Genomic DNA, 56346 nt, shown 5'->3' with positions numbered 1-56346 from the left:
GGGCGATGGTCTTCGCCGGGCGGATCGAGGCGCTGCAGGACATCGCGCCCACCCTGCTGCGCTGCATGATCGCGATCGCGGACTGCGACGTCGCGGACTGGGCCGAGCGCCTGGACCTGGGCTCCGGCGCCGACCCCGCGCCCCTCATCGAGGAGGCGGAGCTGCCCTCCGGGGCGCGCCGCCTGCTGCTCGACGGGCTCGCCTGGGACGCGGCGGTCCAGGCCCAGCGGGCGACGACCGCGCAGGATCCACCGGGGCTCGCCGACGGCGCGCTCGTCGCGGGCGTCGCGCCGGACGCCGTGCACTGGGCCGACCACCCCGTTCACCTGCTGCTGCGCGACTTCACCCTGACCTTCGACGCGCTCGCCCGCGAACGCCAGGGCTACCTGTTCCCCCGGGGCGGCGCGGTGGGCTACCCGCTGACCGGCCCGCTGCTGGCCGCCTACGAGGCGGCCGCGGTGGGGATCACGGTCGGTGAGTGGCGGGACAAGACGCGGGCCGGCTCAGCCACCGAGCCGACCCGTGAGGTATGCGACGCGGCCTTCAGGATCCTCTGCGCCACCGGGGTCGTCGCGCTGCGCGAGGAGGGGTGAGTCCTGCTCGCGCAGGGATCTGGCCCGCGAGTCGTACTCGCGGGCCAGATCCCTGCGCGAGGACAGGCCGAGCTTGGCGAACACGCTGGACAGCTGGGCCTGGACCGTGCGGGGCGACACGAAGAGCTTCGCGCCGATCTCGCGGTTGGTCAGCCCGCCGGACGCCAGCAGGGCCACCTGGCGTTCGGCCCTGGTCAGCGCGGCCCAGCCGACCCCCTGTCCGCGCGGCCCCCGGCCCCTGCCCGCGTAGACGACGGCCTGGCCGACGTCCAGCCCGGCGCCCTCGGCCCACGTGGCGGCGAAGGCGTCGGCGCCCAGCGCGGCGCGCACCCCGGCCAGGTCCGCCTCGTGCTGCGGCGCCGCCGCCGGGGGACGCGACAGCCCCAGCCGGTCGCGCAGCGACTGGGCCGCGCCGAAGAGCCTGGCGGCGTGCTCGTGGCGGTGGTGTCCTGCCGCGAGCCCGGCCATGGCCTCCAGCGAGTCGGCCGTCTGGGCGCGCAGGCCCATGGCGGCACCGGCCCGCAGCGCCGAGTGGTGCGCGGAGGCGGCGCGCGCCGGGTCGGCGCACCGGGTGACGCGGCCGAGGGTGAACAGGCACCGCCAGCTGAGCGGCCGGTCGTCGGTCTCGCGTGCGCGCGCCATGGCCTCCTCGGCGAAGGTGAGGGCCGCGGAGGCCGCGGGGGCACCGCCCGAACCCAGGATCGCCGCGCCGAGACCGGCCAGCCCCATCGCCGCCAGCCGCGCGGCGGTGCGCTCGCCCACCTCGGCGACCTCCGAGAACACCTCCCTGGCCGCCTCGTACTCGCCGATGTCGAGCAGCATCCTGCCGAGCGTGTCGAGGCAGTCGCCGAGCAGCGGCGGGGAGCCCGCGGAGCGCGCGATCTCGACCGCCTCGGCGAGCCGCTCACCCGCCTGGCCGTACCGCCCCCGGCAGGAGGCCACCTCCCCCAGCCCCCTGAGCACCGCGGCCCTTCCCCAGACATCGCCCATCCGCTCGGCGGCGGCCAGGCTCTGTCCGAGCGCGTTCTCCGCCTCCGCGTACGCGCCCTGGTAGACGGCCACCTGCGCGATGGCGAGCAGGCCCATCTCCAGGCTCAGTTCCGAGCCGTGCCTGCGGCCGATGTCGACGCACCGCTCCAGTGCCGCGCGTGCCCCGGCGAGGTCTCCCGCGGCGACGCGGGCGTGTCCGAGCAGGACGAGCGGCGCGCAGTTCCACGCGTGGCCCGCAGGCGCCCGGCCCCGGGCGGCGAGTTCGGTGAGGGTTCGGCTGGCCGAGGCGGGCTCGCTCATCGTCCGCAGGCCCGCCAGTACCGCGAGGGCCCGGGTCTGCCCGGCCTCGTCTCCCAGCTCGCGGAACATGGCCAGGGCCCGGCGGCAGGCGTCCGCGGCGTCGGCGTACTCACCGAGGGCGCAGGAGAGCACCGCGGTGCTCAGCGCCGCGGCGGCCGGCACCTCACCGTGGCCCAGCCCCCCGGCGGAGACCAGCGAGGCGAGCCAGCCGCGCCCCTCTCGCGGGCGGCCCCGCACGATCCAGTACGTCTCCAGCGCGCTCGCCAGCCTGGCCCCGACCGTCGCGGGCCCGCCGGAGACACACCAGCGCAGCACCGCCCGCATGTTGGCGTAGGCGGCTTCGACGCGTTCCAGGTGCGGCGTGGCGGCGCCCGTGGTGAGCGCCTCCGCCGCCCGCTCGGCCAGCGCCGCGTAGTACTCGGCGTGGCGCGCCCGCACGGTCTCGGCTTCGCCGCCGGCGCGCAGTTCCTGCCCCGCGTAGGCGCGCACGACCCGCAGCAGCCGGTAGCGGGTCACGGTACCCGTGGTGTCGCACTCGACGAGGGACCTGGACACGAGCCTGGCCAGGAGGTCGACGACGGCGTCGGGTCTGATGCCCGCGCCCGCGCAGACCCCCTCCACGTCGTCGATGACGAAGCCGTCCTCGAACACCGCGAGCCTGCGCAGCAGCAGCCGCTCCCGCCCGGGGAGCATCTCGTGGCTCCAGCCGATCGCCGCCTCCAGCGACCTGTGCCTGGGGTGGGCGGTGCGGCTCCCCCCGGCCAGCAGCCGGAGCGGGTCGTCGAGCCGCTCGGCGATCTGCGCCGGCGACAGCATGATCGAGCGCGCCGCGGCGAGCTCCACGGCCAGCGGCAGGCCGTCGAGGCGGCGGCAGATCTCCTGCACCGCCTCCGCGGTCTCCGGGCTGGCCGGCCGCCCCTGCGCCGCGGCGCGTTCGGCGAACAGGCGCGCGGACCTCACCACGTCAAGCGGGGCGAGGCGGTAGGTCACCTCGCCTGGAACGCTCAGCGGCTCCCTGCTGGTGGCCAGCACCCGGAGTCCGGGGTGGGTGCCGAGCAACTCCGGAACGGTCACGGCGCACCGGTCGGCGACGTGCTCGCAGGTGTCGAGCACGAGCAGCGCGGGCCCCTCGCCGGGGACCACGGCAAGGGCGTCGAGGCCGGTGAGGTCGCCGGAACCGGCGGTCAGATCGCGGAACCAGATCCCGCCGGGATGGGCGCCGGCCCAGGTATGGGCGTACGCGTGCGCCAGCCGGGTCTTGCCGACCCCCGGCGCGCCGGTGAGCGTGACTAGCCGCGCCGAGCCGAGCAGGTCCCGCAGGCCGGCGAGTTCGACGTCGCGGCCGACGGGGTCGCCGGACCATCGCCGGGGCAGACCGCCGTCCACCGCTAACCCACCAGACGCCGCGCGAACGACCGCAGCGACAGCGCGCCCGTGACGAGCGTCCCGGCGGCGAGCACGCCCAGCGCGACCACCTCCGGCATGTGCGGGACGGCCGGGCTCAACGCGCCGCGCAGCGCCTCGCTCACGTAGACCAGCGGATTGACCAGGACCGCGGTCTGCAGCCAGGGCAGTGCCTCCAGCGCGGACCAGGGGTAGTACACGCAGCCGAGCATCATGAGCGGAACTATGAAGATCGCGAACAGCGCGCTGAGCTGCTGGGGCGGGAGCAGCGTGCCGATGAGCAGGCCCAGGCAGGCGGTCAGCAGGGACGACAGCACCAGCACCGCGATCAGCAGCGGCCAGCGGCCGAAGTCGATGTTCGGGGCCTCGCCGGGACCGTGCACGAACAGCACGGCGAGGAAGACGACCACCGCCGCGATCACCCCCTGGATCGCCCCCGCGACGATCTTCTCGACCCCGACGGCCCAGACCGGGATCGGGGCCAGCGCCCTGTCGTCGATCTCCTTGGTGTAGGACAGCTCCATGACCAGCGGGGTCGTCACGGCGAAGATGCCCTGCAGCACGATGCCCGAGGCGACCAGGCCGGGGACCAGGATCGTGGCGAACGTCTCCGCGCGCCCGGCCTCGGAGAGTCCCTGCCCCGCCCCGTACCCGATCCGCGGCAGGACCACGGCGAACACGAATATGAACAGGACGGGCTGGACCACGGTGCGGGCCATGAAGGAGGGCAGGTCCCGCCGCAGCACCCGCAGGTCCCTGGCGAGCAGCGCGCCGAAGGTGCGCGCGTAGCCGTGTGACGCGGCCGGCGGCGCGATGGTCGATGCCGTCATCGCATCTCCTTGAGCGGGGAGATCCCGGGCTCTGGCCCCGGGAGAGGGGGGCGCGGCGCGACGCCGCGGGGCGGAGGTCAATCCCGGTACTCCCGCCCGGTCAGGGCGAGGAACACCGTTTCGAGGCTGGGCCGGACGACCCGGACGTCGGCCAGCGCCAGCCCGGCGTCCTGGCCCGCGCTCACCAGGGCGGCGAGGATGCCCTCCGGCGCCAGGGTGAAGACGCGCAGCCGGTTCTCCGAGACCTCGGCGTCCGCGACTCCGGCCAGCCGCCGGGCCTGCTCGACGATCTTCTCCGGGTCCCCGTCGTAGGTGAGGGTCAGCACGGTCCGCAGGCCGGTCGCCGTCTTGAGCTCGGCGAGCTCCCCGCAGGCCAGGACGGCTCCGCGGTCGATGATCGCGATCCTGTCGCAGAGCTCCTCGGCCTCCTCCATGTAGTGGGTGGACAGCACGATCGTCTGGCCCCCGGCGCGGATCTCCCGCAGGATGTCCCAGAGGTTCACCCTGGTCTGCGGGTCCAGTCCCGAGGTGGGCTCGTCGAGGAAGAGGATGTCCGGCCGGTGCATCAGCGCCCGTGCGATCATGACGCGCTGCGCCTGGCCGCCGGACATCTCGGTGATCCTGGCCGTGGCGCGGGAACCCAGGCCGAACCGCTCCAGCAGCTCGATCGCCCGCCGCCTGGCCTCCTTCGCGGGCAGCCCGGCGTACCGGCCGCGGAACTCCAGGTTCTCGCACGCGGTGAGCTGCCGGTCGAGGTTGTTGTACTGGGCCACGACACCGATGTGGCGTTTGACCGCGATGGGCTCGCGCACCACGTCCGCGCCCCCCACCCTGGCCACACCGCCGGTGGGGACGATCCTGGTGGTGAGCATGCCGATCGTCGTCGTCTTTCCCGCCCCGTTGGGCCCGAGGAGGCCGAACATCTCCCCCGCGCCCACTCGCAGGGTGAGCCCGGCCACCGCCTCGGTCACCCCGGACGAGCTCACGTAGGTCTTGCGCAGTTCGCTGGTCTCGACCGCGACGTCCGCCATGTCCGGCTCCCTCTTCGGCACGTGGCGCCCAGTGTGCGAGCACCCGGTTAAAGCGCGCCTTGATCGTGGTTGGAATCCGGTTTGAGGCATGGCAGCGCCCCTGGCAGGGCGCGGCACCAGGTACTTCCATACCGGCTTTCAACCGTTATCCAACCGGCGGAGCCGACACTTCGTTCAGACGACGGGAGCCCGATGCCACCCCCCAGCGCCATCCTGCGGGCGAAGATCGACCTGGCCGGCCGCGCGCTCAGGAGCGCGGAGAGCACGCTGTGGCGCGCACCCGGTCCTCGACGGCGCTACCGCGACTACCTGTGCGCGATGCACATGGTCATCAGAGCCTCGGTACCGCTGCTGCGGGCCGCGTCGGCCAGGGCGGCGGAGCTGGGCGAGGAGGAACTGGGCGAGTACCTGGACCGGCACGCGGCCGAGGAGGCCTGTCACGACGACTGGCTGCGCGAGGACCTGGTCTCGATCGAGCCCTCGGCGGAGGAGCTGCTGCGCCGTACGCCGCCCCCGTCGGTGGCCGAACTCGTCGGAGCCCAGTACTACTGGGTGCTGCACCACCACCCCGTCGCGCTGCTCGGGTACGTCGCGGTGCTGGAGGGCGAGGCGCCCTCCCCCGCCCTGCTCGAACACCTCGAACGGGGCACCGGGTACCCCCGGGCGGCCTTCCGCACCCTGTGGCGGCACGCCGCGCTGGATCCGGGGCACCGCGACGGCCTGGACCGGATGCTCGACGGCCTGCGGCCGACGCGCGAGCAGCAGGCCGCCGTCGGCACCAGCGCCCTGCACACCGTGCGCGCCGCGGCCGCGCTCCTGCGCGAGCTGGCCGGGGAACCTCCGGAGGTGCTCCCGTGCACCTGATGGACATCCTGGCGCTGCGCCCGGTACCCGCCGCCGCGGTGCTCATGGCGATCACCCGGCGGTGCCCGCTGCGCTGCGGCCACTGCTCGACCGGCTCGCTGCCCGGCTCCGAGGAGCACCCCGGGGAGATCTTCCAGCGGTTCGCCGGGACGTTCACCCCGGCGAACCGGCCGGAGCTGGTCATGCTCACCGGGGGCGAGCCGCTGCTCCGGCCCCGCCTGGCCCGTTCCCTGGCCGAGACCGCCGCCCGCAGCGGCGCCCGCACGATGATCCTGTCGGGCATGTTCTTCGCGCCCCGGATTCCCGCCGCGATCGCCGGGGCGATCGAGGCGGCCGACCACTTCTCCGCCAGCCTGGACGCCTTCCACGAGGAGGAGGTGCCCAGGAGGAACGTCTTCGCGGTCATGCGGGCGCTGCTGGCGCGGGGCAAGGACCTCAGCTTCCATCTCACCGGGAGCGGGCCTGACGACCCCTACCTGCGCGACGTCACCGCGGAGATCCGGCGGGAGTTCCACGACCGGATCCCGATGCTGGTGGGGCGCGTGCGGCCGGTCGGCCGGGCCCGTGCCGGCGCGCCCGTGCCCCTCCCCGTACCGGGCGGGGGCAGCGCGGCGGGCGAGAGCGCCGCGCCCGGCGCGGAGACCGGGACCGCACCGGCCGCCGGGAGCGCCGGAACCGTGGCGGGCTCCGGGGCCGCGCCCGCGCTGCCGTGCGCGATGGCCGCCTGGCCAACCGTCGGGTTCGACGGGACGATCACCGCGTGCTGCAACCAGGACGTCGTCGACCACCGTCCCGTCCCCGGCCACCTGCGCCTGGGGCACGCGGGTGCCGACGACTGGAGCACGGTCAGGGAGCGCTGCCTGACCTCCGGCACGCTGCGCGCCCTGAGAACGTACGGCCCGCTCCGGCTGGCCGGCGCCCCGCCGGGCCGGGGGTACTGCGAGACCTGCCGAAAGCTGGAGACCCCCCCTCCCCCGCCCACGCCCGCCGCCGCCTTCCTGGAGCGGCAGGTCCGGGACATGCAGCTGGCCGGCGGCGGGGTGGGCTTCGCCGGGAGGTACGGCTGCCCGCCCTACGGCGACCTCGTCTCACTCGGCCACCCCTGGAGGAAACATGACCTTTGACCCCCTCGACGAGCTGGCTCGGGCGGGAATCGACCTCACCCTCGCCGGCCCCGAGCAGCGCGAGGTCGTCCGGTCGCTGAGCGAGGCCGAGGTCGCGCTCCTGGTCTCCATCCACGGGCAGCTGCGAGAGGGCTCTCCCGAGGTCGAGGCCCACATCGTCGGCGGACTCCTGTTCTGATCGGGGATGATCATGCGATGCCCGTCCTGCCTGGCCGAGACGCCGGGGCACCCCCGGTTCTGCCCGTCGTGCGGCACGCACCTCGCCGCGCCGGCGCCGGTGGAGGTACGCAAGATCGTCACAGTGGTCTTCTGCGACCTGGCCGAGTCCACCGCGCTGAGCGAGCGCCTCGACCCCGAGTCCCTGCGCGCGGTCCTGATCCGCTACTTCGCGCTCATGCGCGACCAGCTCGCCTGGCACGGCGGCACGGTGGAGAAGTTCATCGGCGACGCCGTCATGGCCGTCTTCGGCGTACCGGAGCTGCACGAGGATGACGCGCTGCGCGCCGCCCGGGCCGCGCTGGACATGCGGGCGGCGCTCGAACGGCTCAACGACGACCTCGACCACGATCTCGGGATCCGGCTCAGGGTCCGGATCGGCGTCAACACCGGCGAGGTCGTCACCTCCGGCCTCGCCCGCGGTGATCAGGCCCTCGTCGCGGGCGAGACGGTGAACGCCGCCGCCCGTCTCCAGCAGCTCGCCCGGCCCGGAGAGATCCTGCTCGGGCCCGAGACCTGGCGCCTGGTCGGCCCCTCCGCCGTGGGCACCGCGGCCGGCCCCCTGATGCTGCGCGGCAAGCGGCATCCGGTCACCGCGTGGCGGCTGGTCTCGATGCGCTCCGACGACCCGGCCGTGATCCGGCGGTTCGACATCCCGTTCGTCGACAGGCAGGAACCGCTGCGCGAGCTGGACCGGGCCCTGGACGGGATCATCAGGCACCGCCACTGCCGCATCGTGACCCTGCACGGCGAGGCGGGGGTGGGCAAGACCCGGCTGGCACGGCTGTGGGCGGAGCGCGCGGGGCAGCGGGGCGTCCTCGTCGGTTCCGGCCGCTGCCGCCCGTACGGCGCGGGCGGCACGCTGCTCGGGGTGGCGGACGCGGTGCGCGAGCTGGTGACCGTGGGCACGCCCGACCCGCGGGCCCTCGCCGTGCTCCGCGACGGCCTGCTGAAGGACGGCACGCCCAACCCCTCGCACCAGGAGACCTCCTGGGCGCTGCGCAGCGTCCTGGAGGGACTCGGACGCTCCACGTACGTGCTGATCGTGCTGGACGACGTGCAGTGGGCGGGCGGCCCGGTCTTCGACACCCTCGGCCATCTGGCCGAGGAGCTGAGTGAGGCGGCGGTGATGGTGCTCTGCGTGACGCGCTCCGACCTGTTCGACCGCATGCCCGGCTGGCAGGTCGCCTCCCGGCTGGCGCTGCCCCGGCTCGGCCCGGCCGACTCCCGGCTCCTGGCCTCCGGGCTGGCCGAGGTGACGCCGCACGACGACGCCCTGCTCGACCGGATCGCCGGCCGCTCCGAGGGCAACCCCCTGTATCTGGAGCAACTGGTGGCCATGCTCGGCGACGGCGGGGAGCCGCACGGCCTGCCGCTGACCGTGCACGCTCTCATCGCGGCCCGCGTCGACAGGCTCGGTCCCGCGGCCAGGGAGGTGCTGGAGTGCGCCGCGGTGGTCGGCAGGGAGTTCACCGCCGGGGAGCTGCGGGCCGTCTCGGGAACCGGCGAGCCCGGCGCTCCGCTGGAGGAGCTCCGGCGCAAGTCCTTCGTCGAGCATCGTACGGAGGCGACGTTCCGGTTCACCAGCGGCCTCATCCAGGAGGTCGTCTACGGCGGCATGGCCAAACGGCGGCGGGCCGAGCTGCACGAGCGGTTCGCCGGCTGGCTGGCCGCCGGAGACGGCGGGGACGAGGCGGTCGGCACGCACCTGGAGCAGGCGTACCGGCACCGCGCCGACCTCGGCCCTCCCGGCGAGCACACCGCGCGGCTGCGCGACGGGGCGGCGGCCCGGCTGTCGGAGGCCGGCACCCTCGCGCTGCGCAGAAGCGACCTGTCCAGGGCGGAGAACCTGCTCAGCAGGGGGGCCGCGCTGCTGGGGCCGGCCCACCCCGGCTGGCCGCGGATCAGCGGGCGCGTCGCGGAGGCCCGGATCACCCTGGGTGACGTCGAGCGGGGGCGGCTGCTGCTCACCGAGGTGCTGGAGCGCGCGACCGGTGACGCGGACGCGGTGGTGGCCGCCCACGCCTCGCTCTATCTGAGCCACTTCGACCCGGCAGGCTCCTCCGAGGTCGCGCGCCGTGCCATACCGGTCTTCGAGGCCGCCGCCGACGACCTCGGGCTGGCCAGGGCCTGGACCGTGGTCGCCCAGGAGGCGCAGGGGCGCGGCAGGTTCGCCGAGACCAGACAGATGTTGCAGCGTGCCCTGGAGTACGCCACGCGGTCCGGCGCCGAACTGGAGCGCGCCACCATCCTGGGCAACCTGGCGGCCTCCCTCTGGCTGGGCCCGGAACCGGCGCCCGTCGCCATCTCCAGATGCCGTGACCTGCTGGCCGCGCACGGCAGGGACCGGGGGATCGTACGCGCCGTCGTCGGCTGTCCCCTGGCCGTCCTGCTGGCCACGCGGGGAGGCTTCGACGAGGCCAGGACCACCCTCGCGACGGCCGGGCGTTCCCTCGCCGACCTGCGGCACGCCTACGCCGACGCCTTCATGCCGATCTTCTCCGCGGCCGTCGAATCGCTGGCCGGGCGCTGGGACCTCGCCGAGGACCTGCTCCGCCAGGCATGCGCCAGGGCCAGGGCGCTCGGCGACACCCAGCTCCTGGTCACCGCCTCGCGTGACCTGGCCGGCACGCTGCTGCGCCGGGGAGACCTGGCCGGGGCCGAGCTGTGGGCGGGCGCGGCCCTGGAGGGCTCGCCCCGGGACGCCCCGATGAACACGGCCGAACTGCACGCGATCCGGGCCGAGGTGCTCGCCGCCCGGGGCGCCGCGGAGCCCTGCCGGGAGCTCATGGACCTGGCCGTGCACGAAGCCGGCGGCACCGACTCCCCCGTCTGCCGCGCCACGGTGCTGCTCGGCAACGCCCGCGGCCTCGCCGCCCTGGGCGCCCACCGGGAGAGCGAGGCAGCGGCGCGCGGCGCGATGGCCGAGTTCGCGGCCAAGGGGCACCTGGTCGGCAGGGGATGGGCGCTGGCGCTGGCGGGCCGGCGATGACCGCCCACCCCGAGCTCACCTGGCGACTCGGCGCCGAGGACGACCTCGCCGACATCACCGTGTCCGCCGCGGGCAACGCGGCCGTCACCCCGGAGTGGGCGTGGCAGGGCGCCACCGGGCGCGGGGTACGGGTCTGCGTGGTGGACAGCGGGGTCGACCGCGACCACCCGCTGCTCGCCCCGGTGCAGGCGACCCACGCCGTGGTGACGGGCCCGGGCGGTAAGGCCGTCGTGCGGGAGAGCGACGCCGCCGACACCTGCGGGCACGGAACGGCGTGCGCCGGGATCATCCGCTCGATCGCGCCCGAGTGCGAGCTGCACAGCGTCCAGGTGCTGGGAGCGGGCTTCTCGGGAACCGGTGACGCCTTCGTCACCGGGCTCCGCTGGGCCATCGAGCAGGGCTTCGACGTGGTGAGCCTGAGCCTGTCGACCAACAGGAGGCACCTGGCCGAACCGCTGCGCGAGCTCGGTGACCTCGCCTACTTCCGCCGTACGGTGCTCGTGGCGTCCGCGCACAACCTGCCGGTGGAGAGCTTCCCCTGGCGGTTCTCCTCGGTGATCTCCGTGGGAAGCCACGCCGGGGCCGATCCCGGGCTGATCCTGTACAACCCTCGCCCGCCCGTGGAGTTCTTCGCCCACGGATCCGACGTGGAGGTGGCCTGGCCCGGCGGCGGACGCACCCGGTGCACCGGGAACAGCTTCGCGACCCCTCATGTCGCGGCCCACTGCGCGCTGATCCTGAGCAAGCACCCCGGGCTGACGCCCTTCCAGGTGAAGACCGTCCTGTACCTGACCGCGCAGAATGTGAGGAAGCTCGATGATGGTGAACGGTGAGATGATCGCGGCCGTCTCGGCGGCGGTCGCCGGCTCGGAGGCGGAACACCGCCTCCTGCTCCAGTCGATCGTCGACACCGCACGCGTGATCTTCGGGGCCAAGGCGAGCTCGATCTTCCTGGTGAACGAGGAGCATGGGGACCTCGTCTTCGAGGCGGTCTCCGGCGAGGGCGAGAAGGTGCTCGTCGGACGGCGCTTTCCCGCCACGCGGGGTATCGCGGGGTGGGTGCTGAGCGCCGGGGACGCGCTGATCGTCGACGACCTGTCGACGAGCACGGTGTTCGCCCGCGACATCGCCGAGTCGACCGCGTACGTGCCGGGCGGGCTCATGGCGGTGCCGCTCGTCCACGACGACGAGGCGCTGGGCGTGCTGGAGGTGCTCGACCCTCACCCGCAGGCGCGGGCGGCCATCGACGAGCTGGCCCTGCTGACGCTCTTCGCCGCGCAGGCGTCGGCGGCGCTGCGGATCGTGCAGCGCAACCGCCACGCCCTGCGGGTGCTGGAAGGCACCGGGTCGGAGTTCGGCGACCTGGTGTCCATCGTCTCCGCGCTCGCGGGCGGGACCGAGGAAAGACGGCGGGCCGGGCTGCGGCTGCTCGGTTCACTTCACGAGCTCCTGGTTGACAATCAGAGCTGACTACTTCAGGCAGAAATCACCGGTTTACTAATAGATAAGCGCATATATCATGACAATTCTGTGAGCCCGCCTCCGCATAACCCGGTCAGATTTCCGTAGCCGCCTGGACAGCCAATGGAGAATCCCCCGTGGGTGCAACCGTAGTGCGCGAGAAGGCGGAGGCGGGAGAGACCACCTTCGCCGTGCTCGGCCCTCTTGAGGCCCGCCGCGACGGCGGCCTGGTCCCGCTCGGGCCCTTCAAGCAGCGCGTGCTCCTGTCCCTGCTGCTCTGCCACGCCAACAGGATCGTCCCGGTGGACCAGCTCAGCACCGCGGCGTGGAGCGAGGAGCCCCCCAGGACCGCGCTGAAGAACGTCCAGGTCTACGTGTCCGCGCTGCGCAAGAACGTGCTCGGGGAGGCCGACCGCGACCGGCTGGCCTACCGTCCTCCCGGCTACCAGCTACGGCTCGGTCCCCAGCAGCTCGACGTCCTCCTCTATGAGACCCTGGCCCGCAGGGGCCGCCAGCACCTGCGCGACCGCGAGATCACCAAGGCGGTGGGCCCGCTCCATGAGGCTCTGCGACTCTGGCGGGGCGACCCCCTGCCCGACATGGCGCACGTACCGCTGATCAGCGACGAGCTCTCCCGGCTGCGCAGCGAGCGCATGTCGGTCTACGAGGACTGGGCCGAGGCGGAGCTCAGCCTCGGACACCACACCCACATCATCGGCTCCCTGGAGGAGAACGTCCGGCGCCACCCGCTCAGGGAGCGGCTGCGCAGCACGCAGATGATCGCGCTGTTCCGCTGCGGGCGGCAGTCGGAGGCCCTGGCGCAGTACGAGGACATGCGTCAGACGCTGGCCCGGGAACTCGGCCTCCAGCCCAGCCCGGTCCTCGAACGGCTCTACCGGGCGATCCTCGCGGGTGACCCGTCCCTGGACGGCCCGTCGGCCGGGGGCCCGCCACACCTCGGCGGCGCGACCGTGATCAGGCCGCACCCCACCGCGGGCCACGGCCAGGAGGTGATCGCCCACCTCAGCCAGCTCCCCCGCGACCTGGCCGACTTCACCGGCCGCCGCGAGAGTGTCCAGGACATCCTCGACGTCTTCCGTACCCGCCGGCACAGCCCGCCGGTGGTGATCTCCGGCCCGGCCGGAGCGGGCAAGACCGCGCTGGCCGTGCACTCCGCCCACCTGCTGCGCGAGCGCTTCCGCGACGGGCAGCTCTTCGTACGGCTGCGCACGGCGGGCGGCCGGGAGCGCTCGATTCCCGACGTGCTGGCCGAGATCCTGCGTACCTGCGGCTTCGAGGGCGACCCTCCGCGCCGGGCCGGCGAGCGGGTCGCCGCCTGCCGGGCCTGGCTGGCCGAGCGCAGCATCCTGCTGATCTTCGACGAGGCGTCCACCGCGGCGCAGATACGGCCCCTGCTCCCCGGTACCGGGGACAACGGAGTGCTGATCACGAGCAGGAGGAGACTGAGCGCCCTGGAGTCGGCGCACCACGTGGCGCTGGAGACCTTCACCCCCGCGGAAGGCGTCGAGTTGCTACGGCGGACCGCCGGTGCCGAACGCGTCGACGCCGACCCCGCGGCCGCCCTGCGGGTGGTCGGCACCTGCGCCAACCTTCCGCTCGCCGTCCGCATCGCCGGGGCGCGGCTGGCCGCCCACCGGCACGTCAGGCTCTCCCTGTTCGCCGACCGCCTCGCCGACGAGCACTCGCTGCTGGACGAGCTGTCGGTGGACGACCTGTCACTGCGCACCTGCGCGGCCACCTACGAGCGCGACCTCGGCCCCGAACTGTGGACCTCGCTGCGGCGCCTGGGCGCGCTGCCGAGCGGCGAGTTCACCGCCGACGATCTGGCCGCACTGCTCGACTCGGACGTGCGGCTGGCCGCCGACGTCGCCGACAGGCTCGCCGAGGCCCACGTGGTCACCGCGGAGCCCAGACCCTCCCCGGTCTATCTGATCGCCGACTGGCTGCGCCTGTACGCGCGGGAGCGGCTGCAGCGGGAGGAGTCGGCACCCCAGCGCACCGCGGCCGGGGAGCGGCTACGCCGGGCCCGCGCCCGCGCGTAGCCCGGCACGGCGCCCGCCCCGCCAAGCGCGTCATACGATGAATGGGCGGATAAAAGGACTTCCCCTATTTTGCCTAACGGACCACCGGCGAACTCCCCGGCCAGAGAAAGGGAATTCATCCGGCGGCCAAAAACCCCGGCCACTCCCTCCCGAATTCCACTTTTCCGGCTAACCCGATATCTCCCGGCGGCCCCCGATACGGCCACGCATAACCGGCCGATTTACAGATCCACAAAAACCTGCCGACGAGGGCGGGGTCCCGGTGGCACCCGGCCCTCGTCATCCACGGTGGCTCACCGGCGCCGGTGGACCTCCAAGGAGCGCCGGATCCAGAAGACCACCACCGGCACCCTCCCACGGCGGCTCACCAGCGCTGGTGGACCTGGGAGCGGATCAGCTCGTCATAGATCTCCCGCACACCCTGGAGAGTGGCCTCGGGCAGCGCGTCGAACGCGGCGGCGGCCGCGTTGGCACGGGCCTGGGCGGGGTTGCGCGCACCGGGGATGACCACGGAGACACCGGGCTGGTCGATGATCCAGCGCAGCGCGAACTGCGCCATGGTGATCTGGGGCGGCACCAGCGGGGCCAGGCGGCGCACCGCCTCCAGGCCGGTGGCGTAGTCGACCCCGGAGAAGGTCTCGCCGACGTCGAAGGACTCGCCGTGCCGGTTGAAGGTGCGGTGGTCGTCGGCGGCGAAGACCGTGGACTCGTCGTACCTGCCGGACAGCAGGCCGCTGGCCAGCGGAACGCGGGCGATGATGCCGACCCCGGCCGCGGCCGCCGCCGGGAGCACCTTCTCCAGCGGCTTGAGCCGGAAGGCGTTGAGGATGATCTGAACGGTGGCCACGTTCGGCCGGGCGATCGCGGTCAGCGCCTCCTCGCAGGTCTCCACGCTCACCCCGTAGGCGGCCACGCGGCCCTCGGCCACGATGGTGTCGAGGGCGTCGAAGACCTCGTCCGAGGAGTAGACCGGGGTGGGCGGGCAGTGCAACTGCACCAGGTCGAGGGTGTCGACGCCGAGATTGGCCCGGGAGCGGTCGGTCCAGGCCCGGAAGTTGTCCAGGGTGTAGGCGGACGGCTCCTGGACGACACGGCGGCCCATCTTGGTGGCCACGGTCAACCCGGGCCTGTCCTTGATCAACTGCGAGACGATCTGCTCGCTCCGTCCGTCGCCGTACACGTCGGCGGTGTCGACGAAGGTGACCCCGGCGTCCACCGCCGCGTTGAGGGTGGCCAGTGCCTCGTCCTCGCCGACCTCACCCCAGTCGGCCCCCAACTGCCACGCGCCGAGTCCTACGACGCCGATCCGCCTGCCGGTTCTACCCAATTCACGCTGCTGCACATCAGCGATCGTAGTCCGCGCGACGCGATGGCATCGCCGGTGTCCGGGGCGGAGCGGCCCCGGCCGCCCCGCCATGGGTAATTCTCACCAAACGGGCTTGAGACGCCGCCTACTCCGGCGTCTTCGACACCACATGGGCGTCAGGCCCAGGAAAGACGAGGCTCTCGTGCTGGTCGTCCTCCCAGCGGACCAGGTAGGGCGGGCTTCCGTCCTGGTGATGGAGTTCGACGATGAACCCGACCTTGCGGGGGTCGCCGCTGTGGGTTCCCTCCACGATCAGCTTGTCACCTATGGTTGCCTTCACTGTGGCCTCCTGGATCACAGGTGCCGGTTCTCCGGGCATCCCTCTCCTCCCATGGCATCATCCCGTGGCGCATACGTCCAGGTGGGAGGCATATCGAGGCGGCCGAACGGTTCGGTCCGCCGTGGAATTCCCCCATCTTGGCCGACACTGGGATAGTGAGGCCATGCACGCACTCGACGTTCTCGGTGACCCCGTCCGGCGCCGGATCCTGGAGTTGCTCGCCGACGGCGAGCGGGCGGCCGGCGAGATCGGCGCCGTGGTGCAGGAGGAGTTCGGGATCTCCCAGCCCGGCGTCTCGCAGCACCTGCGCGTGCTGCGGGACAACGGGTTCGCGACCGTGCGCGCCCAGGGAACGCGGCGCCTGTACGCCGTCGACCCCACCCCGCTGCGGGAGGTGGACATGTGGCTCGACCGCTACCGGCACTTCTGGACCCAGCGCCTCGACGCGCTGGGCACCGAGATCACCCGGGGAAAGCGGGAGCGCCGCGCCGGAGAGGCCCGCTGAGGCCGTCCCCGCCCGGAGGGCCGCAGGAGTACACAGGCGTAACGGAGGGCGAGATGACATCTCTATTGACGGAACCTTTGGGACCGGTCTAGCGTGGCGGGAGAACCACCAGCCGCAGGAGAGAACCATGACCCAGGTAGCCGCGCCAGGCTTCGGGTCCAGCCTGCCCTGCCCCAGGGATCCGATGCGGATCCGCCCGCCGCGCAAGGGCCTGCGCCCAGGTACCGCCGCCGGGGATCCGCAGACCCCCTTCTGACCCTGGCGTCGCGGCGGGCTCCGCCGCACGACCGGTTCGTGCGGCCTCTCCCGTCGCGTTCCCGCCCGGATCACGTGTACCGCCCCGGCGAGCACTTTCTGAGACGACCCCGAGCACTCGGAGCGCATCATGACCACAGACCTTTCCTCATCCCCCATCACCGGTCCCTCCGCCTGGCGCGGTGACGAGCTGGCCGGATCGACCGAGTGGATCTACCTGCTCAGCGACGCCGAGCGCGAGGAGCTGGAGACCCTGGGCCGCCGGTTCGTCGAGGACGACCCCGACCTGCGCAAGGTGACCGCGGAGAGCTACCCGCTCGTCGCCGCGCGCGACATGATCGAGGAGTGCGCGCGGCAGATGGACGCCGGACGCGGCTTCATCCTGGTCCGCGGCCTGCGCACCGACGAGTACGGCGACACGCTGTCCGGCGCGATCTTCTTCCTGATGGGCCTGCACCTCGGCACGCCGATGGAGCAGAACCAGCTCGGCAACGTGCTCGACCACGTCATCGCGACCTCCAACAAGACGCTCGACGACCCCGGAGCGCTGCCGTCGCGGGTGCGCGACCGGCTGCCCTTCCACTCCGACAGCTCCGACGTGGTGGCGCTGATGTGCCTGCGCGCGTCCAAGGAGGGCGGCTCCAGCAGCCTGGTGAGCGGCACGACGATCTACAACGAGATCCTGCGCCGCCGCCCCGACCTCGCTCCCCTGCTGTTCGAGCCCTGGCACTGGGACTGGCGGGGCCAGGACCCCGACGCCCTCTCGAACACCTACGTCTCCCCGATCTGCAGCTACGTCGACGGGATCTTCAGCACCTACGCCGGCAGCACGATGATCTTCTCCGCCCAGAAGTACCCCGGCGTGCCGAAGCTCACCGACGCGCAGATCGAGCTGCTGCACCTCTACGACGAGATCAGCCAGGAGCAGGGGCTCCCGATCGACATGGACTTCCAGCCCGGCGACGTCCAGTGGCTGCTGAACTACGCCGCCCTGCACTCGCGGACCAGCTACGTCGACTGGCCCGAGCCGGAGCGCCGCCGGCACCTGCTGCGCCTGTGGCTCAAGCGCGATGTGGGCCGTCCGCTCGTGGAGGGGTTCGGCAAGAACGTCGTGAAGGCGAGGGATGAGGAGGACAAGAAGCCGCTGCCGGGCGGCAGCTTCCGCATCGCCGAGGCGGTCGTGCCCAACCAGGACTGGGGCAACTGACCCGCACCACACAGAAGAGACGGCCGGTGGGATTCCTCCCACCGGCCGTCTCGCGTTCGGCGCCCTTGCCGAGGCCCAGAAAGCCCTCAGGGGGCCGTTGAGCATCCGTTCCGGCTCCAACGGCCCCCTGCCGCCCACCAAACCGTCACGGGCGATTTAGGAACGTTTGTAGGCTTGATCGACTTAAAGGGCGTTTAGGGTCAGGCGTCGAGTTGTCGTCGTACCTCGCCGCTGTCCCAGTAGTCGGTGCGGTGCGCGATCAGGCCGTCGGCGTCGACCCGGAACCTGAACACCCCGCGCACCGCCACCGGCCTGCCGCCCGCCGAAGCCAGCCGGAACGACATCCGGTAGGCGAGCGACGCCCGGTCCCCCTCGACGAGGAGGTCCTCGACCTCGTAGCGCAGGTCCACGAAGTCGGCCAGGAAGCCGGTGAGGTTGGCGCGGTAGCCGTGCCTGCCGGTCACGCTCCGCCCCAGCGCCGAGGTGTGCTCGTTGACGAAGTCCTCGCTCACGCAGGCCGCGATCGCGTCGGCGTCGTGCGCGTTGAGCGCCTCGACGTACCGTGCGACCGCGGCCCGGGTGAGCTGTCCGCTCAGGAGGGGTCCGCCCACAGCTTGCGCACCGTGTTGAAGACCTGCTGGTTGTGGGAGATCTCGATGACGTTGCCGTCCGGGTCCTTCAGCGCGCAGATGTAGCCGACCGGGTCGGGCATGTCGCGCGGCTCCCAGTGCAGGCAGCCCAGCTCGCGCGCCTGCTCGGCGATGCCGTCCACGTCGGTGCGCTCGGGCACCTCGATGCCGATGTGCGCGAACGGCGTCAGCAGCCCCAGTTGCCCGCCCTTGTCCTTGTTGAACGAGACGAGCACCAGGACCATCGGGGTCTCCACCTGCTTGTCGTTGGAGAGCCAGGCGCTCTCACCGTCGGCGTCGCGGAAACGCTCGACGACCACCAGCGGCGTCAGCGAGGTGTAGAACTCGATCGCCTTGTCGAGGTCGCCGGTGGGCAGCGCGACATGCGTCCATCTCGCCTGGGTCAGATCACTCATTGATTCCTCCAAATATCGTGTGTTTCACTGCGGATGGTCATCGAGGCTCGGCCCACTCGTCAGGTGGACCCCCGTTCGAAGGGTTGGCCGAGCGCCCTGGGTTCACGGTTCTGGTTCGCGAACAGCAGCATCGCCAGCAGCGCGAGCAGGTACGGCGCCACCACGAGCAGCTGCGAGTTCATCGTCAGGCCCAGCGCGGGCAGCGCCAGGCGCATGGCGTCGGCCAGGCCGAAGAGCGCGCAGCCGATCAGGGTCCGCCGCAGCCGCCAGGCACCGAAGATCACCGCCGCGATGACGATGTACCCGCGCCCGGCGGTCATGTTCTGGTTGAACGAGCCGACCTCGCCGACCGCCAGGTACGCGCCCCCAAGCCCGGCCAGCGCGCCGCACCACAGCAGCGCCTGGCGGCGGCGCAGGTTGACCCGGATACCGGTGACGTCGGCCGCCTGGGGCTGCTCACCGACCGCTCGCAGCTCCAGGCCCCACCTGCTGCGCTCCACCAGCCACCAGGTCAGCGGGACGAGGACGATCAGCAGGTAGACCGGCCAGCGCTCGACGAACAGCGGGTGGCCGATCAGCGGGATGTCGCGCAGCCAGGGAATGCTGACCTGCGACACCTGGTGCGACTCGAACGAACTGATCGTGATCAGGTAACTGGTCAGCCCGAGCACGAGGGCGTTGAGCACCAGGCCGACCACAAAGGTGTTGATCTCCAGCCGGTGCGAGAGGTTGCCGTGCACGAACCCGATCACGAGTCCGATCAGCACACCCGCGACCAGCCCGGTGGTGGCACTGCCGGTGGCGCTGGCCGTGGCGACCGAGCCGAACGCGGCGCCCAGCATCATCGCCTCGACGGAGATGTTCATGGCGCCGGCCCGCTCGGCGAGGTACTCCCCGCACGCCGCGAAGGCCAGTGGAACGGTGAGCCTGATCCCGCTGGACAGGATGGTGGAGATGTCGTCTACGCCGATCACAGCGCGGCCCCCTCTGCGACGGGCGCGGGCCGGGGCTCGGCGCGCGCGGTACGGACGCCGGCCCTGCGCCGCCGGATCATGGCGACGATGACGGGCGGGGCGACGAAGGCCAGCACCAGCAGGGCCTTGACCACGTCCACGAGGAACGGGGGCACACCGGTCGCGGCGAGGAAGCCGCCGCCGGAGCGCAGCACGCCGAAGAGCAGGGCGACGGGCACGGTCAGCAGCGGCCGGTTACGCGCGACCAGGGCCACCAGCATGCCGTCCCAGCCGATGTTCATCGCGATGCCCGGCTGAAGCCGGTTGACTCCCACCGGGCTGGTCAGCAGCACTGCCCCGGCCAGGCCGGCGAAGGCACCGGAGATGGCCAGCGCCATACCGCCCAGCGCGTTGACGCGCACCCCCGCGTGCTTGGCGGCGAGCGGGTTGAGGCCGAGCATGGTGAGCCGGAACCCCCACCGGGTGCGGGCCAACGCCACCGCGACCACCACGGCGCCGACCAGCGCCAGCAGCAGGCCCCCGTTGACCTGAAGGTTGGGGTACTCACCGGCCGAGCCGAGCAGCGCGCCGGCCGGCAGCGGATTGGACTGCGGTGAGACGATGGCATCCCCGACCCGCGACTCCTGCAGCAGCCACGGCGTGTTCACCGCGAACGCGACGACCTGCTGGGCGATGAAGATCATCAGGAGCGTGCTGACCACGATGTTGACGCCGCGGATCCGGTACATCAGCGCGCTGAGGGCCGCCCAGGCACCGCCCGCCAGCGAGGCGGCCAGCAGGACGATCACCAGCAGCACCGGGCCCGGGACCGCCAGGCGCAGGCCGACCCAGGCCCCGAAGAGGGCGCCGATCAGCACCTGGCCCTCCTGGCCGATGTTGAACGTGCCCGACCGGGCGCTGACACAGGCGCCCACGGCGACCAGCAACAGCGGTGCCGCGTACAGCAGCGTGGAGGTCCAGGCCGTCCAGTTGGCCATGCTGCCCTCGAAAAGGGCCTGCACCGACGCCAGGGGAGATCCCCCGGTGACGGCGATCAACAGTGACGACAGGGAGAGCGCCACGAGTACGCCCACGGCGGTCGCCAGGCCGATCTGCCAGCCACCCGCACTCGGGGTGAGGAAGGCCAGCAGGCGACGCCCGGAGGTGTCGTCCGTGCCGGGGACCGGATGGGGCTTTCGCCCCGGCTTCTGGGGGGAGTCCCGGCGGAGGTCCTCGCGGACTTCGTTCACGCGGCCACCCCGCCCACCAGCATCCCGAGCCGCTCGGCGGTGGCCTCCCCGGTGGAGAGCACACCGGTGATCTTCCCGGAGGAGATCACCGCGATCCTGGAGGAGAGCGCCATGACCTCCTCCAGTTCGGTGGATATCAGCAGCACGGCCACTCCTCCTGACGCGACGTCGCGCAATCGCCGGTACATGTCCTCGATGGCACCCACGTCCAGCCCGTGCGTGGGCTGCGCGGCGACCAGCACGAGCGGTCCCGCCGAGAGCTCGCGGGCGAGCACGACCCGCTGCTGGTTGCCGCCCGACAGGCTGCGCACCGGGGTGTCCATCGACGGGGTGACGATGTTGAACTCGGCCGCCAGGCGGCGGGCCAGCTCCTGCGTCTTCCTGCGGCTGACGAACGCGCGGCCGCTCACGGTGTTCAGCGACTTCATGACCAGGTTCTCGGCGACGCTCATGTCCAGCACCACCCCGGATGCGTGCCGGTCCTCCGGCACGATGCCGAGTCCGGCCGCGTGCAGCGCCCCCGGGCGGTTCAGGTCCACCTGCCTGCCGGAGATCTCGACAGACCCGGAGTCCGGTACGACGAGCCCGGACAGCACGTCGCCCAGGTTCGACTGGCCGTTGCCCTCGACCCCGTACAGGCCGACGATCTCGCCGGGGGCGATGTCCAGGTCGAAGTCGGACAGCACGCGCACCCCGTCGATGGTGACGGTCAGGCCGCGCAGCCGCAGTGCGGCCACCGAGGCCTCCGGGTCCTCCGCCTTCCCCGTCCCGGACTCATCCGCCTGCGGGGTCTCGACCGGCAGCAGGCCGAGCGCCGCGGCCTCGCTGCCCAGGGAGACCTCCCTGCCCACCATCTGGCGGGCCAGTTCCTGCGGCCCCGTCTCCGCGGTCGCGCTCTGGAAGACGACCTTTCCCTTGCGCAGTACGGTCACCCGGTCGGTGGCAGCGGTGATCTCCGCCAGTTTGTGGCTGATCAGGATGACCGCGCGGTTCTCCGAGCGGACCACGTGGCGCAGCACGCCGAACAGCTCGGCCGACTCCGCCTGGGTCAGCACGGACGTCGGTTCGTCGAGGATGAGCACCGACGGGTCCCGGCGCAGGCATTTGATCAGCTCGACCCGCTGCCGCTCGCCCGCGGAGAGCCGTTCGACTCTGGCCAGCGGGTCGATCGGCAGGCCGTAGCGTTGGGAGACGTCCCGCACCTGGTCGCAGGCGGCGGCCTTGTCGATCTTCCCGGTGTCCCCCAGGATGACGTTCTCCCAGACCGTCAGCGGATTGATCAGGCTGAAGTGCTGGTGCACCATGCCGATGCCGAGAGCCACGGCCTCCTGCGGGCTGCCGATGTCGACCGGCCCGTCATGGTGCAGGATGGTTCCGGCGTCCCGCTGGACGAGGCCCAGCAGGATCTTCATGAGCGTCGACTTTCCGGCCCCGTTCTCACCGAGCAGACCGTGGATCTCGCCCTGGTGCACGGCGAGATCCACGGCGTCGCAGGCGACGACCGGACCGTAGCTCTTGCTGATTCCCCGCAGCCGCAACGCGGGCGCCGATGGCGGGGTGAGCTCCCTCGCCCGTTCGTCCTCTGTCATATCAGGAACCGAGCCTCTTCACCGTCTCCGTGGTGTCGATCTTCTTGCTACCGACGTCGGCGATGAATGCCTTCAGCTTCTCGTTCTGCTCGGGGGTCCCGTTACAGATCCTGACGGTCGGGAACGGGTCGACGCCGAGCGTCCAGACCTTCTCCACGCCCATCTGCAGCTTCGCGGCGGCGAGTTCCTCCAGCGCGGCCTTGAAGTAGTCTCCGGGGCTGAAGAGCACCGAGATGTCGAACTTGGGCTTGGTGGAGTCGCACCGGTCGGTACCGGGGGTGAGGGTGAGGACCCCGTTGGCGTTGGCCAGCTCCGCCGACGCGTCGGTGGCGCCGCCCAGATAGGGGTAGATGACCTTGATACCCTGGCTGATCTGCGCCTGGGTGGCCTCCTTGGCCTTGGCCGAGTCGTTGAGGTCTCCGCTGTAGGTGGTCGTCAGCGTGGCCTCGGGAACCACCAGCCGGATGCCGGCCTTGAACGCGGCGGACGCGGTGACGGTGAAGTCGGCCTCTGGGCCGGTCACGAACCCTGCCTTGGTGTCGCCGTTGTCCTTCATGATCAGACCCGCCGCGTAACCCGCGGCCAGCATGCTCTGGTCGGCCCGGTCGGTGGAGAGCATGATCTTCGGGGTCTGCAGGATGTTGTCGGCGGACGGCACGTACCAGGCGGTCTTGGCGCACACCGGCTCCTCCGAGGCCGGGATCGCGTCCCGAAGCTCCGAGGCGCCGAGGGCCACCATGTCGACCTTCTGCTGGCAGAGCGCCCGCGCGGCGTTGAGCGCGTCACTGGTGTTGACGCTGCCGCGCTTGATGATCGTCCAGCCCTTCTCCTTGGCGAACGCCTCCGCCGTGTCGACGAAGCTCTGGTAGTAGCCCTTGTCGTTGATGTCACCCGGGCTCAGCACCCCGATGACGACCTTGCCGTCGCCGTTGATGTCCGGCTGGCCCGGCAGCACGCCGCCTTCGGTCTTCGCGCTCGCGTCGGCCGGGGCGGGGGCCGAAGCCTGGGGCGCGGTGGCGTCGTTACTCGCGCACCCGGCGAGCGCCAGCGCGCTCAGGCAGGCGGTCAGTGCGGCCGTGGCCCGGCCCCTTCGATAGTATGCGGCCATGACGATCCTCTCGATCTGAATGCTCTCGCACCGCCCACGGTGCGCGAGTGGGGGATGAATCTTGGTCGCCGGCGGGGGTGCGGGCTTTAGCGGAGCCCCTCCCCTGCCCGCGTGGCAGGTCAGGCGAGCACCTCCTCGCCACCCGGCAGGTCGGCGTAGGCGATACGGTCCTGGCTGAAAATGGACTCCGGCGACGCCGCGACGAACCAGGGAAAGCCCATCCTGCCGACCGCGTGCACCCTGGTCGGATCGATCCTGGTGGGAGACGCCATGATCGACTCGTCCGCCGTTATGCAGACCACCTCGGCCAGCACGATGTGCACGCCCGAGAAGCAGGAGGACGAATCCCCCCGGTCGATGACCTCGCGTACCCGGCATTCCAGGTGCGCCGGGCTGTCGGCCAGCGACGGGGGCCGGACGACCTGCGACGGCACGGTCCGCCAGCCGACGAGACCGGCCTCGTCCACGCCGGCCGGATACTCCCTGGCCACCGTCTCGATATGGTCGGCCAGGGCGGTCGTGGTCACGTTGATCACGAACTCGCCCGAGGCGTTCAGGTTCACCCAGCTGTCCTTGGGCTCGTCCGTCGCCTCCCTGACCGAGCCCACCGTGACCGCGACCAGCGGCGGTTCCCCGGAGACCGGCATGTAGTAGCTGAACGGGGCGACGTTCACACCGCCCTTGGCGTCCAGCGTGGTGATCATCGCGATCGGGCGCGGCACGACGAGCTGGGAGAGCAGTCCCTGCTTCTGCGCCGGTGTCCTGTCTGCGAGATCGATGATCCTCATCCGCGTACTCCTTGGATGTACTCTTCCGCCGACAGGGCCTGCCAGCGGTGGGGAACGTCGATGCCGGTCCTGCGGAGCAGCGCGGCGGACCGTGCCCGCGCCTCCTCCGACAGGGCTTCGAGATCGACGGTGGTGATCCGGCGGTCGCGCACGACCACCTGACCGTCGACGAGGACATCCCTGACCGTGTGACTCGGGGCGCCCCAGACGAGGTGGGTCGCGAGATCACCGCGCGGTGCCCAGACAGGGTCCCCGGTGTCCAGGACCACGAGGTCCGCGGCCTTGCCGACCTCGATCGAGCCGACGAGGTCGCCCAGGCCCACCGCGGCGGCGCCGTCGATCGTGGCCAGCGCGAACACCTGGTCGGCGCGGAGGACGGGCCGCACGTCGCGGTCGCGCTCCAGCGCGGCCAGCAGCCACGCGGCCCGCAGCAGGTCGGGCACGTCGCCCGCGTTGTGGGAGTCACACCCCAGGGCGACCCTGCCGCCTCGGCGTACGAGCTCGGCGTGCCGACCGGCGCGGCTGTAGCCCTGGCCGAGGCGCAGGTACGCCCCGGGGCAGGACGCCACCGCGGTCCGCGTCCCGACGAGGGCGTCCAGCTCCGCGTCGTCGAGCCAGACGGCATGGCCGAGCACCAGCCTCGGGCCCAGCACGCCCAGCTGCTCGAAGTGGAGCACCGGCCGTCTGCCCGCGCGCCGCGCGTAGGCGTGGACGTCCGCCTCGCCCGGTGAGATGTGCCAGGTGAGGCCGACCTCCAGCCGCTCGGCCAGCTCGGCGGCCCCGGTGAACAACTCGTCGCTCGCCAGGTCGTGCCCCACCAGGGTGACCCAGCCGGTGACGGTCCCGCCCGGCGGCAGCGCGCGTACCGTCTCCTCCTGCAGGGCCAGGGTCTCGGCCGCGGGCAGCGCGTGGAGGGCGCCGGGCGTGTCCCAGCCCCACCGGCCGACCCGGCCGCGGATACCGGCCGCCCGGAGCCCCGCCGCCACCCGCAGCGGGTGGGCCACGGTGCCCGGCTCCAGGATGGTGGTGACCCCGCGCAGGAGCGATTCGGCGGCGGTCAGGGTGGCGGACAGCTCGTCGTCGTCACCGGTGACCTTGCCGTGCAGCGGGACGATCCAGTCGAAGATCGCCTCCTGGGAGTCGATGTCGTCCGGGATCATGCTGCGCACCAGCGGGTCGGCGGTGGTGTGCTGGTGGGCGTTGATCAGGCCCGGGATGACGACGCAGCCGCCCGCGTCGAGTTCGGCGGCGCCGGGGAAGTCCTTCCGCAGGGTGGCGGCGGGACCGATCGCGGCGATGCGCCCGCCGGCGACGGCGACGGTGGCACCGGTGACCACCTCGCGGCGCGGCGACATCGTCACCACGTCCCCGCCGACGATCAGCAGGGCGGCGTCATGCCCTGCCTGCTCCGGCCGCTCCGCCCGCTCCCCCGTCATGGCCGCACCAGCACCCTGCCGACCAGATCGCGCGAGCGCTCCAGCCCGAAGCTCTCGTGCAGGTCCTCCAGGCCGCACTCGGCGGCGCGGAGGGTGCGCATGCCTCCCGCGAAGTAGGCGTCGAGCATGGCGGTGAAGTCGGCCGGGGCGTAGGCGCCGGCGCCCAGCAGGCGGAGCCCCCGGTGGTAGATCTCGGCGAGGGAGAGGGAGACCTGGTCACCGCTGGTGTTGCCGAAGGTCACCAGCCTGCCGCCGATCCGCAGGCAGCTCAGGGAGTGCCGCCAGGTGGCGGCGCCCACGTGGTCGAGGACGACGTCGGCGCCCCTGCCGCCCGTGTAGTCGCGGACCGCGTCGGTTATCGGGGCGTCGTTGCGCAGCAGCAGGTCGGCACCGAGCCCGGCCGCGACGGCGAGCTTCTCGTCGCTGCCGGCCACGGCCACCACCTGGGCGCCGGCCCGCTTGGCCAGCTGGACGGCGGCGATGCTGACGGAGCCGGCCGCGCCCTGGATCACCACGCAGTCGCCGGCGGTCACCTTCCCGACGGCGTAGGTGGCGTTCCAGGCGGTGCTCCACGGGGTGGGCAGCGCCGCGGCCTCGTCGAGGTCGACGTGGTCCGGCACCGGGTGCGCCAGGTCGGCGGGGACCGCCACGAACTCGGCGTAGCCGCCCGGCATGTTCCCGCCGATGACCCGCAGCCGGGCGCAGTGGCCGCGCTCACCGGCCAGGCAGTGCGGGCACGATCCGCAGCCCACCGTAGGATCGACCACGACCCGGTCTCCGGCCGTCAGGCCGGTGACCGCCGATCCGGTCGCCACCACGCGGCCGGCGATGTCCATGCCGGCGATGTGCGGCAGGCTGAAGCCGGGGAGCACTCCGGGGCCGCGCCGCTGGAGCAGGTCGAGCCGGTTGAGGGCGCAGGCGCCGACCTGGACGACCACGTCATACGGGCCGGGCTCGGGGTCGGCGACCCGTTGCACGCTCACCGCCTCCGGGCCTCCGAAGGCCGTCTGGACCAGTGCTCGCAACTCTAACCCTCCAAGCGATCGTTATTCACGATGGCGTCTCGCATTGTGATTCATCGCCCGCAATGCGTCGTACTCTGCCGCCGCTCCGATAGGCGTGTCAATGCCTCTGAAGCCAACTGCCCCGCGCGTCACATGCTTGTTACATGCGGGTCGCGTGGCGTGAATATGCGCAGGTTGGAACGCTGCCATTTAACAGCCGCCCCGTCACTGCCACGTTCATTCCACGGATGACCGGTCGAGCAGGCGTACCGCGACAGCCTTCTCCTGCGTGTACTCCCGCATGGCGGCGTACCCGCCGCCGCGGCTGAAGCCACTGTCCTTCTGCATGTTGAAGGGGAAGCCGATGACCCCGGCGTCGGCGAACTGGTTGACCGAGACCTGCCCCGAGCGCACCTCCTGGGCCAGGCGCAGCGCCCGGGAGACGTCACTGGTCCAGATGCACGCCAGCAGGCCGAAGTCGGTGTCGTTCATCATCTCCACCGCCTGCCGGGCGCCGGAGAACTCCTGCACGGCGAGCACCGGGCCGAACACCTCCTCCCTGGACAGCCGGGAGCGCGGGTCCACGCCGTCGAAGAGCGACGGCTGGACGAACCAGCCGCCGTCCGCCCGCTGCGCGGGACCGCCCCCGGTGACCAGGCGGGCGCCCTCGGCCGGAGCGCCCTCCAGGAAGCCGAGCACCCGGTGGTACTGCGCCTCGTTGACCAGCGGCCCCATGTCGAGGTCGGCGTCCCACGGGCCGACCCGCACGGCGCGCATCGACTCCGCCACCCGCTCCACGACCTCGTCCCTGATGGACGCCTCGACGAGCAGCCTCGATCCCGCGTAACAGTTCTGCCCGGCGTTCTCGGTGATGGAGCCCACGATCGCCGGGATCGCGACGTCGAGATCGGCGTCGGCGAAGAGCACGTTGGGCGACTTGCCGCCCAACTCCAGCTTGACCGGCACCAGGTTGTCCGCCGCGGCCCGCATGATCGCGCGGCCGGTGGTCGTGGAGCCGACGAAACTGATGTGGTTCACACCGGGGTGTGAGGTGAGCGCGGCACCGGCGTCGGCGCCGACTCCGGCGAGCACGTTGAGCACGCCCGGCGGGAAACCGGCCCGCCGCGCCAGCTCCGCCAGCGCGAACGGCGCCAGCGGCGCCACCTCCGAGGGCTTGAGCACCACCGTGTTGCCCGCGGCCAGCGCGGGGGCCACGTTGGCCGCGGTGAGCACTGCGGGAACGTTCCAAGGGAGGATGACCGCGCAGACGCCGTACGGCTCCTGCAGGGTGTAGCCAAGGTAGTCGGGGGTGCGGGTGGGAAGGGTCACGCCGGTCAGCTTGTCGGCGGCGCCCGCGAAGTACTCGATGATGCCCTGGGTGATGAAGATGTTCATCCGGCCACCCGACAACGGCTTGCCCACGTCCCGGGCCTCGAAGCGGGCGAGGTCCTCGACATGCTCACCGATCAACTCCGACCAGCGGCGCAGCAGCCTGCCGCGCTCGGAGGCCGAGGTCGCGGCCCAGCCGGGAAAGGCCCGCCTGGCGGCCCGCACGGCGTCGTCCACGTCCGCTCGGCCCGCGCAGGCCACCGTCTGGATGGTCTGGCCGGTGGCGGGGTCGGTGACACGGAGCTCACCGGCGTCACGAGCGGCTGCCCACTCTCCGTCGATCAGTTGCTGGGCGGAAGGGATCAGAAGTTCGGCCATGTCGGAATCCTTGACCCCCCTTGTTCTGCATGTCAAGATGCCATCTCGTTTTATGAAAATAGCTGTGGAGGATCCGTGCGTATCACCGCCGCCGTTCTGGAAACCTCCGGAGGGTCCTTCGCCCTCCGGGAGACAGAACTCGAAGAACCCCGCCCCGACGAGGTGCTGGTCCGGGTGAGCAGCACCGGCATCTGCGGCACCGACCTGGAGTTCGCCACCTTCTTCCCCACCCCCGCGGTGCTCGGCCACGAGGGTGCCGGGGTCGTGGAGCGGGTCGGCTCGCGGGTGACCTCGGTGGCCCCCGGCGACCACGTGGCGATGAGCTTCACCTCCTGCGGGACCTGCCCCCTCTGCCTGACCGGCTCCCCCGCCTACTGCCGGAGCTTCGACGCCCTCAACTTCGGCGGCAGGCGGCCCGACGGCTCCTCGGCGCTCTCCCTGGACGGCGCGCCGGTCAACGGCCACTTCCTCGGGCAGTCGTCCTTCGCCACGCACGTCGTGGCGACCGAGCGCGCCGTCGTCCCCATCGACAGGAACATCGACCTGACCCATGTCGGCCCGTTCGGCTGCGGTCTGCAGACCGGCGCGGGCGGGGTGTTCAACGTGCTGCGCCCGTCCCCCGGCTCCTCGATCGCCGTCTTCGGGGCCGGCGCGGTGGGGGTCGCGGCGATCATCGCGGCGGCGATCAGCGGCTGCTCGGTCGTCGCGGCGGTCGACGTCAACGCCGCCAAGCTGGAGGCCGCCCGCTCCTACGGCGCGACGCACACGGTCGACTCCTCCGTCTCGGACTCCGCCGAGGCGCTGCGCGAGATCGCACCGCACGGCTTCGACTTCGTCATCGACACCACCGGCCGCCAGGACGTGCTGCGCACCGCCGTCGAGGCGCTCGGCCCGCTCGGCCGGTGCGGCGTGATCGGCGTCGGCCCCAGCCAGGAGATGAGCTTCGACTGGCGCAGCATCCTCAACGGACGCACCGTCACCGGGATCATCGGGGGCAGCAGTCTCCCCCAGGTGTTCCTGCCCAGGCTGCTGGATCTGTACGCCGCGGGACGGTTCCCGGTGGACAGGATGATGACGTCCTACCCCTTCGAGCGGATCAACGAGGCGATCGCCGACCTGCGCGCCGGTAAGACCGCGAAGGCCGTCCTGACCTTCTGAGCTCCCGGTCCTCGCCGGAGACCGCGTGACATCGCTGCGATATGCGAGACATTGTCTCGTGATCCGCGCATGAGTAGACTTCCGGCACCCAGACACCCAGTGGCGCGGCTGGGCAACACCGCGCATCGTTCGTATGGATATGGGGCCTGTGCGCCATGACCCAGCAGATTGACTTCGACCACCACTCCGCGGCGTGCACCGCGGACCCGGTCGCCTACTACGACTCCTTTCGCGAGCGGTGCCCGGTCGGCCGGACCGCGGCCCACGGCGGCTTCGTCTACACGACCCGCTACGCGGACGTGACCAGGATCGCCCGCGACGACGACACCTTCTCCTCCTCCAGGGCCTCCTCGGGCGAGGACCGGGTCGCGATCGTCATCCCCAGCGGGCCGGGCCTGGAGCAGTACCCGATCGAGTTGGACCCTCCACAGGCCACCGAGTACCGCGACCTGATCAACCCCCTGCTCACCCCGGAGGCCGTCGACCGGCTACGGCCGATGATCGCCAGGCACGCCACGCGCGTCGTCGACGCGTTCATCGAGCACGGCTCGGCCGACTTCGTCCGTGATCTGACCAACCCGCTGCCCGCCGCGGTCACCCTGGACTGGCTGGGTTTCCCCGAAGAGGACTGGGCCCTGCTGGCCGGGCCGATCCACGACATCTTCGCCGCGCCCGCCGACAGCGACAGGGCCCGCAGGGGCGCCGAGGGCCTCGCCTACATGGAACGGCGGATCCGCGAGATCGTCCGGCTACGCCGGGCCGAACCCACCTCGGACGCCACCAGCGTCCTGGCCTCGCAGCGCCGTCCCGACGGACTCCCGTACGACGAGGACGAACTGGTCTCGGTGATCGGGCTGCTCATCGCGGGCGGTGTCGACACCACCACCTCGCTGACCGGCAGCGTCCTCGTGCATCTGAGCCGCCACCCCGAACAGCGGCGCCGCCTGATCGAGTCGCCCGACCTGCTCGACACGGCCACCGAGGAGTTCCTCCGGGCGTTCGCCCCCTCGCAGTCCATGGCGCGCACCGTACTCGCCGACACCGAGATCGGCGGGTGCCCGGTGCGGGCCGGCGAGCGCGTGCTGATCCCGTGGGTCGCCGCCAACCACGACCCGGCCGTCTTCCCCGACCCCGCCGAGGTGCGCCTGGACCGGGACGCCACCAGGCACCTCAGCTTCGGCATCGGCACGCACCGCTGCGCCGGCGCCCACCTGGCCCGCGCCATGTTCCGCGAGATGATCACCCAGGTGCTGACCAGGCTGCCCGAATTCCAGGTGCTCGAAGACGGGCTCGTCGCCTACCCCACGCGGGGGAACCAGTCCGGCTGGGACGCGATCCCCGCGATCTTCCCACCGGGACCCCGGCTGGGTGCCGGTTCCGCGCCCGGCACCCAGCCGGCCTTCACCTCCTCTTTCACCAAGGCCGCCTCCTTCGAGGCGGTCGTCACCCGGGCCGAGCCGGTCGCCGACGGTGTGCTGGCGCTGACCCTGGCCAGGGCGGGCGGCGGCGAACTGCCCGCCTGGGAGCCCGGCGCGCACCTGGAGTTCCGCCTGCCGTCGGGCCGCGTCCGGCAGTACTCCCTGTGCGGCGACCCCGAACGGCTGGACAGCTACCGGGTGGCGGTGCTGCGCGAGGAGAACGGCCGCGGCGGCTCGGCCGAGGTGCACGAGATCGCCCGTGAGGGTGTCACCGTCGGCGTACGGGGACCGCGCAACCACTTCCCGCTGGTGGCCGCCGAGGACTACCTGTTCATCGCCGGGGGTATCGGCATCACCCCGATCCTGGCCATGGCCCGCGCCGCCGCCCGCCGGGGCAGCCCCCTGCGCGCCGTCTACGGCGGGAGATCCCGCGCGTCCATGGCCTTCGGCGACGAGCTGGTGGAGTGCGCGGGTGAGCGCGCGGAGCTGGTGCCACAGGACGAGTTCGGCCTTCCCGATCTGGACACGATCCTGGGCTCGGCGGGGCCCGCCACCGCGATCTACTGCTGCGGCCCGTCCGGGATGATCGAGGCCGTTGAGCGGGCCTGCGCGCGCCTGGGCATCGGCGACCAGCTGCATGTCGAGCGCTTCACCGCCGGGGACGCCCCGGAGGTGCTCTTCGATCCGGCGGCCAACACCGCCTTCGACGTCCACCTCGCCAGGACGGGGCGGACCGTGCGGGTCGAGCCCGACCGGCGCCTCATCGAGGCGATCCGCGAGGTCGCCCCCGGTCTCTCCTACGACTGCGAGAAGGGATACTGCGGGGCCTGCGAGACCCGGGTGCTCGCGGGAACGCCCGAGCACCGCGACTCGCTGCTGACCGCCGAGGAGCGGGAGGCCGGCCGGACAATGATGATCTGCGTCGGCCGCTCGTCGTCACCCCGCCTGGTCCTGGACCTCTGACGGTCCGGCGAGGCCCATAGGAAGCTCACAGGAAGCGAGGAGGAGGCGGAATCACCCGCGAGTGACCCGCCTCCGCCCCTCGCACCTGTACCGCTCGCGCGGATCCGTCATACGATGCCGCACATGCCGAACATCGGACCCGCGGAGCTGCTGGTCGTCGCCATCCTGTTCGCGGTGGTCCTGATGATCGTCATCGGGATCGTCATGGCCGCCAGGAAGGGCAACCAGATGCCCATGCCGACGCCCATGCCCACCCCGCAGGGGCTGCATGAGCTCGTCACCGGCCTGGTCCGCGCGGGACGCAAGATCGAGGCGATCAAGGAGCTGCGCCGCCACACCGGGCTCAGCCTGCGGGACGCCAAGGTCGCCATCGACGGCGTGGCCATGGGACACGACCTGTGGAGCCACCCCGCCATGACCCGGTTCAAGGCCGCCCAGCCCACCGCTCTGCCGCACACCGGCGTCGCGGGCCCCGACCTGGCCACCCGAGTGCGCGAGCTCAAGGCCGCCGGCCGCGCCGAGCAGGCGGTCTATCTGGTACGCGGCGAGACCGGCATGGGCGAGCGCGAGGCCGAACTGTTCGTCGAGGCCCTTTGAATCCGGGGCCCGCCCCAAGTGACCATCGGCCGGTGATCTGCCGCCTCACCCCGCCCGGACGCGGGATCCGGCGGCGGCGACGAACCGCTAACCCGTCGTGCCGAGCACGCCGTTGGGGTCGAGCACGAACTTGGAGGCGGCGCCCTGGTCGAAGTCCTCGTACCCCTGGGGTGCCCGCTCCAGCGGGATCGGCACCGCGTTGACCGCCTTCGCGATCTGCACCCTGTCGTGCAGGATCGCCTGCATCAGGTAGTAGTTGTAGCGCATGACGGGGCACTGGCCCGTGGTGAAGGAGAGTGACTTGGCCCAGCCGAGGCCGAGCCCGATGGAGAGCGACCCCTGCTTCGCCGCCTCGTCGGAGGCACCCGGGTCACCGGTCACGTACAGGCCGGGGATGCCGAGCGCGCCGCCCGCCCGGGTGACGTCCATGAGCGAGTTGAGCACGGTGGCCGGGCGTTCCCGCCCCGCGTCCGCGCCGTGGCCGCGCGCCTCGAAGCCGACCGCGTCGACGCCGCAGTCGACCTCCGGCACGCCGAGGATCTGCTCGATCTGGTCCTTGGGCTCGCCCCGTGACACGTCGACGGTCTCGCAGCCGAAGCTGCGGGCCTGTTCCAGGCGATCCTTGTTCAGGTCGCCGACGATCACCGCGGCGGCCCCGAGGAGGAACGCCGAGACCGCCGCGGCGAGCCCGACCGGACCCGCGCCCGCGATGTAGACGGTCGATCCCGGCTTCACCCCGGCGGTGACACAGCCGTGGAAGCCGGTCGGGAAGATGTCGGCGAGCATGGCCAGGTCGAGGATCTTCTCCATCGCCCGGTCCCTGTCCGGGAACTTGAGCAGGTTCCAGTCGGCATAGGGCACCAGGACGTACTGGGCCTGCCCGCCGACCCAGCCGCCCATGTCGACATAGCCGTACGCCGAGCCCGGCCGGTCGGGGTTGACGTTCTCGCAGATCCCGGTCTTGCCCTCCTTGCAGTTGCGGCAGCGGCCGCAGGAGATGTTGAAGGGCACCGAGACGAGGTCGCCCACCTTCGTGAACTCCGCGTCCGGACCCACCTCGACGACCTCTCCGGTGATCTCGTGGCCGAGCACGAGGCCGATGGGCGCGGTGGTACGGCCACGGACCATGTGCTGGTCGCTGCCGCAGATGTTCGTCGCGACGGCCTTGACGATCGCCCCGTGCGGCACCTTGCGGCCCACGTTGGCGGGGTTGACCCCCGGGCCGTCCTTGAGCTCGAACTCGGGATAGTCGATGTTCCGGACTTCCACCTTGCCCGCCCCCTGGTAGGAGACGGCTCTGTTGCTCGGCATGACGTCCTCCGTGTTTCCTCGTGGCGCCCTTCCGCGTGATGCCCGGTGGAGCAGCCGGTCGTCGTCCGCGAGGAGGCTACGAGGGGGCTGTGACGGCCGAATCCGGGCCGGAGACAATGGCTCTCTGTCCGTTTTCCACCATATACCCGCCGTTTTCGGCGCCACCCGGGAGCCGTTCTCCCCACGAAGGGCACGGCAACGCCCGGTCCTCCGATACCGCGGCAGCCGCCCGGGATCTCGTAGCGGCACCGCCGGTGGTCGTCGTACGACTGACGCGGTGGTCCCGGCATCGTGGAGATCGACGTGGACCTGCGCGAAGGCGGGACGGAACCGGTTCTCATCCGTCGTCGACGCTCTCGCGCGAAGATCAGGCCGAGGTGAGCGGGGCCAGTCGCCGGCTGAGCCGGAGGACGGCCTCCGCCATTCGGGAGTCGGCGACGGGGCGGAAGGGCGCGACGGGACGAGCCTTGGGTCCGATGACCAGGCCGGTCCGCCCGTCCAGTGAGGCGTCGGCCGCCGCGAGGACCGACGACCGTGCGGCCAGTGACGCGGAGCCGGACGTGGCACGTTCGAAGACAAGCCGGACCAGCGGCCAGAGCAGCCGCAGCCCCGGCGAGACGATCTTCGGCAACCGCATGGTGCCGTCGGTCATCGTGGTGGCCGCGCCGCCGGGATCGGCCGCGAAGACCGAGATGCCCGTGCCTCGCAGCCGCTCCGCCAACTCCAGCGTGTAGGCGAGGTTGGCGAGCTTGGCTCGGCCGTACCAGTGAAAGCCGTAGTAGCCGCCCGGGGGCTCGACGGCGTCGAAGGAGCGTTTGGCCACCCGGACCGCGCCCGAGGTGACATTCACGATCCGGCTCGGCCCTCCGGCCCGGAGCGACTCCAGCAACAGTTCGGTCAGCAGGTACGGGGAAAGGTGGTTGACGGCGAACGACGCCTCGATCCCGTCCACCGTCTGCTGCCGATCCGCGAACATCGCCCCGACATTGTTGACCAGGACGTTCAGCGGGCCCTCTCCCGCGAGCCGGGCGGCCAGCCCTCGGACGGAGTCGAGCGACGCGAGGTCGGCGGCGACGAACCTCGCTCCCTGCCCTGTCGCCACCGCGTCGATTCTCTCGACCGCGCGAGCACCCCGTTCGGCGTTCCGGCCGATCACGGTCACCGCGTGACCTGTCGCCGCCAGCCCCATCGCGGTCTCCAGGCCGATTCCTCCGGTCCCCGCCGTCACCACGGCTCGTTTGCCCATGGTCCCGCCCTCCACTGGTCGAACGCTACCGGATAGCTATCCGTTTCAAGGCTCACACCGTAACATAAATGGATAGCTATCCGGTTAATCGAGATGGGCATGCTGCGACGAACTGCCAAGCCGCGGGTTCCAGACCGTCGTCAGCGCGGGGGGCGCAGGCCCTCAAGGAGGACGTCGAGGTAGATCTCGGCACGCTCGGCGTCGTTGCCACCGGAGCGGACCGCGTGCTCGATGCCGCAGAGCAAACGGCGGACGTCGTCCGCCTCGATGCCCCGCCGGACGGCGCCCGCGCGGCGGGCACGATCGAGCAGTTCCGCGACGGCACGGTCCAGCTCGCCCTTCATCGCCGAGGTCCGCACATCGGCGTCGCCGGCGGATTCGAGCACCGCCGCGAACCCGGCGTCGTCCAGTATGCGTCCGAGAATGAAACGCAGAAGACGATGCAGACCCGAAAGGGCGTCCTCCTCGGCCGCCGCGGCCTGCGCCTCGTCGACGAGCCGCTGGAAGCGTTCCGCCAGCAGCGCCTCCAGCAACGCGTGCCGGTTGGGGAAATGCCGGTACACGGTCCCGACGCCCACTCCCGCGAGCCGGGCGATGGTGTTCAGCATGAGCGAGTCGTCGCCCATGGCCAACTGCTCGCGGGCGACCTGCAACACCCGTGCGCGGTTGCGTGCGGCGTCCGCGCGCAACACCGCCCCCCGCTCAGCACTGGGTGTCATGGGCACAGCCTAACGGCTTGCCGGCCAAGGGCCGCGAGGCACCGATTCGAACGATGAATCCTCATTCAGCCGCCTTCGACCGGGACGGAAGGGACACCACCGCGTCAATCCACGCCGCCGAACGCCATCTCCCGGTCCGGCGAGGAGAACGCGCGGTAGCCCCCCGAGTGGAAGAGCAGCGGCTCGCCCTCCGCCCGCCGAAAGTGCTCCACCTCTCCGACGAAGATGAGATGGTCACCCCCGTCGTAGGTGCTCACCGTACGGCAGGCGAAGTGGGCCAGGGTTCCGGCGAGCAGCGGAACCTCACCGGTCGCCGGGTGGATCTCCACCCCGGCGAACTTGTCCGGCAGCGGCGTGGCGAACCGCCGGGACAGGTACTCCTGTCCGGCGGCCAGGACGTTGACCGCGAACCGTCCCGCCTCGGCGAACGCCGGCGCGCTGGGAGCCCGCCGGGACAGGCACCACAGGACCAGCGGCGGGTCGAGCGAGACAGACGTGAAGGAGTTGACGGTCACGCCCAGCCGGTCACCCCGCCGGGTGACGGCGGTGACCACCGCCACCCCGGTGGCGAACTGCCCGAGGGCGTCGCGCAGAGATCTCATGGCCCCTTCTCACTTCCCGAACCGCGCCAGATACTCGGCCGCCCCGGCCGGGTCCATGAACCAGCTCGCGTAGTCCGACGGGTCGTCGAAGCCGTTCACGAAGCGGGAGGCCACCTCGGGCAGCCCGCCCGCGGCGCCCAGAACCTCCAGCACGTGCGGCGGCGGGGGCGCGAGAAGCGCGTTCGTCCACGCGGTGACGTGCCGGGCCTCCTGCCAGTAGCGCTCGAAGGCCCGCTCCATCCACGCCGCGTCGAACGGCCGCTCACCACGCTCCAGGATGTCGGACAGATAGGAGGCCGCGCACTTGGCGGCGTTGTTGGCCCCCTGCCCGGTGATCGGGTCGTTGAGCACGACCACATCCGCCACGCCCATCACCGGGGCGCCCGACGGCAACATCGCGACCGGCCTGCGCACGGTCGGGGTGAAGCCGCCCGACAGGACGCCCCCCTCGTCGGTGAGCTCGACATCGCCGCAGCGATCCGCCTCCCACGGCAGGAAGGTCTCCAGCACCCACCGGCTCCTGGCCAGGTGCTCGGCGGGGGTGCGGACGTCCGCCCAGCAGTCCATCGGCCCGCCGGGGACGCCCTCGAACACCATGATCTCGCAGGGGCCGGTGACGGTGAGCGCGGGGAACACGAAGTACTCGCCGATCCCGGGAATCACGTTGAAGCACACCGCGGAATGCCCCGGTCGCGGTACGAGACCGTTGACGTAGGTGAGGGCCAGGGCCCGCTGCGGGGCGCGGTACGACGAGCGCGACTCGTCCCGCTCGAAGAGCGAGGAGATCGCCCCCTTGCCCGCGGCGACCAGGACCAGGTCGTACCGGGCGGCGTAGTCCTCCAGGTCGTCCACGGTGGCGTCGTGTATGACGATCTTTCCGCCGAGCCGTTCCACCTCGGCCATCCACCCGGGCATCTTCAACCGCTGGTCGACCGAGCGGGCGGGCGTGTCGAGCCGGGCGGCCCAGTGGATGGCCGGTTCGCCGTCGGGACCGGCCACCGCGAACTGGATCCCGTCGATCGGCGGGCAGTCGTCCGCCCACAGGTCCAGGCCAAGGTCACGCTCGTGGCCGAGGGCGGTGCCGAACATGGCCTGGCTCGACATGACCCGGCCACCGCGAATGTCGTCGGGGGTCCGGTTGGAGACGACGGTGACGTCGTAGCCGTTCCGCAGCAGGCCGAGGGCGAGGTGCAGGCCCGCCTGACCGGCACCGACGACCAGGATTCTGCGCATGACGATGTCTCCTTTTCAAGGAAGGGGGAGGATTGAGCGGCGCCTGATGAAAAGGTACGGCCGGGGCAGCCGGCCGGGCCATCCGCTCAGCGCGGGTTCCATCCGCCTGGCGCGGGATCCTCCCCGGGCCTCGCCACACGGCGGCGGGACAGCGGCGGCAGGGTGGGGCACCCGGCGCCGGTCGGGTCCGGACCGTCAGCCGTCGCGCAGCGTCCGCGACGGCGCCTGACCGTAGCGCGCGCGGTAGAGCGCCGCGAACCTCCCCTGATGCGGAAAACCCCACCGGGCCGCCACGCCCGTCACCGTGCACCTGGCGGGATCGCCGGCCACCAGGTCGTCGTGGACCCGGCCCAGGCGCACGTCTCTGAGATAGGTCATCGGGGTCAGGCCGAGATGACGCCGGAAACCCTCCTGGAGCGAGCGGCCGCTGACCGCCACCGCGCCCGCGATCTCGTCGGTGGTCAACGGCAGATGGGCGTGGCCGTCGACGTACTCCATGGCCCGGCGCACCACCTTGGGCAGCGCGGGAGGCTGGGGCGCGCTCAGCCGCGCCAGGTAGTTGGACGGCTGCCCGGTGATCAGGGAGGAGAGCATGGCGTTCTCCAGGTGAGCGACCGCCAGCGGCTGCGCGGCGAGCCCGTCGTCGTGCTCGGCCTCGCCCACGATCAGGTCGGCCATCGCCTTCCAGGCCCGTGCCCAGCCCGTGGTCATGTCCATGCCCAGACCGAAGACGATCGGCCTGTCGAGCGGCTCCCCGAGCATCCGCTCCAGGGCGCCCTCGACCGCCGACCGGTCGAACTTGACGATCAGTTGGGGACAGCCCGCCGCCCAGCGCATGTCGAGGTGCTCCGACGGCGACGGCAGGGAGGCCAGGCGGGGTGTCGACACGATCTCCTGCCCGCCGCACCGGATCAGGCTGCTCCCGGCCAGCGGGATCTGCACCAGGAAGAAGGAGCCCAGTTCCCCGGGTTCGATGCGGACGTCCGCCCCGTAGTCCAGGTAGTTCACCCGTACGGCGCCCAGCTGTACCGAGTTGAGCCGCGCGGCCAGCCGCGAGACGTCCCCGGCCAGTTCCAGCCGGTGGGGGCAGAACACGCGGGCCACCCGTTCGCGGGCCTCGTCGAGGTCCGCGGTGTCGAAGACCGGCCTGTTGCCCAGCGGGACACGCCCTCGCACCTCGCCCATCGACGCTCCCACCCTCGGGTGCCCATCGCACGCGTACGACTGATCCCGACATGATCGGTAGAGCCAGTGTGTCCGACCACGTACAAATACACAGAGACCTACGGAACGGGTGTCCGATATCGGACAGCGGAGCCGGTCAGGACCCGTACGCCCGCCGGTCGTCCCCGCGAACACCTCGCCCATGTGGAGGCCGCGCACGGTGACCCGCGCGCCTCCGCCGCACCCTCCTTCCGAAACCACACCAAAGGCGACACCCGGCATGAAGCGGCCGGGACCGGGCTGGCAGGATCGGGCCGTGAACCATCGCACGCTTGGCCGCACCGGCATTCAGGTAAGCCCGCTCTGTCTCGGCACGATGATGCTCGGGGCCTGGGGAAACACCGACTACGACGAGTGCGGGCGCATCGTCGACACCGCGCTCGACGCGGGCATCAACTTCATCGACACCGCCGACGTGTACGCGTTCGGCGAGAGCGAGACGATCCTGGGCAAGGCCATCAAGGGCCGCAGGGACGAGATCGTGCTGGCGACGAAGTTCCACAACCAGATGGGCGACTCGCCCAACCGGCGCGGCAACTCCCGTCGCTGGATCATGCAGGCCGTCGAGGACAGCCTGCGCCGCCTGGACACCGACTGGATCGACCTCTACCAGGTCCACCGGCCCGATCCGCAGACCGACATCGACGAGACCCTCGGCGCCCTGTCCGATCTCGTGCGCCAGGGCAAGGTGCGGGCGATCGGTACCTCCTCCTTCCCCGCCGAGGAGATCGTCGAGGCCCAGTGGGTCGCCGGCCACCGGCAGCGCGAGCGGTTCTCGACCGAGCAGCCCTCGTACTCGATCCTCGCCCGGCACGCCGAGGCCGCGGTCCTGCCGGTGGCCGAGCGTCACAACCTGGGGGTCATGGTCTGGAGCCCGCTGAACGGCGGCTGGCTGACCGGCAAGTACCGCCGGGACGCGCCGCTGCCCGCCGGCTCCCGGGCCTTCAGCAACGGCGACCACTTCGACTTCAAGGTCGAGGAGATCCGCGCCCGCAAGCTCGACGTCACCGAGAAGCTGGCGGTCCTGGCCGACGAGGCGGGCATCTCGATGATCCACCTGGCCCTGGGCTTCGTGCTCTCCCACCGGGCCGTCACCTCGGCGGTCATCGGCCCGCGTACGCTCGAGCAGCTCACCAGCCAGCTCGGCGCGGACGAGGTGCGGCTGTCGCCGGAGATCCTCGACGCGATCGACGAGCTGGTCCCGCCGGGGACGAACATCAGCCCCGACGACGTCGGCTACGTGCCGCCCGCCCTGACCGACCCGGTCCTCCGCCGCCGCTGACGGAACCCGTCACCCCGGGGGACGTCCCGCCGGGGTGACGGCCGGGCTCAGCTCACCTCCCGGGCCGCCCGCTCGGTGGAGATCCCCGCGGGCAGGCCGGTCACGACGACCTCCCCCTCCCGGTCGACGGCCGCGCCCACCTCGGCTCCGGCGATCCGTAGCCCTCGTACCGAGACCGGTCCCAGCGGAGCGCCCGCGAGCGGCCGCAACAGTACCCGGCCGACGGGCACGTCGGGATAGAGGCCGAGCGCCGCGTGCACGAGGGTCACCGCGGCGGCGGCCGACCACGCCTGCGGGCGGCAGGCCGCCGGATAGGCCACCGGACGCCCGAGCGCCGCCCGGTCGTCACCGCCGAACAGCTCCGGCAGCCGGTAGCCGAACGTCTCTCCGGCCGCGAGCAGCCCCTCGGCGAGGGTCGCCGCGTGCCCGGCGAACCCGGCGCGGGCCAGCCCGGCGACCACGATCGCCGTGTCGTGCGCCCAGATCGACCCGCAGTGGTAGGAGAGCGGGTTGAAACCACCGGCCTCCGCGGACATCGTACGGAGCCCGAAGCCACCGGCCATCTCCGGTGCGACCAGCAGGTCGGCGACGGCCGCCTCCTCCGCCCCGGTGAGCAGGCCGGTGCCGAGCAGGTGGCCGATGTTACTGGTCAGCGCGTCGACGGGACGCTTGTCCCGGTCCAGGGCCAGTGCCGGGAACCTGCCCAGCGGCCCGTCCGTCCAGAAGCGGACGCGGAAACGCTCGGCCAGCCCCGCGGCGTACTCGCGCCAGCGCGCGGCTCCCGGGCGGCCGAACGCCTCCAGCAGGTCGGCGCCCTGCCGTGCCGCCTGGTGGGCGTAGCCCTGCACCTCGACCAGGGCGATCGGCGGCCGGGCCTGGCGGCCGTCATGGAAGCGCAGCGCGTCGCCGGAGTCCTTCCAGCCCTGGTTGGCCAGGCCCCGGCCGCCGGTGTCGAGATATTCCACGAAACCGTCCCCGTCGGGGTCGGCGTGCTCACCGAGCCAGCCGAGAGCCGCCCGCAGGCAGGGCAGCAGCGCGGCGACCTCCTCGGTGGGCGCGCCCCAGCGCCAGGCGTCGTGCAGCAGGCCGATCCAGAGCGGCGTGGCGTCGATGGTGCCGTAGTAGGCGGCGGGCAGGCGCAGGCCGCTGCCCTCGACCGCGAACTCGTGCCGGCGCAGCTCGTGCATGATCTTCCCGGGGGCCTCGCCCGAGCCGGCGTCGATCCTGGTTCCCTGCCTGCGGGCCAGCACGCGGAGGGTGCCCATGGCCAGCTCCGTGCCGAGTGGCAGCAGCATCCGGGCGGCCCAGATGCTGTCACGTCCGAAGAGGGTGAGAAACCAGGGCACTCCGGCGCCGAGGAAGGCGTCGCCGGGGGCGGCGGTCTCGGCCAGCCTGAGCGAGCGCAGGTCGTCAAGGGAGCGCTCGAACAGCCTGCTCAGCCGATGGTCGGCGGCGGCGATCCTGGGCTCACCCGCTCCCGGGGCCCATTCGGCGGCGCGGGCGGGCGCGGTCACCACGGCCCCCGGGTCGTGCACCTCGACCTTCCAGGACAGCGTGACCCGGCCGCGGGGCGCCAGCTCGACCGGCCAGCTCAGGAAGGCCGTACGCGCGTGCCCGGCGGATTCGGCCCGCGCGCCCTCGCCCGTCACGGTGACCCGGACGCCGTCCGAACTCCACGAGATCTCTCCGGGGGCGGTGCGCTCCGCCTCGGCCTCGACGGTGTCACCGCCGGACTTCACCACCTCGATGGGGGCGAAGTCGCAGCCCAGTTCCAGGGTCACGGTGGCGGCGACGGGCACGGTGGCGCTGGAGACGATCTCGACGCGCTCCGCCATGCCTCCCGGCTTGACCTGCCGGACGCGCTCGATCCTTACCGTGGGATCGAGGACGGGGTCGCCCAGCCATCGGGCCAGCGCGACGAACCTGCTGCCGCCCGGCCCCCGTGGCGCGTGGCCGACGGCCTCGGGCTCCCGGCCGCCGATCGTCAGGGTGGCCTGTGACAGGGCCCGGGAGTCGGCGTGGAACAGTCCCTGGACACCGGCAGGACGGATCTGCCCGTCGCCGCCGCTCAGCGCGACGGTCGGTGCCAGCACGGTGCTGACGAGATCGTGCAGCAGCGGCTGAAGGCGGTGGGACGCGGCGGGGAGGGCCGTCGTGACGGCCTGCGGGGCGGAGGGCGAGGCGTCGTCGAGCACGACGGGCTCCTGAGATCGTGCCGAGCCGATGACGCCTTGACAGACGACGGCAGGGAAATATGAATCGCGAAACACCCTACCTAAACGGTTCAATCATGCCGTCCACCCTTTCGAACGTCCGTTTCAGCCGGTACGCCGCACGCGGATGCCGTGGGCGTCGGCGCGCTGGAGGCCGCCGGCGTCCACGTTGGAGATCGGGATCAGGCCCTTGACCACACCCTCCCTACCGTTTCCGGTCAGCTTGACGATCAGCATTCCCGGGTCGGTCCCGTGGGAGGAGTGCGGGTCGCCGGAGAGCGGGATCGGTCCTCGCGTCGAGGCGAAGGCCCAGTCGCGGTCGGGCGAGACGGCGAAGAGGTCGACCGTCGGGTCCGCGCTGAACCGGGAGACGAGGTCGACGGTGCCGACCCGGGCGCCGGTCGCCCCGTCGAAGACCTCGGCGACGTTGGCGGCGCGGTCGCCGGCCCAGACGTAGCGCTCCTCGTCGGAGGCGAGGACGCCGTGCGCGTCGCGGTCGGGCGAGTCGTCGTCGAAGAGCGACTGGACCGCCGGGGTGTTCGGCGGGTTGGCCGGTGAGTAACCGCTCCTCGGCAGCCGGAAGACGCTGAACTGGTCGAGGTTGTCGTGTGTGCCACCGCCTCCGTTCCCGAAGACCTTCCCCTTGGCCTCGATGAACCCGCAGCCGTTCGCGGGGATCCTGCTCGCGTCGTACTCTCCCACGATCGACATCGGCGTCGTGCGCCAGTCGACCACGAGCATCCCGCCGCCCCGGAGGCTGACGAAGACCGGGCCGTTGTCCGAGGCGATGAACGGGCAGATCGGCGCGTTGTCCGGGCGGAGCCGGGGTGCCTGGCACGGCATCCCGTTCGGGGTGGTGCATCCGGCCAGGTCGATCGTCGCGGCCGGTTGCTGGACGAAGGTGCCGGACGCGTAGTCGGTGCCGATGCGCTCCAGCTTCTTGCCGTTCTGGTTGGAGATGATGAGGTACTCGTCGTCCTCGGTGGGCCAGAGGGCATGGGCCTGCCGGGCCCCTCCCGCTCCGGCCTCGGTGAGGAAGCAGGCGAGCGGCTGCCGGGTGGCGGCGTTGAAGACGACCACGTGGCCGCTGGCGACGAAGGCGAGCGCGGCGTGGGTGTCGGCCTTGTTGAAAACCAGCATGTGGGGACGTACCGGGACGCTGCCGGTGCTCGCCAGGCAGAGGGACGAGGCCGCACCGCTCAGGTCTATGACGTGGACGGGCCGCGCGGCCGACAGCCGGCGGGTGACCTCGGCGCCGGAGTACACGTTGACCGTGCCGCCGTAGGAGAGCCCGTCGGTGTTGGACTGGTCGACCAGCCACACCTCGTACGACTGCCCTGCCTGCGCCTGGGGCGGCGCGGCCGCTCCCAGGACGAACAGCACCAGCATCGCGACGATCGCGATCCGCCACTTCCCCATACGCCCTCCAAGGTCGTTCCAGCCGGAACATCTCCATATCCCTGCGAAGCAGGCTGCTTTCCACCTTCAATCCCAGACCGCCATAAGTCCAGGAATTGCTTGAATTAAACAAATATAGACAAAAAAACTCCATATTACAGATATTGGCCATAAGTCTGGCAATAAATGACACCCGCCGGCGATCCGGAATTGCATATATGGATATTTCGGTATATAGCCAGTGGTCCGGCAGCACCTCATGCGACGACCTCCGGATCTGGCGGCCGATATATTGGCGGCCATGAACTCGCTGGTCCGACGCCCTCTGGGCCAGACCGGCCTGGCCGTGACACCCGTCGGTCTCGGCCTGGCCGCGCTCGGCCGCCCCGCCTACATCACGCTCGGCCGCGCCGAGGATCTCGGCGACGACCGCGACATCGCCGCGATGCGGTCACGCACCTGGGCCGTACTCGACGCCGCCTGGGCGGCGGGGGTGCGTTACCTCGACACGGCGCGCTCGTACGGGCGGGCGGAGGAGTTCCTCGCGGGCTGGCTGCGCGAGCGCGAGATCGCCCCGGGAACGGTCACGATCGGTTCGAAGTGGGGATACGCCTACGTCGGCGACTGGCGTCTGGACGCCGAGCGGCACGAGGTGAAGGAACTCACCGCCGACCGGCTGCGCGTCCAGCTGGAGCAGACACGCGCGCTGCTCGGCGAGCACCTGTCGCTCTACCAGATCCACTCGGCGACCGTGGAGAGCGGCGTGCTCGACGACGAGGACGTGCTCGACCGGCTGCGCGCGCTGCGGGCCGAGGGAGTGGCGATCGGTCTGTCGACGAGCGGGCCGCGCCAGGCGGACACGATCGATCGGGCGATCGGAGCCGGGCTGTTCGACACGGTGCAGTCGACGTGGAACCTGCTGGAGCGCTCGGCCGGTGAGGCACTCGCGCGGGCGCACGAGGCGGGGCTGGGCGTGATCGTCAAGGAGGGCGTGGCGAACGGCCGGCTGACCGCCCGGGCGGCACCCGCCGCGCTCCTGGCCGCCGCACGCGAGCGGGACACCACACCGGACGCGCTCGCGCTGGCCGCCGTACTGGCACGGCCGTGGGCCGGGGTGGTGCTGAGCGGCGCGGTCTCGGCCGGGCAACTGCGCGACAACCTCGGCGCGGTCGAGACCGGCTGGGACCCCGAGCTCGAGGAGCGGCTCGCCGGACTGGCGGAGACCCAGGAGAGCTACTGGTCCGAGCGCGGCGCGCTTCCCTGGAGCTGAACTCGGGCGCCCGTGCGTCGCACGCGCGGGCATGACCGGGGCACCGGTCTCAGGGAGGCGCGCGCAGCGGGGTGCGCCCGAGGTTTTCGATCAGTTCGGGGAGCGAGTCGAAGACGTGGGCCGCCCCGGCCGCGCGCAGTTCCTCAGGGGAGAAGCCGCCGGTGCGGACCGCGACGCCGGGCATACCGGCCTTGCCCGCGGCGAGAAAGTCCCAGGTGGAGTCACCCACCGCGACCCCGGACGCGCCTTCGACCTTGGCCAGCGCCGCCTTCATCAGGTCGGGGGCCGGCTTGGTCGCCTCGACGTCCTCCGAGGTGGTCCAGGCCCGGCAGCGCGAACGGCCGTCGACGAGGTCGATGAAGTGCTCGACGTGCTGCGGCCTGCCCGACGAGGCCAGCACGACGGTGAAGCCGCGCCCGCCGAGCGCGTCCAGGAGTTCGGTGGCTCCCTCGCAGGGCCTGATCTCGTCGAGGAACACGTCGAACTCCTCCACCCACGCGTCACGCAGCGCGTCACCGTGCCGCCGCTCGACGTCGTCACCGGCGAGGGCGGAGACGATCTGATCTCCGCCCATGCCGATGTGCCGGTGGATGCGCCACAGCGGCAGCCACACGTCGTAACGCCCGAACGCCCGGAACCACGCGAGCGCGTGCTGGTAGTTGGTGTCGACCAGGGTGCCGTCGATGTCGACGATGGCGGTGTCTGCCATGGGAGGGGATGTGCCCGGCCCGCACCACACCATTCCGGAGAACGTCACCGGGCTTGTTGAAAAACCTGCTTGCCGCGCTTTACGAACCGTCGAATCACCGAACCACCGGGGCAGGGCCAAGGCCAGGTCGCGTCGCCCCGGACAGCGCGATCGGCGCCGTGACCGCGGTGGAGCCGGCTCGGTCCTCGGCACCTGGCCGGTGAGGAGGCCGCCTGAAACGAGCGGAGAATCGAGTTTATCCAGGACGCTCCGGTGTAGTCCCATACTTGTCCGGTCGTCGCCCCGAGACGACCCGTCATCGCATGGTCCTTGGTCAGTGCCCGCACCCGATCTCGAACACCGCCCGCCGACCGTCACCAACCCCGTCAGGCTGTCGCACAGAGCGACATGGGAGGCCCTCCTATATGAACCCCGCTGAGGATTCCGCCGTACCGGCTCCTGGAACCGCGCTACTCGTCGTCATGGGCGTGACCGGTTCCGGCAAGACCACCGTGGGCGCCGCCCTCAGCCAGCGGTTACGGGTGCCGTTCGCCGACGCCGACGACTTCCACAGCGAGGCCAACATCGCCAAGATGTCGGCGGGCATCCCCCTCGACGACGACGACCGGCTGCCGTGGCTGCGCGCGATCGGCGCCTGGCTCGCCGAGCACGCCGCCGGCGGCGGGGTGGCGAGCTGCTCGGCGCTCAAGCGGAGCTACCGCGACATCCTGCGGGAATCCGCGCCGACGGTGAGCTTCGTCCATCTGCACGGCGAGATCGACGCCGTACGCCGGAGGGTCGCCGGCCGTCCAGGGCACTTCATGCCCGCCTCGCTGGTCGACTCGCAGTTCAGGACCCTGGAGCCTCTCGGGCCCGACGAGCACGGGATCGTTCTCGACTTCGCCAGGCCCGTCGGCGAGCTCGTGGACGCCTACGTCGCCGCGGCGGCCGGCCCCCGGACCCGACCGGACCCGCACCCCGCCGGCCCAACCGGTCCCGCCGATCCCGGTGGACCCAGAGGGGGCGGAGAGGCCGGGAGGGCGAGGTGAGCACCGTTCTGATCACCCTCGCCGAGCCCGCCACGACCTCCCCCGGCCGGCTCGTCCCGGCCGCGCTCATCGGCATCGCGCTGATCGTCCTGCTGATCACGTACTTCAAGCTGCATCCCTTCCTGAGCCTGGCCCTCGGCTCGCTGGTCGTCGGGGCCGTCGCGGGCCTGTCGATGACCGACACCATCGCCGCCTTCACCGACGGGTTCGGCAGCACCGCGGCCGGGGTCGGCACGCTCATCGCACTCGGCGCGATGTTCGGCAAGCTGCTCGCCGACTCCGGTGGGGCCGACGAGATCGTGGACACGATCGTCGGCAGGTCCAGTCCCCGATCCCTGCCCTGGGCGATGGCCGCCGTGGGCGCGCTGATCGGTCTGCCGATGTTCTTCGAGATCGGCCTCGTGCTGCTGATGCCGGTCATCTTCCTGGTCTCGCGCCGCTCCGGCGTCTCCCTGATCCGCATCGGCATACCCGCGCTCGCGGGCCTGTCGGTGATGCACGGGCTCGTCCCTCCGCACCCGGGACCGCTGGTCGCCATCGACGCCCTCAAGGCCGATCTCGGCATCACGCTGGGTCTGGGCGTGCTCGTCGCCGTTCCGACGGTCGCCATCGCCGGACCGCTGTTCTCCAGGTACGCCGCCCGGTGGGTGGACGTCCCGGCGCCCGAACTCTACGAGTCCCGGTCCGAGACGGAGGGCACCCGCCGGCCGTCGTTCGGCGTCACCCTGGCCACCGTGCTGCTGCCGGTCGCGCTGATGATGGGCAAGGCCCTCGCCGACATCCTCACCGCCGAGGGCACCGTGGTCCGCGGCGTGCTCGACTTCCTCGGCACGCCGCTGGTGGCGCTGCTGATCGCCGTCGTCGTGGCGATGTTCACCCTCGGCCTCGGCGCCGGCATGGACCGGAAGGCGATCGCGAAGTCCCTGGAACAGTCGCTGCCGCCGATCGCGGGCATCCTGCTGATCGTGGCCGCCGGCGGCGGTTTCAAACAGACGCTGATCGAGAGCGGCATCGGTGACCTCGTCGCCACCTGGGTGGAGAACAGCGGACTGTCTGTGCTGCTGCTGGCCTGGCTGGTCGCCGTGCTCATCCGGCTGGCCACCGGGTCGGCGACCGTCGCGACGGTCACCGCCTCCGGAATCCTGGCACCGCTGGTCGCCAACCTCAGCGTCGGGGAGACCTCGCTGCTGGTGCTCGCCATCGGTGCGGGCTCGCTGTTCTTCTCCCACGTCAACGACGCGGGATTCTGGCTGGTCAAGGAGTACTTCGGGCTCACCGTGGGGCAGAACATCAAGACCTGGTCGCTGATGGAGACGGTCATCTCGGTGACCGGCCTGCTGCTGGTCCTGGCACTGAGCCTGTTCCTGTGAGCCCTCGCGCGGCCCGGGGCAGGGATCAGCCCCGGTGGTCTCCCGCCATCGTGTCGCGCAGGCCGCGTACGGTGGAATCGACCCGCTCCAGGGTCTCGTCGGCGCATGTCCCGGGTTCGCCGGGTATCCGCCCCGCACGGACGTCACCGGCGATGTGCTCCAGGGACTCCGCCAGGGCCGCCACCGCCGCCCGCGACGGAGGCGGCGCGCCGCGCCCGGTGCGCGCGACGGTGGCGGCGGTCGCGTCGGCCACCCGTTCCAGCGCGGTCATCGCGGGCATCCAGGTGGTGACGCGCCTGCTGATCACAGATGGCTCGGTCATCGCCCGCTGGAAGACCGTCCGCAGGTCGGCCAGGGCGTCGTACACCCTGCGAAGGAGCAGCGCCCTGCCGGGGTACTCGGGCTCGAAGGCGTACCTGAGGTAGTTCGCGGTGGCCGACACCGCGTCGGCGAACCGGGGCCCGACCGGCGCCTCCCAGCTCCCGGCCCACGGCAGGTATCCCAGCAGCAGGACGATCACGCATCCGACCAGCGTGTCCACGATCCGGATCCCGCCCAGCTCCGGTCCCCCGCGGGTCAGTAGATCCACCAGTAACAGGACCAGCGGCGCCTGGAAGGTCGACATCAGGCCCCAGTTGCGCTGCATGCCGTAGGGCAGGAGCGCCGCGAACACCGCGATGGGGATCAGCAGCAGTGGGCCGTACGGCACCAGGAGAAGGATCAGGGTGCCGATCAGCGTGCCCGCGACGGTCCCGAGCGCGCGCTGTACGGCGCGCGCGAACACCGACCCGAAGTCGGGCTTGAGCACCAGCGCGACGGTCAGTGTCATCCAGTAGGACCGATCGAACCAGCCGAGCCGGCTGACCGCGGCGGCGACGCCCATGCAGAGCGCGAGCCGGACCGTGTAGACCCGGACGAGTTGGCCGTACCACACATCTTCTCCAGGACGGCCCGGAGCCGGGAGCGGTAGCCCACCGGTTCGTACGGCAGTTGGTCGGCCGCGACGTCACCGCCGGATGCCAGGTCGACCGCCCCCTGGACGGCGGAGAAGAGGGCGCGTACGGCGGGTGAGTCGCCCTCGTGGCGCACCGCCGCCGGCGCGGGTCCGCCGGTGAGCGACGCGGCGACGCCCTCGACGGCGGACGCCGGCTCCTGTGGCGGCTCGCGCTCCTCGTGGCACAGCGAGAGCAACGCGTTGCGGATCAGCGAGGCCTGGTTCAGCAGGGCGACCAGCCGGGTACGCCCGGGATCCAGCTCCCCCACCGGGGAGCGGGCGCCGAGGACGGTGTCGTAGGCGTTCCTGAGCGCGGTGTCGAACGCGATCAGGGAGTCGGCGGCGCGATCGGTGAACAGCAGGCCGAGGGCCCGGTAGACCTGGGCCACCGAGGTCTCCTCCGGCGCACGCGGGTGGAGGGGCCAGTCGGCGACCCCCAGCGCGATCACCCACAGCACGCCCAGCAGGAACGTCAGCGCGTTCGGGCCGGGCGGTCCCGGCAGTGCTATGCCACTGGCGATCACGGTCATCACCAGCAGTTGCAGCCCGGCCGCCGAGCCCGCGCCCCCGCCCGCGCTGATCAGTGCGGACAGTACGGAAACGGCCACCATGACCGGCACCACCCACCAGCCGTGGTCGCGGACCGCGGCGCCGATGAGATACCCCAGCGCCCCGGCGGCCCCGGTCGCGCCCATCCGGATGATCCTGGCCCGGTACGGGCCGTCCCGGTTGGCCATCCCGGCGTTCATGGCGCCCATGGCGGACAGCAGGCCGGCCGTGACGTGCCCGGCGGCGACCCCCGCGAGGAGCGGGACGGTCACCGCCACGGCCATGCGCAGCATCGGCCACCATCGAAGCGCCGCGGGTGCCGGGCGGACCGTCTCGACCAGCCAGCCCGGAGCGGCGTCGATCAGCCGGTCGGCGGCCCGCCGGAAGAGCGGGGGCATCGCTCGCCGTGCTCAGTACGCCTCCGGGCCGGACGCGTCCGGCCCGGAGGCGGTCTCTTCACGGTCCACGGCGCAACCCCTACCCGGCCGCCCTGTCCGGTTATCCCGGTATTCACCGACGAAGTCTTGACCACCGCGTGCCAGCGGTCAGGGGAGGATGGCGTCGACGTAGCCCCCGTCGACGCGGAGCGCGCCGCCGGTGGTGGCGGAGGCCTGCGGCGAGCCGAGGTAGACGACCATGTTGGCGACCTCCTCCGGTTCGATCAGCCGCCGCAGCAGGGACTGCGGGCGGTGCTCCCGCATGAAGACGCGCTGGGCCTCGTCCCAGGGCAGGCCCCTGTCGACGAGTTCGTAGACGAAGTCCTCCACGCCTCGGGTGTGGGTGGGGCCGACGATGACGGAGTTGACGGTGACACCGCTGCCCGCGGCCCTCTTGGCGAAGCCGCGCGAGACGGCCAGGAGCGCGGTCTTGGACATGCCGTAATGGATCATCTCCGCGGGGATGACGATCGCGGAGTCGCTGGCGATGTACTGGACGCGGCCCCAGGAGCGCGCCACCATCCCCGGCAGATAGGCGCGGGTGAGACGGACCGCCGCCAGGACGTTCACCTCGAAGTAACGACGCCACTCGTCGTCGGTGATCTCCAGAGCGTCCTGGACCCCGAAGACTCCGAGGTTGTTGATCAGGATGTCGACCTCCGGCAGCATGTCGACGACGCGGTCCGCCCCCTCCTCGGTGGCGAGGTCGGCGGCGACCGGGACGATCCGCGCGCCGGGAGTCTCCGCGCGCAGCGCGTCGCAGGCGCTCTCCACCTTCTCGGCGGTGCGGCCGTTGACGGCCACCGTCGCGCCCGCCCGTGCGAGGCCGGCGGCGATGGCCGCCCCGATCCCCTGCGTGGATCCGGTGACCAGTGCCGTCTTACCGGTGAGATCGATGTGCATGCGTCATGTCCTTGGATACCTGTCATGGAACCGCTCCCCGTATGGGCGGGCACTCACGACCGGATGACGAGGTGGAGCGGTGCTCCACCGGGCGCCTTCCCGCTGATCCGCTGTTCGTTCCCGGGTCAGGCGGTACGGAAAGCCCGGATGGTGATCATTTTGGAGAAGCGCGCACTTGCCACGAAGATCTCCGCACCGGGCGGAGGCGTCCCGGCGGTCCGTCGGCGGTCGTTCCCGCTGTCCGGCCGCCTGGTCACCGAGGCCGGCGCAGGCAGGAATAACCCGTCCGCTGAGACGTTAAGAGTAGTTGAAATTTCAAACGAAACGGAGGACGGTGAGCACGATGCAGTTCGGGATCTTCACCGTAGGCGACGTCACCACGGACCCCACCACGGGCCGGACGCCGAGCGAGCACGAGCGGATCAAGGCGATGGTGGCCATCGCGCTCAAGGCCGAGGAGGTCGGCCTGGACGTCTTCGCCACCGGCGAGCACCACAACCCGCCCTTCGTCCCCTCCTCACCGACGACCATGCTCGGCTACGTCGCCGCGCGGACCGAGCGGATCATCCTCTCCACCGCCACGACCCTGATCACCACGAACGACCCGGTCAAGATCGCCGAGGACTTCGCGATGCTGCAGCACCTGGCCGACGGGCGCGTCGACCTGATGCTGGGCCGCGGTAACACCGGGCCGGTGTATCCGTGGTTCGGGCAGGACATCCGCCAGGGCATCCCGCTGGCCGTCGAGAACTACGCGCTGCTGCACCGGCTGTGGCGCGAGGACGTGGTCGACTGGCAGGGCCGCTTCCGCACTCCCCTGCAGTCGTTCACCTCGACACCCCGCCCGCTGGACGGCGTCCCGCCGTTCGTCTGGCACGGCTCGATCCGCAGCCCGGAGATCGCCGAGCAGGCGGCCTACTACGGCGACGGGTTCTTCGCCAACAACATCTTCTGGCCCAGGGAGCACTTCATCCGCCTGATCGAGCTGTACCGGGACCGCTTCGCCCACTACGGCCACGGCACCCCCGAGCAGGCGATCGTCGGCCTGGGCGGCCAGGTGTTCATGCGGAGGAACTCCCAGGACGCGGTGCGCGAGTTCCGCCCCTACTTCGACAACGCGCCCGTGTACGGCCACGGCCCCTCGCTGGAGGATTTCACCGACCAGACCCCGTTGACCGTGGGCAGCCCGCAGGAGGTCATCGACAAGACCCTGACCTTCAGGGAGTCCTTCGGCGACTACCAGCGCCAGCTGTTCCTGATGGACCACGCCGGGCTCCCGCTCAAGACGGTGCTGGAGCAGCTCGACATCCTCGGCGAGGAGGTCATCCCGGTACTGCGCAGGGAGTTCGCCGCCGGCAGGCCGGCCGGGGTGCCGGACGGCCCCACCCACGCGGCCCTGGCGGACGCCTACTCGCCGTCGCCGTCCCAGGCGTAGGCCTGGAACGCCGGGTCGAGAGGGGCGTCGATCAGTCGGTTGGCGAACGTGGAGATCGTGTAGACACCGACACCGAGGACGACCTCAAGGGCGTTCTGCGGCGTGTAGCCGGCGTCGAGGAACGCCCGCATCTCCTCGTCGCCGACCGCGCCGTGGTGGTCCATCACCGCGAGGGTGAACGACCGCAGTGCCTCCGAGCGGGCGTCCGGAAGGGGCTTCCGTGCCCGCAGCCCCTCGATGACCTCGGCCGGCGCCCCCAGCTTGACCAGCGTGGCGGTGTGCATCGCCACGCAGACGTGGCAGCCGTTGCGGGTGGCGACCGTCAGGATGACGATCTCACGCTCGACCGGGGCGAGGGAGGTCTGCTCGAAGCCGGCGCTGGCCGTCAGGAACCCCTTGAGCAGATGCGGGGAGGTGGCCATCCGGCCGACCGGCGCGGGGATGAAGCCGAATTTCCGCTCCACCGCCTCGACCGTGGCGCGGGCGGCGGCGGGGGCGCTCTCGACGGTGTGGGTGACGAAGACGTCGTGGGACATGGGGCCTTCTCTCTGGATTCTCCGGGCACGCGGAAGACGCGCCAGGTGGTCGCACGCCGAGGAATATCGTCAACGTGGTTGTCTATATAGTAAACACAGTTGACGACTTTGGCAATGACCGAGGCTGGGCGTGGAGCAGGTCGCCGAACGAACGCGTTCGGCCCGTGACGCGTGGCACGACTTCCTCCAGCGAACGCGGCATCCTGATCCGGCGGGCCCACGGCACCCGGTAGGCGACCGCTCCCGGTCCGCTACCGGATCGTGTCCGCTCTCGGACGCCGCACGCCCCCGGTCCGGGCGGTCCGTGCCGGTATTCAGGACGAGACCGTTCCCCTGCCGCGAATCCACCCGGTTTTCACCGGGCCCCGGAGAAAACACGTTGCGGTCGATTCCGGAGATCCAGCATCCTCAGATCAGGTCGGTCGAGCTTCACCAGGAGGGATCATGCGCCGCCATCACGGTCAGGGCCGTCGCGTCACGCGTGCTCGTCGCCGTATGCGCATGTCCCGGGAGGCTCGTGTGTGACGCCCGCCGTCACGACGCGAGCCGTCCTTCGGACCACACGGTCCGAGACGGCTCTTTTTTTGGAGCGGGTGAGGGCGCTGGTGTGCTCGGCGGTTTCATAAGCCGCTGTGGGCGGGTTCGATTCCCGCACCCGCTACCAGGCCTCTGTGGCGCAATGGAGAACGCGTCCGCTTGCGGAGCCCATCGCCGCACGGATCGTGATCCTTCTCGAAAAGATGATGTTTCGGGAACGTCGTCTTCGCAGTTGGTCGCGCCGACCTGAGGGGTTACCGACAGCAATCGCCGAAAACCCCACGAAGCTGTCCCTGACCTGCGGAAACAGCGATCCTGACAGGCCAGGGGGCCGGAGTGGCGGGCTCGCGTCGGACACGAAACCCGGCACGGCCGTCCGCAGCCGAAGCCTCTGCCGGCCGTGCGGGGCCACCCCGCACGGCCTGTTCCGAGGTCCCGGCCGTCCTCGACCTCCGCAGGGAATCGTCACCGCAGGTCACGGACAGGTTGGTTGGATTTTCGGCGATCGCCACCGGGACCCCGGTTCGGTTCCGGGTGCTCGCCCGGATCGTGTTCGGGGGATGAGGATGGTCGGTTCCGTGGGCGCGAGTCAGGCCGGTGGCCTGCCGGTGAGCCTGAAACTGCCCGGGATCGTGCTGGGCGTGGGATTGGGCGGGTTCGTCGACGGGATCCTGCTGCACCAGCTGTTGCAGTGGCATCACATGCTCACCGGCACCGACAGCGACAACATCGGGGTGAAGTACTACTCGCCGTACACGGTGCCGGGATTGGAGATGAACACGGTGTGGGACGGCATCTTCCACACGGTGTGCTGGCTGGCGGTGCTGTGCGGGCTGGCGCTGCTGTACGGACGGCTGGCCCACAACCGGCGGCGGGCTTGGACGTCGCGGGTGCTGTGGGGCTGGATCCTGGTGGGATGGGGGTTGTTCAACCTCGTCGAGGGCGTGATCGACCACCATCTCCTGGCCATCCACCACGTGCGCGGCGGGCCTTACCGGCTCTGGTGGGACCTGGGCTTCCTCCTTCTGGGCGCACTGTTGGTCGCCGGCGGCCATCTGCTGCAGCGCAGCGGCGAGCCCCTGCGACCGCGCGACGCCGACGACGAGGGCGGTCTCCGGTGAGTCCTTTGCCCGCCCACGGAGTGCACGGTCATGGGCATGACAGCGGATCGGGCGAGCTGCTCGCGCTGTTGCCGGTGGCGGCCGTGGCGCTCCTGGCCGCCTGCTACCTGCTGCTGTGGCGGCGCGCCCGCCACCGCAACCTCGCGCGCGCTCCCCGGGGTGCGAGGGCGGCGCTGTTCGTCACCGGCTGCGTCCTGCTCGCGGCGGCGCTGTCCGGGCCGTCGCACGCGTTCGCCGAACTCGACTTCCGCGGCCACATGCTCCAGCACCTCCTCATCGGTATGTACGCGCCGCTCGCCCTGGTGTTGGGCGCGCCGATCACGGTGCTGCTGCTTGCCCTGCCCGCCGCCCGCGCCCGCCGCCTCATCCGTCTCCTGCGCGGCCGCCCCGCCCGCGCACTGACCCGCCCTTGGGTCGCGCTGCTGCTGAGCACCGGCAGTCTGGGCGTCCTGTACTTCACCCCCCTGTACCAGGCGACCACCGTCCGCCCCGCCCTGCACACGCTCCTGCATCTGCACTTCCTGGCCGCCGGATGCCTGTTCGCCTGGGTCATCGCCGGCCCCGATCCCACACCCGGCCGCCCGAGCGTCCCGGCTCGCCTCGTCGTCCTGGGCGTCGCGATCGCCGCCCACGCCATCACCTCCCAGCTCCTGTACGCCGGGTTCCTCATCGGCGTCCACGCCCCCATCACCCAGATACGCGGCGGCGCCGAACTCATGTACTACGGCGGCGACGTCGCCGAACTCCTCCTGGCCGTCGCCCTCGTCACCACCTGGCGCCCCCCGCCACACGCCTGGGTGCGCGTGGCGGAGCGACACCCGCGCGGTTGACGACTTCCATCAGTCCTGCTCCCCACCGGAGGTGATGATCGTCCCACCGGCGTCCCCGGCGAGTGCGCGGCTGATGACCAGGCGCTGGATCTGGTTGGTGCCCTCGAAGACCTGCATGACCTTCGCTTCGCGCATGTAGCGCTCGACCGGGAAGTCGCGGGTGTAGCCGTACCCGCCGAGGACCTGCACGGCGTCGGTGGTGACCTTCATGGCGTTGTCGGTGGCGACCATCTTGGCGATGGACGCCTCCCGGCCGAACGGCAGGCCGAGGTCCTTCAGGCGCGCGGCGTGCAGGGTCGTCGCGCGGACACTCTGGACGGCCGCCTCCATGTCCGCGAGCAGGAAGGCAAGGCCCTGGTGCTCGATGATCGGCTTTCCGAAGCTCTCCCGCTCCTTCGCGTACGCCACAGCCTGGTCAAGCGCCCCCTGGGCCAGGCCGGTGGCGACCGCCGCGATGCCCAGCCGGCCGGAGTCGAGGCCGGCCAGCGCGATCTTGAGGCCGTCGCCCTCGGCGCCTATCCTGCGCGGCCGGCGCTCGATCCCCGTGGACCTGAAGGAGCCGGAAGGGCGGGCTCTCGTCCTGGATCTCGCCGAGCGCGCCGATGTCATGATCGAGGGCTTGCGGCCCGGCGTGGTGGAGCGGCTCGGTGTCGGGCCACAGGAGTGCCTGGCGCGTAACCCCCGGCTGGTCTTCGGGCGGATCACAGGATGGGGTCAGGACGGGCCGTTGGCCGGGGACGTCGGTCACGACATCAACTACATCGGGCTGACCGGCGCGCTGCACGCCATGGGCCGGGCCGACCAGGCGCCCGCTCCCCCGCTCAACCTCGTCGGCGACTTCGGCGGCGGATCCATGCTGCTGCTGGTCGGCATGCTGGCCGCGCTCTGGGAGCGCTCACTGT

Annotated in this window: 49 protein-coding genes, 1 tRNA gene and 2 pseudogenes (2 of these 52 only partly in view); 23 read left to right on the top strand and 29 right to left on the bottom strand. The window is 71.6% G+C overall.

Features of this window, described 5'->3' with window-relative positions:
* A protein-coding gene (locus ACFQVD_RS06650) for a B12-binding domain-containing radical SAM protein (protein WP_386270614.1) crosses the window boundary here: on the top strand, positions 1–593 show its end. Its footprint begins 1237 nt before the window's first position; only the last 593 of its 1830 coding nucleotides appear in the window; its start codon lies off the left edge, out of view; its stop codon occupies positions 591–593.
* Here ACFQVD_RS06650 and ACFQVD_RS06645 read toward each other — a convergent pair.
* The 3 genes from ACFQVD_RS06645 to ACFQVD_RS06635 form a co-directional block, all read right to left on the bottom strand.
* Positions 504–3269, bottom strand: coding sequence for a helix-turn-helix transcriptional regulator (locus ACFQVD_RS06645; RefSeq protein WP_386270612.1), 2766 nt, complete (start codon positions 3267–3269; stop codon positions 504–506). The genes ACFQVD_RS06650 and ACFQVD_RS06645 overlap by 90 nt on opposite strands.
* A gap of 2 nt (positions 3270–3271) precedes the next feature.
* Positions 3272–4117, bottom strand: coding sequence for an ABC transporter permease (locus tag ACFQVD_RS06640; protein ID WP_343980413.1), 846 nt, complete (start codon positions 4115–4117; stop codon positions 3272–3274).
* Positions 4118–4194: 77 nt separating this feature from the next.
* Positions 4195–5148, bottom strand: a complete 954-nt coding sequence (locus ACFQVD_RS06635) for an ABC transporter ATP-binding protein (protein ID WP_343980410.1) — start codon at positions 5146–5148, stop codon at positions 4195–4197.
* 192 nt (positions 5149–5340) lie between these two features.
* On the opposite strand from ACFQVD_RS06635, the gene ACFQVD_RS06630 reads away from it, so the two are divergent.
* From ACFQVD_RS06630 to ACFQVD_RS06600, 7 genes are all read left to right on the top strand, one after another.
* The gene (locus tag ACFQVD_RS06630) at positions 5341–6012 is read left to right on the top strand and encodes an iron-containing redox enzyme family protein (protein ID WP_343980407.1); all 672 of its coding nucleotides are present in this window, start codon (positions 5341–5343) and stop codon (positions 6010–6012) included.
* Positions 6012–7136: a radical SAM protein gene (locus ACFQVD_RS06625; protein ID WP_386274276.1), complete on the top strand. Its 1125-nt coding sequence runs from the start codon at positions 6012–6014 to the stop codon at positions 7134–7136. The genes ACFQVD_RS06630 and ACFQVD_RS06625 overlap by 1 nt, the downstream gene beginning before the upstream one ends.
* The gene (locus ACFQVD_RS06620; RefSeq protein WP_343960963.1) at positions 7126–7314 is read left to right on the top strand and encodes an aroma-sacti cluster domain-containing protein; all 189 of its coding nucleotides are present in this window, start codon (positions 7126–7128) and stop codon (positions 7312–7314) included. Before ACFQVD_RS06625 ends, ACFQVD_RS06620 begins: the two co-directional genes overlap by 11 nt.
* Before the next feature lie 12 nt (positions 7315–7326).
* Positions 7327–10344: an adenylate/guanylate cyclase domain-containing protein gene (locus ACFQVD_RS06615; RefSeq protein ID WP_343960961.1), complete on the top strand. Its 3018-nt coding sequence runs from the start codon at positions 7327–7329 to the stop codon at positions 10342–10344.
* A complete protein-coding gene (locus tag ACFQVD_RS06610) occupies positions 10341–11177 on the top strand; it encodes a S8 family peptidase (protein ID WP_343960959.1) in 837 nt (278 codons plus the stop codon). Before ACFQVD_RS06615 ends, ACFQVD_RS06610 begins: the two co-directional genes overlap by 4 nt.
* On the top strand, positions 11161–11814 hold the full coding sequence (locus ACFQVD_RS06605) for a GAF domain-containing protein (protein ID WP_343960957.1): 654 nt from the start codon (positions 11161–11163) through the stop codon (positions 11812–11814). The genes ACFQVD_RS06610 and ACFQVD_RS06605 overlap by 17 nt, the downstream gene beginning before the upstream one ends.
* A 128-nt stretch (positions 11815–11942) precedes the next feature.
* Complete coding sequence (locus ACFQVD_RS06600) at positions 11943–13868, top strand: AfsR/SARP family transcriptional regulator (protein WP_343960955.1); 1926 nt, start codon at positions 11943–11945, stop codon at positions 13866–13868.
* Positions 13869–14232: 364 nt separating this feature from the next.
* Here ACFQVD_RS06600 and ACFQVD_RS06595 read toward each other — a convergent pair whose 3' ends face one another.
* Both ACFQVD_RS06595 and ACFQVD_RS06590 read right to left on the bottom strand, forming a co-directional pair.
* Positions 14233–15210, bottom strand: coding sequence for an aldo/keto reductase (locus ACFQVD_RS06595; protein WP_343960953.1), 978 nt, complete (start codon positions 15208–15210; stop codon positions 14233–14235).
* 109 nt (positions 15211–15319) lie between these two features.
* The gene (locus ACFQVD_RS06590) at positions 15320–15514 is read right to left on the bottom strand and encodes a DUF1918 domain-containing protein (RefSeq protein ID WP_343960951.1); all 195 of its coding nucleotides are present in this window, start codon (positions 15512–15514) and stop codon (positions 15320–15322) included.
* 163 nt (positions 15515–15677) lie between these two features.
* On the opposite strand from ACFQVD_RS06590, the gene ACFQVD_RS06585 reads away from it, so the two are divergent.
* The 3 genes from ACFQVD_RS06585 to ACFQVD_RS06575 all read left to right on the top strand — a co-directional run bounded on the left by ACFQVD_RS06585 (position 15678) and on the right by ACFQVD_RS06575 (position 17481).
* Positions 15678–16019 (top strand): ArsR/SmtB family transcription factor, encoded by a 342-nt coding sequence (locus ACFQVD_RS06585; protein ID WP_343960949.1) that lies wholly within the window; start codon positions 15678–15680, stop codon positions 16017–16019.
* A 127-nt stretch (positions 16020–16146) separates the two neighbouring features.
* Entirely contained in the window at positions 16147–16275 is a 129-nt protein-coding gene (locus ACFQVD_RS06580; protein WP_343960947.1) for a hypothetical protein, read from the top strand.
* Positions 16276–16404: 129 nt separating this feature from the next.
* Entirely contained in the window at positions 16405–17481 is a 1077-nt protein-coding gene (locus ACFQVD_RS06575) for a TauD/TfdA family dioxygenase (protein ID WP_343960945.1), read from the top strand.
* A 200-nt stretch (positions 17482–17681) separates the two neighbouring features.
* Here ACFQVD_RS06575 and ACFQVD_RS06570 read toward each other — a convergent pair whose 3' ends face one another.
* From ACFQVD_RS06570 to ACFQVD_RS06525, 10 genes are all read right to left on the bottom strand, one after another.
* Positions 17682–18092, bottom strand: coding sequence for an ester cyclase (locus ACFQVD_RS06570; RefSeq protein ID WP_343960943.1), 411 nt, complete (start codon positions 18090–18092; stop codon positions 17682–17684).
* Complete coding sequence (locus ACFQVD_RS06565; protein ID WP_343960941.1) at positions 18074–18526, bottom strand: VOC family protein; 453 nt, start codon at positions 18524–18526, stop codon at positions 18074–18076. Before ACFQVD_RS06565 ends, ACFQVD_RS06570 begins: the two co-directional genes overlap by 19 nt.
* 59 nt (positions 18527–18585) lie before the next feature.
* Positions 18586–19500 (bottom strand): ABC transporter permease, encoded by a 915-nt coding sequence (locus ACFQVD_RS06560; protein WP_343960939.1) that lies wholly within the window; start codon positions 19498–19500, stop codon positions 18586–18588.
* Positions 19497–20729, bottom strand: coding sequence for an ABC transporter permease (locus ACFQVD_RS06555; RefSeq protein ID WP_343960937.1), 1233 nt, complete (start codon positions 20727–20729; stop codon positions 19497–19499). Before ACFQVD_RS06555 ends, ACFQVD_RS06560 begins: the two co-directional genes overlap by 4 nt.
* Positions 20726–22318, bottom strand: a complete 1593-nt coding sequence (locus tag ACFQVD_RS06550) for an ABC transporter ATP-binding protein (RefSeq protein ID WP_343960935.1) — start codon at positions 22316–22318, stop codon at positions 20726–20728. Before ACFQVD_RS06550 ends, ACFQVD_RS06555 begins: the two co-directional genes overlap by 4 nt.
* Before the next feature lies 1 nt (position 22319).
* Complete coding sequence (locus ACFQVD_RS06545; RefSeq protein WP_343960933.1) at positions 22320–23426, bottom strand: BMP family ABC transporter substrate-binding protein; 1107 nt, start codon at positions 23424–23426, stop codon at positions 22320–22322.
* A 119-nt stretch (positions 23427–23545) separates the two neighbouring features.
* Positions 23546–24214, bottom strand: coding sequence for a flavin reductase family protein (locus ACFQVD_RS06540; protein WP_343960930.1), 669 nt, complete (start codon positions 24212–24214; stop codon positions 23546–23548).
* On the bottom strand, positions 24211–25650 hold the full coding sequence (locus ACFQVD_RS06535; RefSeq protein ID WP_343960928.1) for an amidohydrolase family protein: 1440 nt from the start codon (positions 25648–25650) through the stop codon (positions 24211–24213). The genes ACFQVD_RS06540 and ACFQVD_RS06535 overlap by 4 nt, the downstream gene beginning before the upstream one ends.
* Positions 25647–26675, bottom strand: coding sequence for a zinc-binding dehydrogenase (locus ACFQVD_RS06530; RefSeq protein WP_343960926.1), 1029 nt, complete (start codon positions 26673–26675; stop codon positions 25647–25649). The genes ACFQVD_RS06535 and ACFQVD_RS06530 overlap by 4 nt, the downstream gene beginning before the upstream one ends.
* 216 nt (positions 26676–26891) lie before the next feature.
* Positions 26892–28361: an aldehyde dehydrogenase family protein gene (locus tag ACFQVD_RS06525; protein WP_343960924.1), complete on the bottom strand. Its 1470-nt coding sequence runs from the start codon at positions 28359–28361 to the stop codon at positions 26892–26894.
* A gap of 75 nt (positions 28362–28436) precedes the next feature.
* Here ACFQVD_RS06525 and ACFQVD_RS06520 point away from each other — a divergent pair, with 75 nt between their 5' ends.
* The 3 genes from ACFQVD_RS06520 (at position 28437) to ACFQVD_RS06510 (ending at position 32497) form a co-directional block, all read left to right on the top strand.
* Positions 28437–29519 carry an NAD(P)-dependent alcohol dehydrogenase gene (locus ACFQVD_RS06520; protein ID WP_343960922.1) on the top strand — a complete coding sequence of 361 codons (1083 nt, stop codon included), beginning with the start codon at positions 28437–28439 and terminating at the stop codon, positions 29517–29519.
* 155 nt (positions 29520–29674) lie between these two features.
* Positions 29675–31900, top strand: coding sequence for a cytochrome P450/oxidoreductase (locus tag ACFQVD_RS06515; RefSeq protein WP_343960920.1), 2226 nt, complete (start codon positions 29675–29677; stop codon positions 31898–31900).
* 123 nt (positions 31901–32023) lie between these two features.
* A complete protein-coding gene (locus ACFQVD_RS06510; RefSeq protein ID WP_343960918.1) occupies positions 32024–32497 on the top strand; it encodes a hypothetical protein in 474 nt (157 codons plus the stop codon).
* A gap of 87 nt (positions 32498–32584) precedes the next feature.
* Here the strand turns inward: ACFQVD_RS06510 and fdhA are convergent, their stop codons facing one another.
* From fdhA to ACFQVD_RS06480, 6 genes are all read right to left on the bottom strand, one after another.
* Positions 32585–33808, bottom strand: a complete 1224-nt coding sequence (fdhA, locus tag ACFQVD_RS06505) for a formaldehyde dehydrogenase, glutathione-independent (RefSeq protein WP_343960916.1) — start codon at positions 33806–33808, stop codon at positions 32585–32587.
* Positions 33809–34175: 367 nt separating this feature from the next.
* On the bottom strand, positions 34176–35054 hold the full coding sequence (locus tag ACFQVD_RS06500; RefSeq protein WP_343960914.1) for an SDR family NAD(P)-dependent oxidoreductase: 879 nt from the start codon (positions 35052–35054) through the stop codon (positions 34176–34178).
* Between the two features lie 140 nt (positions 35055–35194).
* Positions 35195–35773 (bottom strand): TetR/AcrR family transcriptional regulator, encoded by a 579-nt coding sequence (locus ACFQVD_RS06495; protein WP_343960912.1) that lies wholly within the window; start codon positions 35771–35773, stop codon positions 35195–35197.
* Between the two features lie 104 nt (positions 35774–35877).
* Positions 35878–36375, bottom strand: a complete 498-nt coding sequence (locus tag ACFQVD_RS06490; protein ID WP_343960910.1) for a flavin reductase family protein — start codon at positions 36373–36375, stop codon at positions 35878–35880.
* A 9-nt stretch (positions 36376–36384) separates the two neighbouring features.
* Complete coding sequence (locus tag ACFQVD_RS06485; RefSeq protein WP_343960908.1) at positions 36385–37608, bottom strand: styrene monooxygenase/indole monooxygenase family protein; 1224 nt, start codon at positions 37606–37608, stop codon at positions 36385–36387.
* A 195-nt stretch (positions 37609–37803) separates the two neighbouring features.
* The gene (locus ACFQVD_RS06480; protein WP_343960906.1) at positions 37804–38793 is read right to left on the bottom strand and encodes an AraC family transcriptional regulator; all 990 of its coding nucleotides are present in this window, start codon (positions 38791–38793) and stop codon (positions 37804–37806) included.
* Positions 38794–39088: 295 nt separating this feature from the next.
* Between ACFQVD_RS06480 and ACFQVD_RS06475 the strand changes: the two genes are divergently transcribed.
* Positions 39089–40114, top strand: a complete 1026-nt coding sequence (locus ACFQVD_RS06475; protein ID WP_343960902.1) for an aldo/keto reductase — start codon at positions 39089–39091, stop codon at positions 40112–40114.
* A gap of 47 nt (positions 40115–40161) precedes the next feature.
* Here the strand turns inward: ACFQVD_RS06475 and ACFQVD_RS06470 are convergent, their stop codons facing one another.
* Both ACFQVD_RS06470 and ACFQVD_RS06465 read right to left on the bottom strand, forming a co-directional pair.
* Complete coding sequence (locus tag ACFQVD_RS06470; RefSeq protein WP_386270600.1) at positions 40162–42309, bottom strand: amylo-alpha-1,6-glucosidase; 2148 nt, start codon at positions 42307–42309, stop codon at positions 40162–40164.
* Between the two features lie 123 nt (positions 42310–42432).
* On the bottom strand, positions 42433–43746 hold the full coding sequence (locus ACFQVD_RS06465; RefSeq protein WP_343963547.1) for a hypothetical protein: 1314 nt from the start codon (positions 43744–43746) through the stop codon (positions 42433–42435).
* 280 nt (positions 43747–44026) lie between these two features.
* On the opposite strand from ACFQVD_RS06465, the gene ACFQVD_RS06460 reads away from it, so the two are divergent.
* A complete protein-coding gene (locus tag ACFQVD_RS06460; RefSeq protein ID WP_343963549.1) occupies positions 44027–44995 on the top strand; it encodes an aldo/keto reductase in 969 nt (322 codons plus the stop codon).
* Between the two features lie 49 nt (positions 44996–45044).
* On the opposite strand, the gene ACFQVD_RS06455 is transcribed toward ACFQVD_RS06460, so the two are convergent.
* Complete coding sequence (locus ACFQVD_RS06455; RefSeq protein ID WP_343963551.1) at positions 45045–45704, bottom strand: HAD family hydrolase; 660 nt, start codon at positions 45702–45704, stop codon at positions 45045–45047.
* 404 nt (positions 45705–46108) lie between these two features.
* Here ACFQVD_RS06455 and ACFQVD_RS06450 point away from each other — a divergent pair, with 404 nt between their 5' ends.
* A complete protein-coding gene (locus ACFQVD_RS06450) occupies positions 46109–46732 on the top strand; it encodes a gluconokinase (RefSeq protein WP_343963553.1) in 624 nt (207 codons plus the stop codon).
* Entirely contained in the window at positions 46729–48102 is a 1374-nt protein-coding gene (locus ACFQVD_RS06445; RefSeq protein ID WP_343963555.1) for a GntP family permease, read from the top strand. The genes ACFQVD_RS06450 and ACFQVD_RS06445 overlap by 4 nt, the downstream gene beginning before the upstream one ends.
* 25 nt (positions 48103–48127) lie before the next feature.
* Here ACFQVD_RS06445 and ACFQVD_RS06440 read toward each other — a convergent pair whose 3' ends face one another.
* The 3 genes from ACFQVD_RS06440 to ACFQVD_RS06430 form a co-directional block, all read right to left on the bottom strand.
* The gene (locus ACFQVD_RS06440; RefSeq protein WP_386270596.1) at positions 48128–48985 is read right to left on the bottom strand and encodes an FUSC family protein; all 858 of its coding nucleotides are present in this window, start codon (positions 48983–48985) and stop codon (positions 48128–48130) included.
* Entirely contained in the window at positions 48928–50043 is a 1116-nt protein-coding gene (locus ACFQVD_RS06435) for a hypothetical protein (protein WP_343963559.1), read from the bottom strand. Before ACFQVD_RS06435 ends, ACFQVD_RS06440 begins: the two co-directional genes overlap by 58 nt.
* 147 nt (positions 50044–50190) lie before the next feature.
* Complete coding sequence (locus ACFQVD_RS06430; protein WP_343963561.1) at positions 50191–50985, bottom strand: SDR family NAD(P)-dependent oxidoreductase; 795 nt, start codon at positions 50983–50985, stop codon at positions 50191–50193.
* Positions 50986–51328: 343 nt separating this feature from the next.
* On the opposite strand from ACFQVD_RS06430, the gene ACFQVD_RS06425 reads away from it, so the two are divergent.
* Positions 51329–52420, top strand: coding sequence for an LLM class flavin-dependent oxidoreductase (locus ACFQVD_RS06425; protein ID WP_343963718.1), 1092 nt, complete (start codon positions 51329–51331; stop codon positions 52418–52420).
* Here ACFQVD_RS06425 and ACFQVD_RS06420 read toward each other — a convergent pair.
* A complete protein-coding gene (locus ACFQVD_RS06420) occupies positions 52393–52956 on the bottom strand; it encodes a carboxymuconolactone decarboxylase family protein (RefSeq protein ID WP_343963563.1) in 564 nt (187 codons plus the stop codon). The genes ACFQVD_RS06425 and ACFQVD_RS06420 overlap by 28 nt on opposite strands.
* A gap of 588 nt (positions 52957–53544) precedes the next feature.
* Between ACFQVD_RS06420 and ACFQVD_RS06415 the strand changes: the two genes are divergently transcribed.
* From ACFQVD_RS06415 to ACFQVD_RS06405, 3 genes are all read left to right on the top strand, one after another.
* Positions 53545–53620, top strand: a tRNA-Met gene (locus tag ACFQVD_RS06415).
* Between the two features lie 451 nt (positions 53621–54071).
* Positions 54072–54614 carry a DUF2243 domain-containing protein gene (locus ACFQVD_RS06410; RefSeq protein ID WP_343963566.1) on the top strand — a complete coding sequence of 181 codons (543 nt, stop codon included), beginning with the start codon at positions 54072–54074 and terminating at the stop codon, positions 54612–54614.
* Entirely contained in the window at positions 54611–55444 is an 834-nt protein-coding gene (locus ACFQVD_RS06405) for a cytochrome c oxidase assembly protein (RefSeq protein WP_343963568.1), read from the top strand. The genes ACFQVD_RS06410 and ACFQVD_RS06405 overlap by 4 nt, the downstream gene beginning before the upstream one ends.
* Before the next feature lie 9 nt (positions 55445–55453).
* On the opposite strand, the pseudogene ACFQVD_RS06400 reads toward ACFQVD_RS06405, so the two are convergent.
* Positions 55454–55963, bottom strand: a pseudogene (locus tag ACFQVD_RS06400) (acyl-CoA dehydrogenase family protein); the annotation flags it as partial.
* On the opposite strand from ACFQVD_RS06400, the pseudogene ACFQVD_RS06395 reads away from it, so the two are divergent.
* Positions 55899–56346 (top strand): annotated as a pseudogene (locus tag ACFQVD_RS06395) (CoA transferase); its annotated part runs 176 nt beyond the window's last position; the annotation flags it as partial. The pseudogenes ACFQVD_RS06400 and ACFQVD_RS06395 sit on opposite strands and share 65 nt — an antisense overlap.

Origin of the sequence: Streptosporangium amethystogenes subsp. fukuiense, from assembly GCF_042665875.1 — a bacterium.
Lineage (GTDB): Bacteria > Actinomycetota > Actinomycetes > Streptosporangiales > Streptosporangiaceae > Streptosporangium > Streptosporangium fukuiense.
Note: the sequence above shows the minus strand (reverse complement) of the source record. Positions and strands in the feature narration are given on the sequence as shown.

What these genes read in the sequence shown, in the direction of transcription:
- ACFQVD_RS06640 (WP_343980413.1), bottom strand. Translation starts at nt 4,117, where the DNA reads ATGACGGCATCGACCATCGCGCCGCCGGCCGCGTCACACGGCTACGCG.
- ACFQVD_RS06635 (WP_343980410.1), bottom strand. Translation starts at nt 5,148, where the DNA reads ATGGCGGACGTCGCGGTCGAGACCAGCGAACTGCGCAAGACCTACGTG.
- ACFQVD_RS06630 (WP_343980407.1), top strand. Translation starts at nt 5,341, where the DNA reads ATGCCACCCCCCAGCGCCATCCTGCGGGCGAAGATCGACCTGGCCGGC.
- ACFQVD_RS06625 (WP_386274276.1), top strand. Translation starts at nt 6,012, where the DNA reads ATGGACATCCTGGCGCTGCGCCCGGTACCCGCCGCCGCGGTGCTCATG.
- ACFQVD_RS06620 (WP_343960963.1), top strand. Translation starts at nt 7,126, where the DNA reads ATGACCTTTGACCCCCTCGACGAGCTGGCTCGGGCGGGAATCGACCTC.
- ACFQVD_RS06615 (WP_343960961.1), top strand. Translation starts at nt 7,327, where the DNA reads ATGCGATGCCCGTCCTGCCTGGCCGAGACGCCGGGGCACCCCCGGTTC.
- ACFQVD_RS06610 (WP_343960959.1), top strand. Translation starts at nt 10,341, where the DNA reads ATGACCGCCCACCCCGAGCTCACCTGGCGACTCGGCGCCGAGGACGAC.
- ACFQVD_RS06605 (WP_343960957.1), top strand. Translation starts at nt 11,161, where the DNA reads ATGATGGTGAACGGTGAGATGATCGCGGCCGTCTCGGCGGCGGTCGCC.
- ACFQVD_RS06585 (WP_343960949.1), top strand. Translation starts at nt 15,678, where the DNA reads ATGCACGCACTCGACGTTCTCGGTGACCCCGTCCGGCGCCGGATCCTG.
- ACFQVD_RS06580 (WP_343960947.1), top strand. Translation starts at nt 16,147, where the DNA reads ATGACCCAGGTAGCCGCGCCAGGCTTCGGGTCCAGCCTGCCCTGCCCC.
- ACFQVD_RS06575 (WP_343960945.1), top strand. Translation starts at nt 16,405, where the DNA reads ATGACCACAGACCTTTCCTCATCCCCCATCACCGGTCCCTCCGCCTGG.
- ACFQVD_RS06565 (WP_343960941.1), bottom strand. Translation starts at nt 18,526, where the DNA reads ATGAGTGATCTGACCCAGGCGAGATGGACGCATGTCGCGCTGCCCACC.
- ACFQVD_RS06550 (WP_343960935.1), bottom strand. Translation starts at nt 22,318, where the DNA reads ATGACAGAGGACGAACGGGCGAGGGAGCTCACCCCGCCATCGGCGCCC.
- ACFQVD_RS06545 (WP_343960933.1), bottom strand. Translation starts at nt 23,426, where the DNA reads ATGGCCGCATACTATCGAAGGGGCCGGGCCACGGCCGCACTGACCGCC.
- ACFQVD_RS06540 (WP_343960930.1), bottom strand. Translation starts at nt 24,214, where the DNA reads ATGAGGATCATCGATCTCGCAGACAGGACACCGGCGCAGAAGCAGGGA.
- ACFQVD_RS06535 (WP_343960928.1), bottom strand. Translation starts at nt 25,650, where the DNA reads ATGACGGGGGAGCGGGCGGAGCGGCCGGAGCAGGCAGGGCATGACGCC.
- ACFQVD_RS06525 (WP_343960924.1), bottom strand. Translation starts at nt 28,361, where the DNA reads ATGGCCGAACTTCTGATCCCTTCCGCCCAGCAACTGATCGACGGAGAG.
- ACFQVD_RS06515 (WP_343960920.1), top strand. Translation starts at nt 29,675, where the DNA reads ATGACCCAGCAGATTGACTTCGACCACCACTCCGCGGCGTGCACCGCG.
- ACFQVD_RS06510 (WP_343960918.1), top strand. Translation starts at nt 32,024, where the DNA reads ATGCCGAACATCGGACCCGCGGAGCTGCTGGTCGTCGCCATCCTGTTC.
- fdhA (WP_343960916.1), bottom strand. Translation starts at nt 33,808, where the DNA reads ATGCCGAGCAACAGAGCCGTCTCCTACCAGGGGGCGGGCAAGGTGGAA.
- ACFQVD_RS06500 (WP_343960914.1), bottom strand. Translation starts at nt 35,054, where the DNA reads ATGGGCAAACGAGCCGTGGTGACGGCGGGGACCGGAGGAATCGGCCTG.
- ACFQVD_RS06495 (WP_343960912.1), bottom strand. Translation starts at nt 35,773, where the DNA reads ATGACACCCAGTGCTGAGCGGGGGGCGGTGTTGCGCGCGGACGCCGCA.
- ACFQVD_RS06490 (WP_343960910.1), bottom strand. Translation starts at nt 36,375, where the DNA reads ATGAGATCTCTGCGCGACGCCCTCGGGCAGTTCGCCACCGGGGTGGCG.
- ACFQVD_RS06485 (WP_343960908.1), bottom strand. Translation starts at nt 37,608, where the DNA reads ATGCGCAGAATCCTGGTCGTCGGTGCCGGTCAGGCGGGCCTGCACCTC.
- ACFQVD_RS06480 (WP_343960906.1), bottom strand. Translation starts at nt 38,793, where the DNA reads ATGGGCGAGGTGCGAGGGCGTGTCCCGCTGGGCAACAGGCCGGTCTTC.
- ACFQVD_RS06465 (WP_343963547.1), bottom strand. Translation starts at nt 43,746, where the DNA reads ATGGGGAAGTGGCGGATCGCGATCGTCGCGATGCTGGTGCTGTTCGTC.
- ACFQVD_RS06460 (WP_343963549.1), top strand. Translation starts at nt 44,027, where the DNA reads ATGAACTCGCTGGTCCGACGCCCTCTGGGCCAGACCGGCCTGGCCGTG.
- ACFQVD_RS06455 (WP_343963551.1), bottom strand. Translation starts at nt 45,704, where the DNA reads ATGGCAGACACCGCCATCGTCGACATCGACGGCACCCTGGTCGACACC.
- ACFQVD_RS06450 (WP_343963553.1), top strand. Translation starts at nt 46,109, where the DNA reads ATGAACCCCGCTGAGGATTCCGCCGTACCGGCTCCTGGAACCGCGCTA.
- ACFQVD_RS06440 (WP_386270596.1), bottom strand. Translation starts at nt 48,985, where the DNA reads ATGGGCGTCGCCGCCGCGGTCAGCCGGCTCGGCTGGTTCGATCGGTCC.
- ACFQVD_RS06435 (WP_343963559.1), bottom strand. Translation starts at nt 50,043, where the DNA reads ATGCCCCCGCTCTTCCGGCGGGCCGCCGACCGGCTGATCGACGCCGCT.
- ACFQVD_RS06430 (WP_343963561.1), bottom strand. Translation starts at nt 50,985, where the DNA reads ATGCACATCGATCTCACCGGTAAGACGGCACTGGTCACCGGATCCACG.
- ACFQVD_RS06425 (WP_343963718.1), top strand. Translation starts at nt 51,329, where the DNA reads ATGCAGTTCGGGATCTTCACCGTAGGCGACGTCACCACGGACCCCACC.
- ACFQVD_RS06420 (WP_343963563.1), bottom strand. Translation starts at nt 52,956, where the DNA reads ATGTCCCACGACGTCTTCGTCACCCACACCGTCGAGAGCGCCCCCGCC.